Raw genomic sequence first — 57,671 nt, 5'->3', positions numbered from 1 at the left:
GCTGGCGTTGCGCCGGGTCGGCGCCGACCATCTGGTCCTGCGCACCGACTCGGACTGGCTGGTCGACATCGTCCGGTTCGCCTCGGCGAACCGGCGCGGCCGGGGAGCCGGCCGCCGCCCGCCCGTGGGTCGGACCGACCAGGGTGGCACGGCGGCGCCCGCCACCAGTCGGGCAGGCACCAGTCGGGCAGGCAGCCGGTGAGCTTCCTGGCCGGGCACTGGCTGTGGCTGTACCTGGGGGTCGGCGCGTTGCTGATCTCCTATGTCGTGGTCTCGGCGCGGCGGCGGGTGTATGCCGCCCGGCTGTCGTCGACGTCGCTGCTGTCCTCGGTGCTTCCCCGCCGACCGCAGTGGTGGCGCCGTCACGTCCCGGCGGCGCTGCTGCTGCTCGCCCTCGCCGGGTTGGTGTTCTCCCTGGCGCGACCGGCGCGGGCCGAGCGGGTTCCCCGGGAACGCGCGACGATCATCCTGGCGATCGACGTCTCCAACTCGATGGCGGCCACGGACATCGCCCCGACCCGGCTGGCGGCCGCCAAGCAGGGCGCCTCGGCATTCGTCGACCAGCTCCCTCCCCGTATCAACCTCGGGCTGGTCTCGTTCGCCGGCAGCGCGACGGTCCTGGTGCCCGCGTCCGCCGACCGCGAGTCGGTCCGCGCCGGCATCCGCGGCCTGCAGCTCGGTCCCGCGACCGCCGTCGGCGAAGGAATCTTCGCCTCGCTCCAGGCGATCACCACCGCCGGCAAACGGTTCTCCGACACGGGGCAGAGCGCGCCTCCGGCCGCCATCGTGCTGCTCTCCGACGGGGAGACCACCCGTGGGCGGCCGAACAACCAGGCGATCGAGGCGGCGCGGCAAGCCCGTATCCCGGTGGACACCATCGCCTACGGCACCGCCGACGGAACGCTCGACGTCGGCGGCCAGGAGGTGCCGGTGCCGGTCAACGAACAGGCGCTCCGTGACATCGCGGAGCAGACCGGCGGCTCGTACCATCGTGCCACCTCCGGCGACGAACTGCGTTCGGTCTACCGGGGGCTCGGTAGCTCGATCGGCTACCGGACCGAATACCGGGAGGTCACCACCTGGTTCCTCGGGCTGTCCCTGGGGCTGGGATTCGCCGCGGCGGCGACGTCCCTGGCGTTCACGTCCCGGCTTCCCTGAGGGGATCGACGCCGACGAGGGGGTCAACCGGACGCCCCGGGGCAGGTCGACCCCGATCGGGCGGGAGCCGTCGCTATCCGCCTCGCTGGGTGGCTACGCTGACTAACGTGGGGCAGCTCGACGCGGCCGGAATCATCGATCCTCGACTACGTTCCTCCTATGCGCGGGCCCGGGCGCTCAATGCCGCCCACGGCCGCACGTACTACCTGGCCACCCTGCTGCTGCCAGGGTGGAAGCGGCCCCACGTCCACGCGCTGTACGGCTTCGCCCGCTACGCGGACGAGATCGTCGACGATCTCGACTCCACGCTGACCGAGGCCGAGCGGGCGCGCTGGCTGCACGAGTGGGGCAGCCGGTTCCTTGCGGCGCTACGGGCGGGGACACCCGCCGTTGACGTCGGCACCGAGATGGCCGGCACCGGGAGGGACCGGCACCGCGCGGAGGTCTCGGTGCTGCCCGCGGTGGTCGACACCATTCACCGCTTCAAGATCGATCCGGACCACTTCGCGGCGTTCCTGGCCTCGATGGCGATGGACCTCACCGTGACGGAGTACGCGACCTGGGACGAGCTGACCGTCTACATGCACGGATCGGCCGCGGTGATCGGCCTGCAGATGGTGCCGATCCTCGAGCCAGTGGACGACAGCGCCCTGCCCTATGCCCGCGACCTGGGGATGGCCTTCCAGCTCGCCAACTTCATCCGCGACGTCGGCGAGGATCTGCGGCGCGGCCGCGTCTATCTGCCCCGGACTTCGCTGGACCTGTTCGGGGTCACCCGGGAGCAGCTGGCCGCCGGCGTCGTTGACGGGCCGGTCCGCCGGCTGCTGGCCTTCGAGATCAGCCGGGCGCGGGAGCTGTTCCGCGCCGCCGAGCCCGGCATCCGCCTGCTGCACCCAACCTCACGCGACTGCCTGCGGACGGCGTTCGTCCTCTACCGGGGCATCCTCGACGAGGTCGAGCGCGCCGACTACCGGGTGCTCGAACGCCGCGTGTCAGTCGGGCTCCCGCGCCGGCTGGCGGTCGCCGGACCCGCCCTGGTCCGGGCCGTCCGGGCGCGTCGCGGCCAGGGCCACGGGATGCCTCAGATCAGCTCACGGCCCCCCAGGTAGGGCCGCAGCACTTTGGGAACGCGTACCTCGCCGTCGGCGGTCTGGAAGTTCTCCAGCAACGCCGCCAGCAGCCGTGGGGTCGCCACGGCGGTGTTGTTGAGCGTGTGCGCGAAACGCACGGTGCCGTCGGTGTCGCGGTAGCGCAGGTTCGCCCGGCGCGCCTGCCAGTCGTGCAGCGTCGAGCAGCTGTGCGTCTCGCGGAATCGACCGAGCGAGGGGAACCAGGTGTTGATGTCGTTCATCCGGAACTTGCCGACGCCCATGTCCCCGGTGGCGCATTCGACGACCTCGTAACACAGCCCGAGGTCGGACAGGATCCGCTCGGCAGTGGCCAGCAACTCGGCATGCCAGCGGGCCGACTCGGCCTCGTCAGCGGCGCACAGCACGAACTGTTCGACCTTCTCGAACTGGTGGACGCGCAGCAGACCGCGGACGTCCCGGCTGGCGCTGCCGATCTCCCGGCGAAAGCACGGCGAGATGCCGGCGTAGCGGATCGGCAGGCGGCCCACATCGAGAATCTCCCCGGCATGCAGGCCGACAAGAGCCACCTCGGCAGTCCCCGCCAGGTAAAGGTCGTCGGCGGGGATCGCATAGATCTCCTCGCGGGCCTTGGGTAGCATCCCGGTGCCGACGAGCGGCTCCTCCCGGACCAGGGCGGGCACCGACACGGGGGTGAAGTCCAGCCCGCGCAGCAGGTCGAGCGCATAGGAATGCACCGCGCGCTCCAGCATGACCATGTCACCGACGAGGGCGTACGCCCGCTCCCCCGCGACCCGCCGGGCCCGGGCGAACTCCGCCCACCCTCGTTTCTCGGCCAGTGCCGTGTGGTCGAGCGGGGTGAAGTCGAACTCCGGCGGCTCGCCGACGGTCCGCAACACCACGTTGGCCGACTCGTCGGCTCCCACCGGCGCACCCGACCACGGGATGCCCGGCACCAGCAGCATCAGCTCGGACAGCCGGCCCCCGGTTCGGGCCAGCTGCTCGCGCAGGTCCTTCAGCTGGCGGTCGAACGCCTCGTGCTCGGCCCGCAGCTCGGCCCGCCGGGCCGCGTCGGCCCCGGCGAACTGCTTCGCGAAGCTCTTGCGCCGAGCCTGCGCCTCGTCCACCTCGAACTGCAGTTTGCGATTGTCCCGGTCGAGCTGCAGCAGTTCATCGACATCCAGATCAATGCCTTTGGCCGCGACCGCGTCTTTCACGGCCTGCGGATTCTCCCGGATAAAGCGCTTATCGAGCATGGAATCGCGTCAGCCTCTGATCGGTACCGCATTGTGCTTTGCGGTAACGCTACCAGCCGTCCGGCCCGCGCACCGGTCCGCTCCCGGCCCGGCGGGCACCCGCCCCGGCAGGCACCATGCGGGGCGATCCGCCGCTCACCGGTTACGGTGCACAGACCACACCAGAACCAGACCACACCAGAACCAGCAGACCGCATCAGAAGCGAGGGAGGCCGGCGACGGTGGCCAGTTCAAAGGAGCGACGTCAACGCGAGCTCGCCGAGGCCCGGGCGGCCCGGCAGGCGCAGCGGCGCCGGCTCGCCCATCGCCGTCGTCAGCAGCGGCTCGCGATCGTCGCCGGATTCATCGCGATCGTCGTCGCGGCATCGACGATCGCCGCGATCCTGCTCACCGGCAAGGACGACCAGCCCGACGTGGCCGCCGCCGGTGCCGCGACGACACCCACCGCGACCGCACCCACCGCGACCGCACCCACCGCGACCGCACCGACACCATCGGCCGCCCCCCGTCAGACCAGCAGGGTCGGGCAGTGCACCTACACCTCCAACGGGGAGGCCCCGGCCCGCGGCGCCACCCTGCCGGCGGCCGCGGCCACCGTCGACACGTCCCCGGCGACAATGGTGATCATCACCGACGCCGGCACCATCACGGCCGCCTTGGACGCCCAGAAGGCACCATGCACGGTGCACGCCCTGCGCACGCTCGCCGACGCCAGGTACTTCGACGGCACCACGTGCCACCGCCAGACCGGGGGGGCCGACGCAGGCATCTCGGTCCTGCAGTGCGGCGATCCCACCGGAACCGGCAACGGCGGCCCGGGGTACGGGTACGCCAACGAGAATACCCAGGGCGTGACCTACGACCGAGGCGTGCTGGCGATGGCGCACAGCCAACTGCCGGACAGCAACGGCAGTCAGTTCTTCATCAACTACCAGAACCCGACCCCGCAGGGCGCGGCGGCGCTCGCCGGCAATTACACCGTCTTCGGGAAGATCACCAAGGGACTCGACGTGCTCGACAAGCTCACCGGGCCCGGCGTCGAGGGCGGCGGCTCCGATGGTGCCCCGGCGAGCAAGCCGAAGATTCTTTCGATCACGATCACCCAGGGCGGCTGACCCGCCGGTCAACCGGCCCAGCGGCGGATGGTGTCGATGCGGGCCTGGAGCTGCGCGGCGGTGGCCTGGCCGCTCGGCGGACCGCCACAGGTCCGGCGCAGCTCGGCGTGGATCATCCCGTGCGGTTTGCCCGTGCGGTGGAAGTGTGCGCCGACAAGCCGGTTCAGCTCCTTGCGCAGCTCGCCGATCACCTCGTGCACGGGCCGGGTGGCCGCCTCGACCGCCGGCTGCACGCCCTCGCGGGCCGGCGGGACGACCGGCGAATCCGCGGCACGGGCAGCGGCACGGCGCGTGGCGGCCTGCTGGGCGGCCTGCTGGGCGGCCTCCCGCTGGCGCAGCAGAACCGCGACCTGATCGGGCTCCAGCAGGCCCGGCAGGCCCAGGAAGTCCTCCTCCTCGATGGACCCGGGGGCCGCCGGGGTGCCGAACTCGCCGCCATCGAAGATCACTCGGTCGAGATGGGCCGAGGATCCCAACGCCGTGAACAAGGTGTCCGGCTTGTCGGGGATGTCCTTGCGCCGGTTGGCGTCCCGCAGCGCGTCGTCGTCGAAGGCGTCCGGATCGCGCGGGGACTTCTCCAGGGCGTGGTCCCGCTGGACCTCCATCTCGCCAGCCAGCGCCAGCAGGGACGGCACGCTCGGGAGGAAGACCGACGCCGTCTCCCCGCGACCGCGGCCCCGAACGAACCGCCCGACGGCCTGGGCGAAGAACAGCGGGGTTGACGCCGAGGTCGCATAGACCCCGACCGCCAGGCGAGGCACGTCCACGCCCTCACTGACCATCCGTACCGCCACCATCCACCGGTCGGCCGACCGGCGAAAGTCATCGATCTTGGTCGACGCGGTCGGGTCGTCGGAGAGGATCAGCACGGGCGAGGTGCCGGTGATCCGGGTGAGCAGCGCGGCGTAGGCGCGCGCGGCCGCGTGATCCGTGGCGATGACCAGCCCGCCCGCGTCGGGCATGCCGCCGGCCCGCACCTGGGACAGCCGGGTGTCGGCGGAGGCGAGCACCGCCGGCATCCAGTCCCCGCCCGGGTCGAGCGCGGTGCGCCACGCGGCGGCGGTCTGCTCGTTGGTGAGCGGCTCCCCGAGTCGGGCGCTCAGTTCCGCGCCGGCACTGGTCCGCCAGGTCATCTCGCCCGAGTAGGCGAGGAAGAGCACCGGGCGGACAACCCCGTCGCGCAGCGCCTCGGCATAGCCGTAGGAGGAGTCCGCGATGCTGCGCATCACCCCGTCGGGGCCCGGCAGGTAGGTGACGAAAGGGATCGGGTTGACGTCGGAGCGAAACGGAGTACCAGTCAGGGCGAGGCGACGCGCGGCCGGGGTGAACGCCTCCCGGATCGCCTCACCCCATGACAGCGCGTCGCCGGCGTGGTGGATCTCGTCCAGGACGATCAGGGTGCGACGCGCGGCGGTCCGGGCACGGTGCAGGGCCGGATGCGCCGCCACCTGGGCGTAGGTCACGGCGACACCGGTGTAGTCGGAGGATGTCGCCCCGGCCGAGTTGCGGAAGTCCGGATCGAGGTCGACACCAACCTCCGCCGCGGCCACGGCCCACTGGCGTTTGAGGTGCTCGGTGGGCGCGACGACGGTGATCCGACTGATCTCGCCGGCAGTGAGAAGGTCGGCGGCCACCTGCAGGGCGAAGGTCGTCTTCCCGGCGCCCGGGGTGGCGACCGCCATGAAGTCCCGGGCGCCCGACGACGACCGTGACCGGTAGATCTCCAGGGCCGCACGCTGCCACGCGCGCAGCGGTCGGGCTGGTGGAACGGGACGTCGTGGACGAGGGCTTCGGTCGAGGGGGCCGGCTCTCACGCCATCACACTCTAGAAGGCGGCACTCGGCGAAGACGCTGGCGGCCGCAGGCGCGTCGGGATGACCACACTTTTGCCGTGGATGGTCCCGAAGGGACCACGCCCGAGCATGACCGTCTTATCTCACAGAGGGTTAAGCTCCTGGAGTCAACCGATTGACTTCGGAGGCCCCGATGCAGCTCACGACCGGTCCTTCGGCAGTTCCCCGCGCACCGGTGGCCTCCGCGCCAACACCTGAGGTATCCGGTGGTGACAGGACGCCCACCACCCGCACACCCAACACCCGCACACCCAACACCCGGCTGCGACTGAGTCGGGAGGAACGGGGCTGGTCGCAGGAACGGCTCGCCACCGAGATCCGTCGGTTCTCCGTCATCCACGAGGGTCGCGAGGCCGGGGTGACCGGCAACATGATCTGCAAGTGGGAGAAGGGCGACAAGAAACCAAGCCTGCGTTATCAGCGGTTGTTGCGGGCGCTATTCGGCCGGTCGTCGGCGGAGCTCGGTTTCGTGGATGACGAAGCGCTTCCCGCCGCCGTCGGAGCACTGCGGGGCGGAACCGGTCAGGGTACGGCCGTCGCCGCGTCGATGAACCTTGAACAGGCGGCCTGCGAGACGGGCGCCGCGGGCACACTCGTACTTCACCCCGGCACCGACATGATCGACACGAACGGTATTCCCGTGGAACGTCGGGACTTTCTCCGGCTCTTCGCCGCGGCGGGCGGCGTCGCCGTCGTGCCCATGAACGGCGTCACGGACACCCCGCCCTGGGAGCGCCTCTCGGCGGCGCTGCGTCGCCGTAGCACGGTGACCCCGGAGCTCGTCAACGAGCTGGGCCAGCTCACCGCGGGGCTGTACGGCTTAGAGGAACGCGTTCCCGCCCGGATCCTGATACAGCGGGTCACCGGGCATCTGAGCAGGCTCAGTCAGCTGCTGGAGACCACGAGCCGGTCCCCGGTGCGCCGTGAGCTGACCTCCACCGCCGGGGAGACGGCGGCGCTCGCCGGATGGCTCTCGTTCGACATGAACGACCTGCCCGCGGCCGTCGCCTACTACCGGGTGGCCATCGAGGCCGCCCGCGAGGCCGATGACCACGCCCTGTGGGCCTGCGTACTCGGTTACGAGAGCTACCAGACCGCCAGCCGTGGCCGCCACGACCAGGCCTGCGCGCTGCTCGGTGAAGCCCAGCGGCGAGCCGCCACGGGCAGCACGGTGATGACCAGGGCCTGGCTGGCTGCCCGGGAGGCCGAGGAGCAGGCCGCTCGCGGCGAGGGCCGGGCGGCGCTGGCCGCCCTCGACCGTGCCCAGGATGCCTTCGACCGGGGTGAGAGCGACGGGGACCGGGTCTGGACGCAGTTCTTCGACCGGGGCCGGCTCGATGGCCTGAAGGTCACCACCTACACGCGGCTACGGCGACCCGCCGCGGCCTACGCCGCCGCCACCGAGGCACTGCGGGCGGCCGCTCCCGGTGCGACGAAGAAGCGGTCGTTGCTGATGAGCGACATCGCGGAGGTGCACATCCAGCGGCGGGAGATCGAGGCGGCCTGCCACTTCGCGGCCGAGTCCCTCGCGATCGTGCTCCAGACGGACTTCTCGCTGGGCCTGGCCCGTATCCGCCGCGCCCGGGAGCACCTGCGGCCCTGGCAGCACACCCAGGCCGTGCGCGAGTTCGACGAGCAGCTGCGGGCACTCACCTGACGGTGGGTGCCGTCTCGGCGCTGATCCAGCCCAGATAGTCGGCATGGCCGGCGACGATCGGCGTGGCAATGATCTCGGGATTTTCGTAGGGGTGGAGGACCACGAGCCGCTCATGTAGCTCATCGAATCGTTCGGTGGTCGTTTTCGCCAGACAGAGCCATTCCTCGGCCTGCTCGATCTGGCCCTTCCAGCGGTAGGTGCTGCTCATCGGTCCGATCACCTGGAAACAGGCGACCAGACGCGCCTCCACCAGGATCCTACCGATACGGTCAGCGCTTTCCCGGGAGTCGATACTCACGATGACCTGAAGGTGACCCACGCGCACTCCCATCTCTAAAACGATGGATACGCAAGATACCCTACATCGATCAGTGGCGGTAGCCGTTGAATTTACGGCGTCCGGTAGGATGGTCCGTATTCTCCGCGTGACATTCCACCCGGATCCACCCGGAATGGGCGGTTCAGTCGCAAGCCGTTTACCGCCGGTTGATCGGGAGGGTACATTCCGGCGCGGAAAGGCCACGCTGGGCGCAAGAGACAGCACCCCACGCCGGCCGGAGAAGACCGGCCTGCTCCCGTAACCAGCCTGGTCTCACCCACCGGTTGGTCCTACCGCTGCCGCGGTCCCCCGCCCGGGTCGGTGCCACCGCCGCCCTGCGCTGGCTTCACCCGTCCCCGGCGGGCGCGCCGTGAGCCGACGACCCCTGGGTCTGGCACACGCGGTAGCAGTCGTAGACACCGCCGACGCCGCGCACGGCGCCGAGCACCTTGTCCAGTTGCTCCGGCCCGGTGACCTCGATCGTGAAACGCGCATGCGCGACCCGATCATCGGATGTGGTCGTCGAGGCCGCGCGGACGGACGCCGAGATCTCCGAGAGCACCTCGGTGATGTCCGCGAGCAGCCCGTAGCGGTCGAACGCCTCGACGGCGATCTCCGCGGGAAAAATCTGCGCCTGTGGTGCCGACCAGGTCGCCACCGCGACGCGCTCGCGGTCCGACCCCGCCTCGGTGGCGTTCATGCACTCCCGGCGGTGCAGAGACACGGTGCTGCCGTGCGTCGCGAAGCCGACGACCACGTCTCCGGGCAGCGGAAGGCAACATCGCGCCAGCCTCGCCGGCACCCGACCACCCACCCCGTCGTCTGCCACGGCCGCGAGGCTGGGCATCCCACGCCGGGCGATCGGACGGGTCGGCGACGGCAGGCCCGACGAGGCGCCGTCCGCGCCGCCGGCGGTCCGCGCACCGCCGCCGCTCCCGGACCGGGTGGTCGTGACGCCCGGCTCGGCCGCCCCGGCGGCGGTGTCCCTGCGCTGCCGGGCCAGCCGGCGCCGGATACGTACCCGGGCCCGGGAGGTCCTGACGAAGTGCAACCAGTCCTCCGACGGTCCCGCGCCGGGGAGGTTGGAGGTCAGGATCTCGACGACGTCGCCGTTGCGCAGCCGGGTATGCAACGGGACGAGCCGACCGTTGACCCGGGCGCCGATCGCCCGGTGCCCGATGTCGGTGTGCACGGCGTAGGCGACGTCCACCGGGGAGGACCGGGCCGGCAGTGCGAGCATCCTGCCCTTGGGCGTGAACGCCAGCACCTCGTCGGCATCCAGGTCTGAGGACAGCGACTCGAGGAACTCGTCCGAGTCGACCTCCTCCTGCCAGTCCAGCAAGCTGTGCAACCAGGACAGGCCCTCCAGGCGGGCGCCGTCCGCGCCGGGGCCGACCGGTCGGGCGACGATCCCGGTCTCGGCCAGCCGGTGCATCGACGGCGTCCTGATCTGGATGTCGAGGGAGCGGCCGGCGCCGTCGGTCACCGTCGTGTGCAGGGACTGGTACATGTTGAACTTCGGGGTAGCCACGAAGTCGCGCAGCCTGCCGGGCACCGGTCGCCACAGGGCGTGGATGACACCCAGCGCCGCGTAACAGTCCGTCACCTCGTCAACGAGCACGAGGACGCGGACGAGGTCGGTGTAGTCCTGGACGGGCCGGTTGCGCTCCTGAGCCCGCTTGTAGATCGAGAACAGGTGGCTGACCCGGATGGAGACGGCGCCGTCGATGCGAGCCCCCGCGAGCCCGGCTCGCAACCGTGCCACCAGCGCCGCGACGGTTCCGGCCGCGCGCTCAGCGGCGGTGAACTCGTCCACCGTGGCGGCAATCCGGGCGTGCTCGGCGGGATGGAGCACGGCGAACGCCCGGTCCTCCAGCTCTCGCTTGATCACACTGACGCCGAGCCGGTGGGCCAGCGGGGCCAGGACCTCGAGCGTGACCCGGGAGATCTTCACCTGTTTGGGAGGGGACATGAAGGCGAGCGTGCGCATGTTGTGCAACCGGTCCGCGATCTTGATGACCAGTACTCGGTAGTCCCGGGCCAAGGCCACGATCAGCTTGCGCAGCGTCTCGGCCTCCGCGGCCTCCCCGAACCGCATCTTGTCCAGCTTGGTGACACCGTCGACGAGGTTGGCCACCTCCGCGCCGAACTCCTGGGTGACGGAGTCGAGGGTGTACCCGGTGTCCTCGACCGTGTCATGCAGCAGGGCAGCGATCAGGGTAGTCGTGTCCACCCCCAGCTCCGCGAGGACCTCGGTGACGGCGAGGGGATGGCTGATGTACGGATCCCCGCTGCGCCGCATCTGACCGGCGTGCAGCCGCTCGGCGACGCCGTAGGCGTGCACCAGCAGGCCGATGTCGGCGCGCGGATGATAGTCGCGATGCGCCTCGACGATGTCACGCAGCTCCGGCGGCACCTGGGACATCCGCGGTGTCGCCATCCGCCGGGCCAGGTGGGCGAGACGCACGCTCGCCTGCCGGGCCGCCGACAGGGCCCGGGAGGCCTCGTCGGCACCGCCGTCGGCCCGGGACAGCGCGGGGGTCAGACCGCCGCCGGCCGGCAGACCCGCACCCACGGTCTCAGCATCCACGGCACCCCCCTGATTCGACCCGTTAGACCTGTACGCCCGAGGTAACGCGGAAACAGCCGTATACGCCCTCGATGGCACGCACCGCACTCAGGATGTGCCGGAGATGCTTGGCGTCTCCCATCTCGAACGTGAAGCGGCTGACCGCCACCTGATCCCGTGTGGTGGCCACCGACGCCGACAGGATGTTCACGTGCCGGTCGGACAGTACCCGGGTGACATCCGAAAGTAGTTTGGTACGGTCCATCGCCTCGACCTGGATCACGACGAGGAACACCGAGCCCGACGACGGCGCCCACTCGACCTGGACCGTGCGGTCGTGCGGCCCGCCGCGCAGCCCCGACAGGTTGGAGCAGTCCGTCCGGTGGACCGACACGCCCTTGCCCCGGGTGACGAAACCGGCGATCTCGTCGCCGGGCATGGGGGTGCAGCAGCGGGCGAGCTTCGTCCACACGTCGGGAGCACCGGTGACGAGCACCCCCGCCTCCCCGGTCGAGCGACGCAGCGTGCGGATCGGCAGCTCGGTCTCACCCGCGTCCTCCTCGGCCCCCTCCGGACCGCCGAGGGCCACGAGCAGCCGCGAGACCACCAACTGGGCGCTGACGTGGTTCTCCCCCACGGCCGCGTAGAGGGCGGCCACGTCGGCGTAGCGCAGGTCCTTGGCCAGGTTCAACAGCGCGTCCCCGCTCATCAGGCGGGACAGCGGCAGGCCGTGGCGGCGCATCGCGCGGCCGATCGCGTCGCGGCCGGCGACGATCGCGTCCTCCCGGCGCCCACGGGCGTGCCACTGGCGGATCTTCGTCCTGGCCCGCGACGAACGGACGAACATCAACCAGTCCTCGCTCGGGCCGGCCGAATGGGCCCGCGAGGTGAAGATCTCGACCGCGTCGCCGTTGTCCAGCGGGGTGTCCAGGGCCGCGAGACGGCCGTTGATCCGGGCCCCGACGCACTGGTGGCCGATGTCGGTGTGCACCGCGTAAGCGAAGTCCACCGAGGTCGACCCGGCAGGCAGCGGGATGACGTCGCCCTTGGGGGTGAAGACGAAAACCTCGTCGGTCTCGGCGGCGAACCGCAGGCTGTCGAGGAACTCTCCCGGGTCCGCGGTCTCCCGCTGCCAGTCGAGCACCTGACGCAGCCAGGTCATGAGGTCCGCATCGGGTCCGCCCTTGCGCCGACCGGCCCGCCCGCCCTCCGGGGTCCCCGCCGAGGGCCGGGCCGCAACCCCGTCCTCCTTGTACTTCCAGTGCGCGGCAATGCCGTACTCGGCCCGGTTGTGCATCGCGTGCGTGCGGATCTGCAGCTCGACCGGTTTGCCCTCGGGACCGATGACCGTCGTGTGCAAGGACTGGTACATGTTGAACTTGGGCATCGCGATGTAGTCCTTGAACCGGCCGGGAATCGGCTTCCAGGTCGCGTGCACGGTACCCAGCGTGGCATAGCAGTCCCGGACCGAGTCGACCAGGACGCGGATGCCGACCAGATCATAGATGTCGTCGAAGGAACGGCCGCGCACCACCATCTTCTGGTAGATCGAGTAATAGTGCTTCGGCCGCCCGGAGACGACCGCCTTGATCCGCGCGTCCCGCAGGCCGACCTGTACCTGCCCGATCACCTCGGCCAGATAGACGTCCCGGCTCGGGGCCCGGTCAGCGACCAGCCGGACGATCTCGTCGTACCGTTTCGGATACAACGCGGCGAACGAGAGGTCCTCCAGCTCCCACTTCAACGAGTTCATGCCGAGCCGGTGGGCGAGCGGGGCGTAGACCTCGAGCGTCTCCCGAGCCTTGCGTTCCTGCTTGTGCTCGGGCAGAAAGCGCAGGGTACGCATGTTGTGCAGGCGGTCGGCGAGCTTGACCACCAGCGCGCGTGGGTCGCGGGCCATCGCGACGACCATCCGGCGGATGGTCTCCGCCTGGGCCGCCTCGCCGACCTTGACCCGGTTGAGCTTGCTGACCGCGTCGACGATGAGCGCGATATGGTCACCGAAGGTGTCCCGGATTGCATCGACGGTAAGCGTCGTCTCCTCGAGGGTGTCGTGCAGCAACGCCGCGGACAGCGTCGCGGTGTCCATCCCCAGATCGGCGAGGATGCTCGCGACCGCGATCGGATGAGTGATGTACGGGTGGCCGGAGAAGCGCACCTGGCCGGCGTGCGCGGCGTCGGCGACCTCGAACGCCTGCTGCACCTGGGCGATGTCGGCGCGCGGGTGGTTCGCGAGCAGCCCACGCAGCACCGGGTCGAGAGCCGAGGGAGGCGTCGCCCGGTGCGTCGCAAGGCGGGAGAGCCGACCGCGTACCCGACGCGGCAGCGGCGGCGACTCGTGCCCCAACCGGGGGACGACCGGGGAACCGTCCTCGGGACGCCGTCCCATGCCGACCGCGGTGACCAGCTCGGACCCCCCCGGGGATCCACCCGGCGGCTCCTGCCCGCGGACGTCGCCACCATCCGCAGCCGGCGGCTGTGCCGGCCCGTGGACTGCCGGCCCGTGGACTGCCGGCCCGTGGACTGCCGACTCACGCGCCGCCGATCCGGCGGTGGCCCGCGCGGCATCGCCCACCGGCCGGGGCTCCCGGAAGGGAGTGACGGCGGGCTGCGAAACTCCGGTGGTCACCGGCGCTGCCTCGGGCACGGACCGCTCCTGCGTAAGGACTAGACACCGAGCCTAACGCCGCACTGGTCAGAAGCCTTCCGCGGACCTCGCCCGGGCGAGGTCAAATCGTCAGAAGGGAGACGACATCGAGCGGCGCGACCCGATCACGGCCCGGTAGGAAGGACAGCTCCATGAGGACCGCCAGCCCCACGACCTCCCCGCCACCAGCCGCGAGCAGGCTGTGTGCGGCGGCCGCGGTGCCACCGGTGGCCAACACGTCGTCAACGAGCAGGACCCGGTCGCCGTCGTGCACCGCGTCGGCGTGGATCTCGATCGTGGCGGCGCCGTACTCCAGGTCGTAGGAGGCGCTTCGGGTCGGCCCCGGCAGCTTGCCCTGCTTACGGATCGGCACGAGGCCGGTGCCCAGCCGGTCCGCGACCGGCGCGGCTAGCAGGAAGCCCCGCGCCTCGATGCCGGCGATCGTGGTGGCCCCCAGCGCCCGGGCCGCGTCCGCCAGCGCACCGATGACCACCCCGAAGGCGGTCGGCGTCGCGAGCAGCGGGGTGATGTCTTTGAACACGACCCCTGGCTGCGGCCAGTCGGGAATGTCGCGGATGTGGCCACGCAGGACCTCGGCGACCGCGTCGTGCGCGGCGGACCGCTGCGGTGCGTCGTCGATGCTCGTCATCGTGCCGCTTCTCCCACCTTCAGGGTCGTCTGGACTTCAGGGTTGCCCGGACATCAGGATCGTCCCGACATCAAGATCGTCCGGAGATCCGCGGCCACCCGATCGGAGCCCCGCCCAGATCCGCGCGGCCGGCGACCTGGCTCACCGGCGTTTCTTACCGCTCGGCCGTCCGCGCCGCCCGGGTTTGCGCCCCGCGGCGCGCCGGGCAGGGGGCGCGCCCGACGGTCGTCGGGCGGCACCGCCCAGGTTCGCCCCGGCCGGAACCGGTTCACGCGCGCCGGAGACGGGAGCGTCCTCACCCCAGCCGGCCGGATCGACCGCCGCGCCGGCGGGAACAGCCGTGCCCGGCACACCCGCGGCGGCCCGGACCCGCCTGGCGCGCTCACGGGCGACCCGCGCATCCAGCGCCCGCACGGCGGGATCGCCGCGCTTGAGGTCGACGAGCAGCGGCGTGGCAAAGAACAGGGAGGAGTATGTACCGGAGGCGATACCGACGAACTGGGCGAGCGCGAGGTCCTTCAGCGTGCCGGCACCGAGCAGACCGGCGCCGACGAAGAGGAGGGATGCGACCGGGATGAGGGCGATGAGGGAGGTGTTCAGTGAACGCACCAACGTCTCGTTGAGCGCGTCGTTCGTCGCCTCCGCGTAGGTCCGCCGCGTCGACGTGCCCATGCCCGCGGTGTTCTCCCGCACCCGGTCGAACACCACCACCGTGTCGTACAGGGAGAATCCGAGGATCGTCAGCACGGCGATGACCGTCGACGGCGTCACCTCGAAACCTACCAGCGAGTAGACACCCATGGTGACGACGAGGTCGTGAACAAGAGCGGCCATCGCCGCGAGCGCCATCCTCCACTCGAACCGTACCGAGAGGTAGATCACGACGAGCACGAGGAAGACGGCCAGGCCCTGGAGGGCCTTGTTCGTGATCGTCGATCCCCAGGACGAGCCGACGGTCGACACGGCGATGTCGCGGTCCGGGTTCGACACCGAGAAGCGCTTGGCCAACGCGCCGGTCAGCTCACGGGTCTGGGCGTCGGAGAGGGTCGGCGTCTGGATCCGGAACTGGTGGGAGGTCTCCAGTTGCTGGACCACACTGTCCGCCGGGTCGAGCCCGATGCCGGACAGCGTGTCCTCGACCTGCGCGACGGTACCGCCACCGCTGGGTAGCTGGAAGACCGCGCCACCGGAGAACTCGATACCGAAGGTGAAGCCACGGAAGATCATGCTGATGATGCAGACGGCGACCACGACGCCGGAGACGGCATACCAGGCCTTGCGCCGGCCGACGAAGTCGACGTTGAAGTCGCTGCGGTAGATCCGCCCGACCAGTGCCATCTCAGCTCTCCCGCCTCTGCCCGGCCGGCGCCGGCCGCTTGGCCAGTCGCGCCCGGGTGGAAGCGGCCGGCGCCACGCCACCGCCACGCCCGCCGAGGGTCTTCGGACTCAGGCCCGAGTACCGGCTGACCGAGAACAGTCTGCGCCGCACCAGCAACGTCACCAACGGCCGGGTGAAGATAAACATGATCACGACATCGCTCAACGTCGACAGCCCGAGCGTAAAGGCGAAGCCGCGCACCGAGCCGATCGACAGGATGTAGAGGACCGCGGCGGCCAGGAAGGAAACCGTGTCCGCGGAGAGCATCGTGCGCCGCGCGGCGGGCCAGGCACGATCCGTGGCCGCCCGGACCGTGCGACCGGCCCGGACCTCGTCTTTGATCCGTTCGAAGTAGACCACGAACGAGTCCGCCGTGACACCGATCGACACGATCAGGCCGGCGATGCCGGCCAGGGTCAGCGTGAACCCGATCGCCACGCCGAGCAGCACCACCGAGGCGTAGATCAGCAGACCGCTGACGGCGAGGGAGATGATCACGACCATGCCCAGCGCCCGGTAGTACAGGAAGGAGTAGGCGATGACGAGAACGAGTCCGATGGCGCCGGCGAGCAGTCCGCCGTGCAGCGAGTCACGACCGAGGGTCGGCGAGATGGACTCGGCCTGGGAGCGCTCGAAGGCCAGGGGAAGGGCACCGTAGCGCAGCACGTTGGCGAGGTCCTCGGCGTCGGACTGGCTGAAGCCGCCGGAGATCTGGGCCGATCCGGGGATGCGCTCGTTGGTCTGCGGCGCGGACTGCACCACCCCGTCGAGCACGATCGCAACCTGCTTGCCGATCGTGCTCTCGGTCAGCTTGGTGAACTTGTTCTGGCCCGGACCGGTGAACTCGACGTTCACGACCCACTGCCCGGTGGTGATGCCCGTGGTCCCGCCGCCGCCCTGCAGGCCCGCGGAGGCGGTCTTCACATCCGTCCCGACCACCGTGGCCGGCTTGAGCAGGTACTTCGTCGTCCCGGTCCGGTCACAGGCGGCGGTCCAGTCCTGCGGGCGGTCGGTGCTGACCGAGGCTTTGCGGACGTCGGCCGCTGCGCACGTCAGCGACTCGTAGCGAGCGAACACGTCGGCAGGCGGGCTGTCCCCGGTCGACCCGGTCGACCCGGTCGCCGCCGGCGCGGGGGCCGGGGCCGGAGAAGCCGAGGCCACCGGAGAAGCCGAGGCCGCGCCCACCGCGGGTGTGCCCGCGGCGGTCAGCGACACCGGCTGGGCGATCAGGCCGCGGCCCGTGCCGTCACCGAGCGCGGCCGGTTTGTTCGACGCGGCGGGTGCCGGGGATGACGGCGCGATGCTCGGCGTGCTCTGGCCGGCCGTCGGGGCCGGCTGGCCCGTCGCACCCGGCGTGGGTGCGGAGGCCGCCCCAGTGGGGGTGGGCACCGGGGTGGCCTGGCCGGACGTGGCGACCTCACGGAAACGCAGTTCAGCGGTCTGCCCGACCAGATCCACGACGTCGTTGCGGCCGCGGCCGGGCACCGAGATCTCGATCTGGTTGCCGGTACGATGAACCTCGGACTCGGCGACGCCCAAGCCGTCAACGCGCTGCCGGATGATGTCGACGGCCTGGTTGACGGCACCACTGTCGACGTTGTTTCCCTGCGTGGCACGAGGCGTGAGGATGACGCTCGTCCCGCCCTGCAGGTCGAGCCCGAGCCGGGGCTTCCAGTTTCCGGTAGCGGCCATGAGGCCGTAGAGGACGACGATCAGACCGCCGAGGATCCCCAGCCGGGTCCAGACGGAGATCCCCCTGGGTACCCGTGCCGAGCCGCGTGCCACCTGCGAGTCCCTTCCTCACGCGCCGGTGTGCCGGCGCTCGTTCGTCTCGCCGCTGCCCGGACCGGCGGTGCCCAAAGTATCCGAACGAATGTCACCGAGGGTGCGTTCCGCTCCCCGAACGGTAGTGCTCGGTCAGGTGACCGGCGATCACAGCTCCTTGCGGGGCGGGTGTGTCGTTTCACCGCCCGTGCCGCCGTCCCCACCGGGGAGGCCACCGCCGGGATGCGACGCCTCGGCGCCACCGGGGCCGTCGGAACCGTCGTCGTGTGACCGGGGTTCCCCGGAGGACTCCCCGCCGTCCCCGGCTCCGCCGGGCGTACTGATCACCCGAGCGACCGCGCTGCGCGAGAAGCGGCAGACGACATCGGGCGCAACCTCCAGCAGGAGGTCGCCGTCCTCCATCTCGACGACCGTGGCGTAGAGACCAGCGGTGGTCATCACCAGGGTACCGGGAACGATCCGCGATATCTGCTGCTGTTGCGCCTTGGCGCGGCGCCGCTGCATCGAGAAGAAGTAGACGATCACCAGGATGAGGATCAGCGGGAACAGAAGCCCGCTGATCGAACTGCCCCCGTCCTTGCCGGCCGCCACCGAAGCTGCCACGAGTACGTGCACGTCCTGCCCTCCTGATGTGTTGCGGCGATCGTACGTATCGATCGGATGCCTGTGGTGGGCAGGGCGGTTGTGCCCGGCACACAGGACCTCCTCCGGCCGGAATGGCCGATGCTACGGGGACGACTCATCCCGGACGGAGTAATCACCTTCAGTGACTACTCCCCGGCCGACCGACCCTCTCACAGTCATTCTCCCTCGGTGAACAGCGAGACCTGGGTACGACCGAGCGGATCGGTGACGGGGTCCAGACCGAGGTGCTCGAAGGCGGCGGGAGTGGCCATCCGGCCCCGGGCGGTACGGATCAGCAGGCCGGCACGCAGCAGGAACGGCTCGGCCACGTCCTCCACCGTCTCCGGTTCCTCCCCGACCGACACGGCGAGCGTGGTGAGCCCGACCGGACCGCCGCCGAACCGGGTGACCAGCGCCTCCAGCACGGCCCGGTCGAGACGGTCCAGTCCGAGCCCGTCGACGTCGTAGATCCGCAGCGCCGCCTGGGCGATCTCGCGGGTGACCACGCCGTCGGCCCGCACCTCCGCGTAGTCGCGCACCCGGCGCAGCAACCGGTTGGCGATGCGGGGCGTACCACGCGACCGGCCAGCGACCTCGGCGGCTCCCTCGGCGGTGAGGGTGACCCCCAGCAGGCCGGCCGAGCGAGTCAGCACCCGGGCGAGCTCGTCGGCGTCGTAGAAGTCCAGATGGGCGGTGAACCCGAACCGATCCCGCAGCGGGCCGGTCAGCAGGCCCGACCGGGTGGTAGCCCCGACCAGCGTGAATGGCGACACGTCGAGGGGGATCGCGGTCGCGCCCGGGCCCTTGCCCAGGATGACGTCAACCCGGAAGTCCTCCATCGCGGCGTAGAGCAGTTCCTCGGCTGGCCGGGCGATCCGGTGAATCTCGTCGAGGAACAGGACCTCTCCCGGGGAGAGGGCAGTGAGGATCGCGACGAGATCCCCGGCGCGTTCGATCGCCGGCCCACTGGTCATCCGCAACGGAACCTCGAGCTCCTGCGCCATGATCATCGCAAGGCTGGTCTTGCCCAGACCGGGCGGGCCCGACAGCAGGACGTGGTCCGGCGGGCGACCACGCGCCCGCGCCCCCTCGAGCATGATTGTGAGCTGCTCGCGCACCTTACGCTGGCCGACGAACTCGGCCAGGGTGCGCGGACGCAGCCCGGCCTCGAAGGCGCGCTCCTCGGGACTCGCCGCGGCGGACACCAGGCCGTCGTCACTCATGTCCCACCTCCGCGTACCCCCGCCCCTCGACGTACCCCCGCTCCGACCGACCGCCGCCCCGGCTGACCACCGCCCCGGCTGACCACCGCCCGACGCGGTCGCGCGCCGCATGGCGGCGTCATAACGGCCCTCACCTGCGTAGCACGGCAAGACTCGCGCGCAGCAGGGTCGCGGTGTCGGGCGGAGCGCCGCCGGTTCCCGAGTCGGCCCCGGCCCGGGAACCCGGGGCGCCTTCCTTTCCCGGGACGTCTCCCTTGCCCGGGGCGGCCTGCTCGCCACCGGCTGCGGCGCCCTCGCCGACGGGCGCGGCCAGGACCACGAGCGCCCGGGACACGGCGGCGTCGGCCTCACGACCCGAGTAGCCCAGGCCCACCAGCGCCTCCCGCACGGTCGCCGCGACCCCGACGGCATCGGCCGGCATCGGTTCCGGTCCCGACGTCAGGCGCGGGCCGGGCAGCGGCGCACCGTCACCCGGCGGACCGAGCCGGTCCCGCAGGTCCAGGACGATGCGCTGCGCGCCCTTGCGCCCGATACCGGGGACCTTCGTCAGCACCGCGAGATCCTCCTCGGCGACGGCGCGGCGCACCGTGTCGGGATCGTGCACCCCGAGCACGGCCTGGGCGAGCTTGGGCCCGACCCCGGCCGCGCTCTGCAGGATCTCGAAGACGTCGCGCGCATCGGCGTCGGCGAAGCCGTAGAGGGTCAGCTCGGTCTCGCGCACGATCAGGGTGGTGGCGAGGGAGGCGGACTCCCCCACCCGCAGCCGCGACAGCGTCGACGGCGAGCAGTGGACGAGCAGGCCCACCCCGCCGACCTCGATGACGGCGGACAGCGGGGTCAGCGCGGTGACCGTGCCGGCCAACGACGCGATCATCGGGTGGGTCCGCCCGGCGCGGCGGAACGGAACCGGGCCAGCGCCGGCCCGCGCCACAGGTGGCAGAGCGCCAACGCGAGGGCGTCCGCCGCGTCGGCCGGGCGTGGCGCCTCGGTCAGCCCGAGCAATCTGGTGATCATAAAACTGACCTGCGCTTTGTCCGCCCGGCCGCTGCCGGTCACCGCGGCCTTCACCTCACTGGGCGTGTAGAGACCCACCGGCAGGCCTCGCCGGGCGGCCAGCACGATGGCGACCGCCCCGGCCTGCGCGGTGCCCATCACGGTACGCATGTTCGCCTGGCTGAAGACCTTCTCGACCGCGACCGCCTCCGGGCGGGTGCGATCGAGCCAGGCGTCGATGCCATCGGACACGGCGCACAACCGTTCGGCGACCTCGGCGGTGGCGGGGGTGCGCACCACCCCCACCTCGACCAGGTGGGCCCGGATGCCGAGGCCACCGTCGACGACCCCCAGGCCACACCGGGTCAGCCCCGGATCGACCCCCAGCACCCGCATCCACCCTCCCGACCGCACGTTCACAAGAACATTCGTTCGATTCTAGGGGCGGCGGCACAACCGGACATCCACGACACGCCCAACAGATCGCCCGAGAGGACGATCAGCTGCCGACGAGCTCCATCACGTCATCGGAGATGTCGGCATTGAACCAGACGTTCTGGACGTCATCGAGATCCTCGACCGCCTCGATGAGCTTGAGGACCTTGGCGGCGGGTTCGGCCTCCAGCGACACGCTCACACTCGGCAGCCAGGAGATGTCCGCGGAGGTGACCGCCAGGCCGGCATCGGTGGCGGCCACCCGCACGGCGTGCAGATCGGTCGCCTCGGAGACCACCTCGAAGGCCTCCCCGACGTCGTTGACCTCCTCCGCGCCGGCGTCGAGCACAGCGAGCAGTACGTCGTCCTCGGTGAGGCCGGCGGTCTTCTCGATAAGCACGACACCCTTGCGGTTGAACAGGTACGACACCGACCCCGGGTCGGCCACCGTGCCGCCGTTACGGGTGATCGCCACCCGGACATCCGACGCCGCCCGGTTACGGTTGTCGGTCAGGCACTCCACGAGGATCGCCACCCCGCCCGGGCCGTACGCCTCATAGGTGATGTCCTCGTAGTTCACCCCACCGGCGAGCTCGCCGGAACCCCGCTTGACGGCCCGTTCGATGTTGTCGTTCGGCACGGACTGCGACTTCGCCTTGGCGATGGCGTCGGCGAGCGTCGGGTTGCCCGCGGGGTCTCCGCCGCCCGTCTTGGCCGCCACCTCGACCGTCTTGATCAGTTTGGCGAACAGCTTGCCCCGGCGGGCATCGATGACCGCCTTCTTGTGCTTGGTGGTCGCCCACTTGGAGTGGCCGCTCATGACCTGCCTCTCTTGCGCCCGATCATCGACCGGACCCGGACGATCGGACGCTGTCGACGAATAGCCGGTGCACCCGGGCATCACCGGTCAGCTCCGGATGGAACGCGGTGGCCAGCAGCGGTCCTTGGCGGACCGTCACCGGCGCCTCGGCGACACGGGCCAGGACCTCGACCGCGTCTCCTGCCTTTTCTACCCATGGTGCCCGGATGAAGACCGCGTGCACAGGTGGCCCCGCCACCCCGACGACCTCGAGGTGTGCCTCGAACGAGTCCACCTGCCGGCCGAAGGCGTTACGCCGGACGACGATGTCCAGTCCGCCGATCAGTGGTTGATCCGGCCGACCGCCCACGACGTCCCGCGCAAGCAGGATCATGCCAGCACATGAACCGAACACGGGCAACCCCGCGGCCACCGCCGCCCGCAACGGCTCCAACAGCTCGAACACGCGCAGCAACCGGCCGATCGTGGTGGATTCACCTCCGGGCAGGACGAGCCCGTCGACCTCGGCGAGCTCCACCGCGTGGCGCACCGCCACCGGCCGCGCGCCGGCCTCGGTGAGCGCCCGGGCGTGCTCGCGCACATCCCCCTGCAACGCGAGGATGCCGATCCGCGGGCCACTCACCAGCCGCGGTCGGCGTAGCGGGCTTCCGGGGGAAGCTCGGTGACGTTGATGCCCACCATCGCCTCGCCAAGGCCCCGGGAGACCTTCACCAGAACGTCGGGGTCCTTGAACATGGTGGTCGCCTCGACGATGGCCCGAGCGCGGCGCGCCGGGTCCCCGGACTTGAAGATCCCGGACCCGACGAACACCCCGTCCGCGCCGAGCTGCATCATCAGCGCCGCGTCCGCCGGGGTGGCGATACCGCCGGCGGTGAACAGCACGACGGGCAGCCGACCGAGCCGGGCCACCTCGGCGACCAGCTCGACCGGGGCGCGCAGCTCCTTGGCCGCCGCGTAGAGCTCCTCGGCGGGCAGCCCCGACAGCCGGGCGATCTCCGCCCGGATGGTACGCATGTGCACCACGGCGTTGGACACCTCGCCGGTGCCCGCCTCACCCTTGGAACGGATCATCGCCGCGCCCTCGGCGATCCGGCGCAGCGCCTCCCCCAGGTTGGTGGCTCCGCAGACGAACGGCACCGTGAAGCGCCACTTGTCGATGTGGTGGTGCGGGTCGGCAGGCGTGAGAACCTCGGACTCGTCGACGTAGTCCACCCCGAGCGCCTGCAGCACCTGTGCCTCGACGAAATGCCCGATCCGGGCCTTGGCCATGACCGGGATGGAGACCGCCTCGATGATCTCCGAGATCATGTCGGGATCACTCATCCGCGCCACCCCACCCTGCGCCCGGATGTCGGCGGGAACCCGCTCCAGCGCCATCACCGCGACGGCGCCGGCGTCCTCGGCGATGCGGGCCTGCTCGGCGGTGACCACATCCATGATCACACCGCCCTTGAGCATCTCCGCCATGCCGCGCTTGACGCGGGCGGTACCGGCATGCCGGGCGGAGTCGGTCGCCGGGCCGGCGGCGGGGGCAGTCTGGCCCTCGGACATGATGTGCCGTCTCTTTTCACTGGGTCGGGTCGCCAGGGCCGCTGGGTACCGGCATGTCTGGCACCTGCATGTCGGCTACCCCACCGGATGGTTCCCGTACGGGTGGGTCGGTTTTCCATGGTACGGCGATCTCGCGACCGGCCGGGCCATCAGGAGGCCAGCCCCGGCAGGTCGTCGCGAGGGACGCCCTCGCCACGGATCGGCAGGGCGTCGTCGATCTCGAAGTAGCTGGCCGGCGGCCGGCGGCCGGCCAGGTGCGCCATCCGCACCACGCGTCGACCGGCGAGTGCCCGCAGGTCGCGGACCGCGTCGTTGTGGAACTGCCGGGCGAGCGCGACCCGGGCCGCGCAGGAGTCGACCGCATGCAGCTCGGCGGGGTGGTGCTGGCCGGCCGCGGCGACCTCGGCGGACCGTAACGCCCGGCTCAGGGCATTCTCGCTCTGCTCGACCGCGGCGTCCAACGCCCCCCCGGCGAGCAGGTCCGGATAGGCCGTTCGGGCCCGGGCCACGCTCTCGCCCAGCTCGGCCAGCTCACATCGCAGGGCCAGCTCGCGCGCGGCGTCGGCGCGGGCGACCAGGTGCGCCACCAGCCCACCGCGGGCGTCCGCGACCCGGGCCGCGAGTCGGTCGAGCCGAGTGGCCAGCCAGGTCAGATAGGTCGCGATCGCCACCACCAAGGCGACCACCACCACGACGACGGTCATCCCGCGCAGCGTAACCAACGGCCGAATGTGACGTGGCTCTGGTACCGGGGCAGGTCAGTTACCACTCCTCGCGTCGCCCCGGACCGGCAACCGCGTCGCCGTCGCGACCGACACCCGCATGTCCCCGGAGACCATCTGGTACACCCCGACGATCCGCTCGGCGATGGCCCGCCAGTCGTAGGCGGTGACGACGGCGCGACCGCGTTCCACCAGCCGCGCGGCGCCGGCGGGATCACGCAGCACCTGGGCCAGGGTCGCGGCCAGCCGCGCGGGATCGCCGACGTCGAACAGCCTGCCGGCGCGCCCGTCATCGAGGACCCGGCGGAAGGCGTCGATGTCGCTGGCCACCACCGGGGTCCCGGTCGCCATCGCCTCGAGCAGCACGATCCCGAAGCTCTCCTGACCGGTGTTCGGGGCGCAGTAGACCTGCCCGGAGGCGAAAACCCGGGGCTTGTCAGCGTCGGAGACCATGCCGACGAGGTCGACCCGCGAGCGCAGGGTGGGCTCCAGCCGGGCCCGCACCGCCGCCCCGTCACCGGGCCCCGCCACCAGCAGCCGGACACCGTCGATCTCGGCGGCGAGCGCAGGCAGGGCGGCGAGCAGCACGTCAAGGCCCTTGCGCGGCTCGTCGATACGCCCGAGGAACACGACGGTGGGCCGCCCGTCGTCGTAGTCGGGCAGGGGCCGGGCGCCGGCGAAGTTCTGCACCGCCACCCCGTTCGGGATCAGGATGGCGTCGGCGCCCAGATGCTCGACGAGGGTGCGCCGGGCCGCCTCGGAGACCGCGATCCGAGCCCGCAGCTTCTCGAACGACGGCTGCAGCGCGCCCTGGGCCGCGGTGAGGAACCGCGACCGGGGGTTGGCGGTGTGGAAGGTGGCGACGATCGGTCCATCGGCCAGCATGCAGGCCAGGAGGCTGACGCTGGGCGCGGTCGGTTCGTGGGCGTGCAGGACATCGAAGTCGTGCTCACGCAGCCAACGGCGGACCCGGGCGGCCGAGACCGGGCCCATCAGGAGCCGGGCGACGGAGCCGTTGTAGGGCAGCGGTAACGCCCGACCCGCGTCCACCGCGTAGGGCGGCAGGGTCCGTTCGTCGTCCACCGGGGTGATGACGGACACCTCGTGACCGGCGGCGATCAGGGTCTCGGCGAGGTCACGCACGTGCGCCTGGACCCCGCCCGGTACGTCCCAGGCATAGGGGCAGGCCAGACCGATCTTCACGGCGGCGTCATCCGTCGTCGCGCCAGATCCGCTGGAGCATGTGCCAGTCCGCGGGGTGCGCGGCAACGCCGGCGGCGAAGGCGTCCGCGAGTCCCTGCGTCATCGTCGGGATGTCGCTCGGCTCGACGGCGGGATGGATCCGCCCGCTCCACCCGTCATGGTCGAACCAGAGCGTGGCGGGCAGCAGCGCCGCTCCGGTGCGCAACGCGAGCGCCGCGGGCCCGCCGGGCATGGTGGCCGTGGCGCCGAAGAACCTCACCGGGATCCCGCCACGGGAGAGATCCCGGTCCGCGAGCAGGCAGAGCATCCCCCCGGCCAGCAGGCGCTCGGTGAGCAGGTCGAACGGAGGAGCCTGCCCGCCGGTCAGCGGGACGACCTCCATGCCGAGTTCCGAGCGGAAGGCCAAGAACCGCTCGAAGAGCGCCTCCGGCCGCAGGCGTTCGGCGACGGTCGTGAACGGCACGCCATTCGCCACCAGCCAGGCGCCCGCCTGCTCCCAGTTGCCCATGTGCGGCAGCGCCACGATGGTCCCTTTCCCGCGGGCGTGCGCATCCCACAACCGATACTGGTCCAGCAGCCGCAGCCGGCCGACGACACGGTCCAGACCGATCTCTCGGAAGCGGAACACCTCCAGCCAGTACCGCGCGTAGGAGCGCATCGCCGCCCGGGTCAACCGGTCCAGATCGGTTCCCGGCGGCGCCACCCGGGCGAGATTCGACCGCAGCCGGCGCACCCCCCGCCCGTCGCGGCGGTAGGCCAGGTCGGCGCCGAACCGGAACGCCGCGGCGGCCACGGGCTGCGGGAGCAGCCGGACGCCGCGCCAGCCCAGCGCGTAGGCGAGGTCGGTGAACCGCCCGGCTGCCGCCGCCCGCCCAGCCGCCGTCGCCCGCACGCCCGTCGTCAACGCTCGGCTCTTCGTCGGGTCGTCTCGATGACCGCTCAGCGGCCGTTGCGGCCGGGGCCGAAGGTGGTCGCGCTCCGGGACGCAGCCGTGGTCCGGGACGCGGTGGTCGGGGCCGCCCTTGACGTCAACGGGGAGGGAGGGTCCCCCGCACGGTACCACTGCCGGTAGACGTGGACGACCCGCTGGACGACCGTCAGCGTGGTGGCACCGACGAGGAACCACAGCGCCGCGGGCAGGAGGTAGGGCACCCCGAGGCCGTACAGCCCGGCGGCGACCAGCAGGATCAGCAACCGCTCGCCCCGTTCGGCGAACCCCACGTCACAGGTGAAGCCGAGTCCCTCGGCGCGGGCCTTGACGTACGAGGTGATCGACCCGGCGACCAGGCAGATCAGGGCCGCACCCGCCAACGGCAGGGAATCGCCGTCGCCGGCGTACCAGAGGACGAGCGATCCGAAGATCGCGCCGTCGCCGACCCGGTCGGACGTGGAGTCGAGAAAGGCCCCCCACTTGGAGGAGATGCCGCGGGCGCGGGCGATGACCCCGTCGATCAGGTCCGAGAAGACGAACAGCGTGACTACCACGGTGCCGAGGAAGAACACCCCGCGGGTGAAGAACCCCAGAGCCCCGCCCGCGACCCCGACCATGCCGATGATCGTCACGACATCCGGCGACACCGACGACCGGGCGGCCCACTGGCTCACCGGGTCGAGCAACTTCTGGATCTGCGGTCGTGCCTTGCTAGCGAGCATGTCCGTCCCGTCGTCCCGCGTGGTCGTCCCGCGTGCGCCCGACTTCGGGCGGTCTTCACAGTACAGCCGCCACGATCCGCGCATTCCCGACCACGGCCGCCCTCGGGCTTGTGTCCCAGGTAACAGGGGAGGACTCTGCCGTTACCGAACAGGCCGTTACCTCCCAGTCAAGGAGGCGAGGATGTCATCAGCCTCGTGCGATGTGCGCAACGTCGTCCTGGTAGGCCACACCGGCGCGGGCAAGACGGCTCTGGTGGACCGTCTACTCGCCACCGCCGGGCCGCCGGACCGCCAGAACGGCGACCGTCAGACCGCCCAGACCAGCTACGTCGGCCATGCCGATCCCGAGCGTCGCCCGGCACGGTCGGTCAGCCTCACCCTGTGTTCGGTCAGTCATCGCGGGCTCACGATCAATCTTCTGGACACCCCGGGCTATCCCGACTTCGTGGGCGAGCTGCGGGCGGGCCTGCGGGCCGCCGACGCCGCTCTGTTCGTCGTCAGCGCGATCGACGGGGTGGATGGCGCGACCGGCATGGTGTGGGCGGAGTGCGCCGGGGTCGGCATGCCCCGCGCGATCGTGCTCACCCATCTCGACCATCCCCGGGCCGATTTCGCGGCGGCCGTCGAGGGCTGCCAACGGGCCTTCGGGGCCGGTGTGCTGCCGGCCTACCTGCCCGAGCGGGAGGCCGGCGCCTCGATGCGGCTGGTGGATCTGCTGTCCGGGCGGGTGCGGGAGTACCCGGACGGCGGCTGCCGGGAACTCGCCACCCCGGCCGACCTCACCGGCCGGTACGCCTCCGCCCGCGCCGCCCTGGTCGAGGGGATCATCGCTGAGAGCGAGGACGAGGCCCTCCTCGACCGGTACCTGTCCGGTGATGAGCCCGACACCAAGCTCCTGCTCGGCGATCTGGAGACCGCGGTCGCCCGCGGGACGTTCTTCCCGGTGTTGCCGGCCGGTCTGCTTCCGGGTTCGACCTCGGGTCCGGGCGCCGGTGCAGGGAGCGATCGGGGCGTCGATCGGGCCGGCGGTTTCGGCTCCGTCGAGCTGCTGGACCTGTTCGTGCAGGGGTTCCCCTCGCCGCGGGAGCATCTCCTGCCGCCGGTGAGCCGCCCTGACGGCTCCCCCTGCGAGCAGAGCCACGGTGATCCGGCCGGGCCGCTCGTGGCCGAGGTCGTGAAGACGACCACGGACCCTTACGTGGGCCGGATGTCGGTGATTCGGGTGTTCTCCGGCACGCTGCATCCCGACGATGCGGTGCACGTCAGCGGGCACGGCAGAGCCACGGCCAGGCACGCCGACCACGACGACGACGAGCAGGTCGGGGCGCTCTCCCGGCCGTACGGCTCGGTTCTGCACACGGTGGGCGAGTGCCCGGCCGGCGGCATCTGCGTGGTGACGAAGCTCAGCACCGCCGAGACCGGCGACACCCTCTCCGATCGCGACGACCCGCGCTACCTGCCCGCATGGTCGATGCCCGAACCGCAGCTCCCCGTCGCGATCAGTGCCCGAAGCCGCGCGGACGAGGACAGGCTGTCGACCGCACTCGGCCGGCTGGCCGTGGAGGACCCGACGCTACGGATCGAGCAGAACCCCGAGACCGCCCAACTCGTCCTGTGGTGCATGGGCGAGGCCCACAGCGACGCGGTCCTGGAACGGCTCGCCCAGCGCCACGGCGCCGCGGTGGACCGGATCGCGCCCCGGATCCCGCTGCGGGAGACACTGCGTGCCCCGGCACGCGGACTCGGCCGTCAGGTCAAGCAGTCCGGTGGGCACGGTCAGTTCGCGGTATGCCAGATCGAGGTCGAACCGCTCCCGGCGGGCGGGGGCTTCGAGTTCGTCGATGAGGTGGTCGGCGGCGCGGTTCCCCGGGCCTTCATCCCGTCGGTGGAGAAGGGCGTCCGGGCGCAGATGGCGCAGGGCGTCCGCACCGGCCATCCCATGGTTGATCTACGGGTCCGCCTCGTTGACGGCAAGGCGCACAGCGTCGACTCCTCGGACATGGCCTTTCAGATCGCCGGCGCACTGGCGCTCAAGGACGCGGCCCGGGCCGCCGGCGTCGTCGTGCTCGAGCCGATCCTGGCCGTTGACGTCCTGGTACCCGACGAGTACGTCGGGGCCGTGATGGGCGACCTGTCCACTCGCCGAGGACGGGTCGTCGGGATGGAACCCATCCCTGGCAGGCCCAGGGCCACCCCCCGGGCGGTCATTCACGCAGAGGTCCCTGCGAGCGAAATGATCAGATATGCGATTGAACTACGATCCTTGAGCCACGGCACGGGTAGCTTCACGCGGAACCATCGCGGCTACGAGCCGATGCCACCACAGCTTGGGGATGCCCTGTCGGCGTGAAGCGAAAAAATCGGCATAAAGCAGGAATCGGACATAAAGCGGGAAAGGCGGACGACTGGCAACCTTCGGCCCAACTCAGGAAGGATCGCCGACGGGAGACATCCGTGACCGCACACCCGCCGCACCGGGCAGGACGCCGGGCGGGACCCGGTGCGGCGGGCAGCCCCGACGGGGGCGCCCCGACCCGGCTGCGGCCTCCACCGGGCCCGGCGCTATCCGCCCTGCTCGTCGGACGCGGTCTGCGCCCAGGCCTGGGCGAGCATCTGCCTGGTCTGCCCGAGCAGGGCGGGCAGCACCCTGGTCGCGCCCACCACGGGCATGAAGTTCGTGTCACCGCCCCACCGCGGCACCACGTGCTGATGCACGTGCGAGGCGATCCCGGCGCCGGCGACATCCCCCAGGTTCATGCCGGTGTTGAACCCGTGGGCCCCGCTGGCGGCCCGCAGCGCACGGAGCGCGTGCTGAACGAAGAATGCCATCTCGACGATCTCTTCGGGGTCCATGTCGGCGTAGTCCGCGACGTGGCGATAGGGCACGACGAGAAGGTGTCCGGCATTGTAGGGGTACAGGTTGAGGACCGCGTAGACGCTTTTACCCCGGGCAACCACGAGGCCGTCCTCGTCGGACATCCCGACAATGGAGCAGAATGGGCATTCATCGTCACGGGAGCGGCCCTCACCCCTGATATAAGCCATGCGATGCGGGGTGTAGAGCCGCTGGAAAGCATCCGGACCGCCGACCCCCGCCTGCTCCTCCAGGGGAACCCCCTCGGGTGAGAGCTCGGCCGTCACGGGGCGACCGCCACGACGCCGCCCCGGCCGAGCCGAGTGAACACGCAGGCAGCGCCCATCGAGCGGGCCATGGACACCGGAACCTGCTCGGCCGTCAGCAAGGGCACCGCCTCCCCGGGACGAGCTCCCCGGGGGGGAGCAATATCATCTCGTCAATTTATCAGGATCTGAGCGACGAGAGACGCCCCCGGTAGGCGAGGAGGCTCGCGTGCGGGTGCGGTCCGGCGCATGAAGAGGGAGACTGACGGCGTGGGGGGGTCGCCGCCAGTCCCCCTCAAGTGACGTAATCGGTTTCGAACCACGGCGCCCTGAATCTGACGCGCGGATGATGCGCACGAGAGGTCCGCGACCGAGAGGAGCCCTCCCGGCGCAACCCCGCGAGAAGCCATCACGACAACCTTGCGACAGCCCGAGCCCGTTACGCCCTGCCCGACCAGCTTAGCGGACGTTAAGCCGATCTGTACAGCGTCAGCGGCACCTTCATGGGGGAAAACGCCAATCGGACCCGGCGTGGACCCCGCTCGCAAACCAGTGACCTGCGGAAAGGGGCGGGACGCACAACGATGCCGATCAACCATGGACCAACCGGTATATCAACGACCACCGGAATCGTTCCACGGCGACGCACGGCGGCGACCATCTCCAGCACGCGGAACTCCACGGGCACCACGAATCAACAGCATGCGCCCGAAAGGTGGACAGGCCCGCTCCCAAGGGCCGCGACGCATCGCGGTGGCGGCTCGCGCGATGCACCCAGGGGCACGGCGACGCGGGCTTGGACGTCACTTTCCGTGAAGAACGAGGCTCGGAGCCGACCCCGGGTCGAGGTATCGACGCGCTCGTCGCCCACACTGTCTCCCGGGCTGGAGCATCGGCCGGGACCCCCTCCGGGATCCGCCTCCATCGGCGATGTCCCCACCAAAGTGGGGGTAGATGTCGATTCGTCGCCAGCCCACGACGTCGCAGCCCAGACACCCAGAAACCGGCCAATCGGGGATATTTCGCACCACTCCCCGAGGCAGGCGCCCCACCGGGGGCGGACAGCTCCGACCACCCTTCGAGCCACAGCACGCCGCGAGGGCCGGGGGCACACCCGGGCAGACCTCGGACGGGACCGAGACGGCCTGCCACCGGGGGAAACGTGCCGAGTCCCGCCGGCGGGAGAGGACACCGCCGAGCTGCACCACCCGTTTGGAGTAGCCCCTCCCAGGCACCGACAAACCCACCCGGACCAGGAAAAACGCCGCATCGCGGGGGGCGCGAAGATCATCCATCGGACAGATATCTCATGGGAGCACAACAAGCTCCCGGCCCGGGAGCGGAGCATGGCAAGCCCAATCGCGTGGGCGTACGTGGTTTCGAACCACGGACCTCTGCCGTGTGAAGGCAGCGCTCTACCACTGAGCTATACGCCCTTGCCGGTGGGACCACCCTACACGCCGGGGATACGGGCCGACGAAGGGGGGCGGCAGCGGGGGGTCGACGGACGGATGGGGCGATGTCCACCGTCCTGTCCGGTGGCCGGACTGGGTCAGGTTCGCCGCGACTGGCCGTGGTTGGGAAGGGTCCCGATGGGGAAGGCTCACGGGGGAACGGCCTTGGCGGGATGACCTGGCGCTCGGGGACGTTCGGACGCTACGGACAGTAATCATCTATAGGATATAAGTAGAAGATCCGTCCGATAGTCGACCGAACCATGATCACTCGAAGCAGGTTCACCCTTCCGGGCCAGGCAACTCGCCCGAACTACCGTAACGGATGTTGTCTTGGCATAATCTTGTTTCCAACGGGACTCGGAGAGGGAACTATCCCGTTACACGGGTGCTCGCCCGCACCATCGCACCATGAGAGGCCGCCCGATGACTATTCGTCACGATTCAATCACCGCAGAACTCGCCCTCCGCCTTGTCGTTCCCGGCGGGGCGCCCGTGCCGGTCGCCGCCACCGTCCGGTACGAGCCGGCCGATCCGTACGCGATCAGCATCGGCTTCCGCACCGGTGCGGACGAGGTCGTGGAGTGGACATTCGCGCGCCAGCTCCTCAGCGACGGTGTGCGCCGACCTGCCGGGGATGGCGACGTGCAGGTGTGGCCTGCCGCCCAGTCCGGGGGACGGATCGTCTGCCTGTCCCTGTCCAGCCCGTCCGGGCATGCACTGTTCGAGATGCCGCGGTCCGAGGTGCTGGCCTTCCTACGGCGGACGTATTCAGCCGTCCCCCTCGGCGGGGAGAGCGACATCATCGATCTTGACGCCGAACTCGCCCTCCTCATCTGGGGCGGCCCCGAGCGGTGATCTCACCGGGGTCGGGACCGCTGTCCGATCCCGGCAAGCCGGTGCGGGCATTTTGCGACCAGGGGAGGCCCTTCCCCACCTGCATCCGAGGTAGCTTCCACCCGGTCACACACAGACCAGTCACACACAGAGCACCCGCCCGCCTGGCCGGCCTAGCGCCGCCAGGCGGGTCCTTTTGTCCTCGGCCCACCGCCGGTGCCCGGCTTATCGTCCGATCGGCTCGCCAGCCCCACCAGCCGGTCGGCCTTCAGCTCGGTCTCACGCCACTCCGAGTCCGGATCACTCCCCCACGTGATACCAGCGCCGGTACCGAACCAGATCCGGTCGTCCTCGATCCAGAACGTACGAATACCAACAGACAGCCAACCCACGTTCCGGTCGGCATCCACCCAGCCGATCCCCCCGCAGTAGTAGCCCCGAGAGGCCGGTTCCAGTTCTCGGATGATCCGCAGCGCACTCGACTTCGGCGCACCGGAGACGGAACCGGGCGGGCAGGTCGCCGCCAGGAGGTCCCGCCAGCCCACCCCCGGCCGCAGCCGGGCCCGGACGGTCGAGACGAGGTGCACGAGACCGGGGTGTTTCTCCACAGCACAGAGTGAAGGCACCGTCACGCTTCCCGGGTGGGCAACCCGCCCGAGATCGTTGCGAACAAGATCGACAATCATGATGTTCTCGGCGACGTCCTTCTCCCGCAGATCCGCCGCCGTCCGACCGGTTCCCTTGATGGGCCTGGAGCTCACGACGTCGCCCTGGCGGGAGAGGAACAGCTCCGGGGAGGCGCCGACGATGCGCACCCCGGCCTCCGGCACGTCCAGGACGACCGCGTACGGCGCGGGATTGCCGGCGGCGACGACGGCCGCCAGGGCACCGAGATCGACACCGGCGGCACCGACACCGGGACCCCCCGCGCCTTCCGCCGCGGGCGCCGACAGGGGCGCCGACAGCAATCGGCAGAGATTGACCTGGTAGACCTCCCCCGCCGCGATGCGCTCACGGATCGCCGCAACCCCGTCAAGGTAGGCTGCCCGGTTCATGGTCGTCGCCCATGCGGCTCGCGACGGTCCGAGCCAGGGGCCACGCCGCAGCGCCGCGACACCACCGGGAGGCGCCGGCCGCACGTCGGCGAACCGGATGCAACGGACGGCCCCCTTGAAGTCGACGACGACCGCCCAGAAGCCATCTCGATCCAGCACCGCGGCGTCATCGCTGATCTCCACGACCTCGGTCGCGAACCGGCCGCCGGCGAGCAGGAACGAGGAGGCATCCCACGGGGGTGACGGTGCCACACGCCCGAGAGGGCTCGTCTCCCGAGCCGCCACGTTCGTCTCGCTCATTCCGATCACGCTACCGCCGCCCGAGGTGACCCGCCGCCCAGGGCATGGACCAGCCCCTCGACGGCCGCCAGCCGCATGGACGTGCCGTGGGCGAAAGCCGGTGTTCATCCGGAGAACCTTGACCCAACGCAACATCTCAGCGATGCCCGCCGGACGGTTCGACGTCTGGCCCGATCGTCCGCTAGAGTGCTACCTGCACCGCCGAGAAGCGCGGAGCAGCGCGGACGTGGCTCAGTTGGTAGAGCATCACCTTGCCAAGGTGAGGGTCGCGGGTTCGAATCCCGTCGTCCGCTCGGGAGCAGAGAGGCTTGAGGTCCGTCCCCAGCGGCCTCCCACGGCGGAGTGGCCGAGTGGTTTAGGCAAGGGCCTGCAAAGCCCTGTACGCGGGTTCGATTCCCGCCTCCGCCTCTGATCCTTTCGCGGGCGATTAGCTCAGTGGGAGAGCGCTACCTTGACACGGTAGAGGTCACTGGTTCAATCCCAGTATCGCCCACCGCGAGAAACGTTTTGGCTGTCCTATGAGGGCCACCCGTCACGGGTGGCCCTCTGCGTGTGCGACGGCCGGTGGGCGGTGGGCCGCCCGGAAATCCGGCGATGGGCCCGGCCGCCCGCCGCGCCCATCGCCGGACGAAGCCGGGTCAGCCCGGGCCGGGCGAGGACGCCTCGTCCCCCAGCAGGAACGACGTGATCCCGTCCACAAGGCCCGCCGCCGCCCGGGCCCGCCAGGCCGGGTCGGCGAGCTCGGCCGCATCGGTGCGGTTGCGCATGTTGCCGCACTCCAGGAAGACCTTCGGCACCCGCGAGAGGTTGAGCCCACCGAGATCGGAGCGGATCGTCATACCATCCTCGCCCAGGTAGTCCGCCAGTGGCTGCCCGGTGGCCCGGCCGAAGGCGGATCGCACCATCGCCGCAAGACGTGCCGACGGGGCGAGGATCGGTGCGTTGGCCCGGTCCGGGCTGAGCGCGGGCGCGATGACATGAAAGCCGCGCCCGTCCGCCGGTCCCCCGTCGGCATGTATCGACACCACCGCGTCGGCCGAGGTCCGGTTGCCGATGCGGGCCCGCTCGTCGATGCACGGGCCCACCCCGGAGTCGTTGTCGCGCGTCAGGATCACGCTCGCGCCCCGGGAGCGCAGAATGGCCGCCGCCCGCCCAGCGACGTCGAAGGTGAAGGCGTGCTCCGGGTAACCACTGTCGGTCTCGGCGCCGACGGTGTCGCATTCCTTGTCGAAACCGCCGGCCGGAACCCGCCGGTTGATCGACCCCGCGGCGGCGCCGTTTCCTCCGTTGTGCCCGGGATCGAGAACGACCTTCCGGCCGGACAGGGCGGTTGGTGAGGTCCCGTCCACGCCGGGCCGGGGGCCGGGTGCGCCCGCCCCGGCGGACCCGCCCACCACGAGATGCAGAGCCACCCCGGCGACCAGGGCCACGGCGACCAGGGCCACGGCGGCCGCACCGACAATCCGAAGCAGGATCGATGGTCTGATCCGTGCCGGCATTCGGTGTCTCCCGCCTACGGAGGGGGCCCGTCCCCACCGGAAGTGACCGTACGCGGTCGGCTGCGCGGCGCGCGTACGGGGGCCGCCCGGGCCCGGCCGTCAGCCGGTGACGAAGTCGATCAGTCGTTCCACCGCGCCGAGCAGGCCCACCTCAAGGTCGGTGTAGCTGTCCACCGAGGCCAGGATCCGGCGCCACATCTGCGCCGGGTCCTCCACACCGAGGGCCTGACAGACCCCTTCCTTCCAGGGCTGGCCGCGGGGAATCTCGGGCCAGCGGGGAATGCCGACCGACGCCGGCTTCACCGCCTGCCAGATGTCGATGTAGGGATGACCGGTCACCAGGACGTGGTCACCGGCGACGGAGGCGGCAATCCGGCTCTCCTTCGACCCCGGGACGAGATGGTCCACCAACACGCCGAGCCGGCGGCCGGGCCCCGGGCGGAACCCCGCGACCACCGACGGCAGGTCGTCGACCCCGTCCAAGCTCTCCACCACCACCCCCTCGATGCGCAGGTCGTCACCCCAGACCCGCTCGACCAAGGCGGCGTCGTGCAGACCCTCCACGTAGATACGGCTCGCCCGCGCGACCCTGGCCCGGTGGCGGGGCACCGCCACGGACCCGGACGCGGTGCGCGCCGCGGGGGCCGGGGTCCCGCGGCGGGGGCGCACGAGGGTCACCCGCGCGCCCTCGATCAGAAAGGCGCCGGGTTCCAGGGGGAAGACCCTCCGGATGCCGTGGCGGTCCTCCAGCGTCACCCCACCGTTCTCGCTGCCTACCACAGCCCCGCAGAAACCGGTGGCCACGTCCTCGACCACGAGGTCACGCTCGAGCTCGACCTCCGGCGGGCGCACCGGGCGCGGGCGGGCGGCGGGAGCCAGGACGTCCGGCCCGTAGTCTCGACTACGCATCCTGCGAACCTAAGCCGACACACCATCATGATCAGGGATATCGACGCGGGCGTGTCGAAAATGTGACAGTGTGGTCGTACCGAACGGACGGGTACGCCGGGACAGGCGGGCGTATCGGAACAAACGGGTGCATCGAGATGAACGGGTACATCGGGACAGATTGGTACACCGGGAGAGGTGGGTACACCGCGACGCGAGGGCGGAGCGCGGCGGAGGGGACACGACGATGAGTCAGCGTTACGGGCCGGGGACCGCCCTGCTGATCGTGGACGTGCAGAACGACTTCACCGATCCGGCCGGCAGCCTCTACGTGGCCGGCGGTGAGCAGATCATCGCCGGGATCAATGCGGAGATCGCCGCGGCGGTGGCCGCCGGCTCCCCGGTCTTCTACAGCCAGGACTGGCACCCGCACGAGACCCCGCACTTCGTCACCGGCGGCGGGATCTGGCCGCCGCACTGCGTCGGGGACACCCCCGGCGCCCAGTTCCATCCCGACCTGATCGTCAAGGGTGAGGTGATCCGCAAGGGGGTCGACGGCAGCGACGGCTACTCGGCCTTCTCGGTGCGTGACCCGGCATCGGGGCGGCGGGCCGCCACGGTGCTCGGTGAACGGCTGGCACAGCTGGGCGTGTCGAGGGTGGTGGTCGTCGGGCTGGCCGGCGACTACTGCGTCCAGGAGAGCGCGCTGGACGCCCGGCTGCGGGGCCTGAAGGTGCTGCTGCCACTCGACCTCACCAGGTTCGTCAACCTGCGCCCGGGCGACGACGAGCGAGCCGTGGCACGCCTGCGGGACGCCGGCGTTCTGGTCGGGTGAGAAGCCGGACCAGACGAGCCCGAACCGCCGGTAGCGGTCGAGCCCGAACTGATCGTGGAGCTGTCCTCGGCGGTGGAGACTGACCAAGAGCCGATCGGACCATGCGGTCGGTCAGGCCGCGCAGTCCCGGCAGATCATCCGTCGCTCGTCCACGAGCTGGCTGCGGTGATGCACCAGGTAGCACTGCGTGCAGGTGAACTCGTCGGCCTGGCGCGGCAGCACGCGGACGTTCAGCTCCTCGCCCGACAGGTCGGCGCCGGGCAGGCCGAGCTCGGTTTCGAACGGATCAACGTCGTCACCGAGATCAGCCGCCGCGTCCGCCCGCCGAGCCTTGAGGGCCTCGAGGCTCTGCTCCGAGGCGTCCTCGATGTCAGCTGTACGAGGGGTGTCGTAATCGGTGGCCACTGAAGTAACTCCCAGAGAAGTTGTGCGTAGTCGTGCGCAACCCACAACGCACGACCGCCGGGGTATGTGCCCGTCAGACCCGCGCTACCCCGATGTGGGCTTCACCACACCCTCGGCCCTCAGACGCCCCGGAGAATCCCCTGGCCTTGACCGACGACGTTGCCGCACTGATCTTCCGCAGCCCAGGAGCCTCGTCCACCCCGCCAGCCCGCCCGGCCGACGTCCGGCAGCTCTCCCGCGGCAGCCGGACGGCACGGCCGGCGCCCCGGTCACCTGGCTGCCCCCACCCGGCTACCCGGTCCGGCGCAGCCAGGTGACCGGGGCGCCGTGGGCGCCCCGGCGCAGCGGTTCGAGCACGTCGTCCCAGGCGGTTCCGAGCAGCCGGTGCAGGCCCCGGGAGAGCGTCTCCCGGGCTTCCCCCCGTTCCAGCAGAGCCCGCAGCGCCGCCTCCCCCACGACGACGTCCCCGTTCGCGGCGATCGCGGCGCGGTGCAGCCCTAGCTCGGGGGTGTATGAGTACCGCTCGGCGTCACACCCTGGTGAGGGTCCCTCGACGGTCTCGAACGTGACATGCCCGAGCCGGCGCAGCGCGCCAGCCACCCGCCCCGCGGTAGCAGGCGACGCCCGCCACTCCAGCCCGGCGAAGAGAAATCCGGGCATGCCGGGCTGCGCCGTCCAGGTCAACGACACTGGCGACGACAGAACGCCGGACACGGTGAACTCCAGGTGCGGGCACAGCGCCGGCGGACAGGCGAGAACCGCCAGCTTGCCCGGCACGGCGAAGGACGACGAGCCGGATGACAGCTCACGAGCTGTCGGGGACATTGCGACCACGCGGGACCTCCGTCGACGAGGAACGCCTTCCCCTGCGCCCGTCGACCCGCCCCCGTTCGGCTGAGTGAATCGTCCCATGGTCCGGCTCAGCGGACTAGCCCTACCTCCTCCTGAAGTATCACTAAATGGCCGGAAGTCTTGTCCGCACCAACCATTGGTGACGGGCTCGGGATGGGCCGATCGGGCAGGTCATCCGAGGAGGCGGGTCACCCGAAAAGATCAGGCGACGACGGCCGACGAGCCGCCGGACCGCCGAGCCGCCGGACCGCCGGGCCGGGAGACCCGGGAGTTACGAACCGGTTGACGGAGGTCCCGCGGACGGGCCCTCGGAGGGCGCGGGACGGGTCCCGACGGTCTTGTCCGCCTGGTCCGCACCGCCGAACAGGCCACCGAGGCCGCCGAGGGCGGTGGTCAGCTCGCTGGGCACGATCCACAACTTACTCGCCTGCCCCTGGGCGATCCGCGGCAGCGTCTGCAGGTACTGGTAGGCCAGCAGTTTCTGGTCCGCGTCACCCTCGTGGATCGCCCGGAAGACGGTGTCGATCGCCTGGGCCTCGCCCTGAGCGGTGAGGATCTGCGCCTCCCGCTCCCCCTCGGCCCGCAGGATCGCGGCCTGCTTCTCCCCCTCGGCCCGCAGGATCTCGCTTTGCTTGACGCCTTCCGCGGTCAGGATCGCGGCCCGGCGGTCCCGCTCGGCCCGCATCTGCTTCTCCATCGAGTCCTGGATGGACTTCGGCGGATCGATGGCCTTGAGCTCCACCCGGTTGACCCGGATTCCCCACCTTCCGGTGGCCTCGTCGAGCACGCCGCGCAGCTGCCCGTTGATCTGGTCCCGCGAGGTGAGGGTCGCCTCCAGGTTCATCCCACCGATCACGTTGCGCAGAGTGGTGACGGTCAGCTGCTCGATCGCCCGGATCACGTTCGCGATCTCGTAGGTCGCCGCCCGCGGGTCGGTGACCTGGAAGTAGATCACCGTGTCGATCCCGACCACCAGGTTGTCCTCGGTGATCACCGGCTGCGGCGGGAAGCTGACCACCTGCTCCCGAAGGTCGATGCGGTCACGGACCCGGTCGACAACCGGGACCAGGATCGCGAGGCCCGGCGTCAGCGTGCGGTGATACCGGCCCAGCCGTTCGATGACCATCGCGCGCGCCTGCGGCACGATGCGCACCGCCCGGACCAGAAAAATCAGTAGGACCACCGCGATCACCGCGGCGGCGATCACTCCTGCCATGGCGTACCCCTCACTGTCAGCCCCCTCGATGTCGGCCGTCCCGATGCCGGCCGGTTGAAGGCCGGCCGGCCCGATGTCGGCGCTGTCACATCCACTGGCATCGCCGGGGGCGCCGGGGCCCCGGTCGTCAGAGCTCGAAACTGTGGACGATGGCGGTGGCACCATCGATGCGCAGCACCCGCGCCTCGCTGCCGGCCTCGAGCACGGTGGTGGTGGGGTAGGACCGAGCCGACCAGATCTCTCCTTTGATCTTCACGCGACCCCCGCCGCCGTCGACCCGCTCCACCACCATCGCGCGCTCTCCGACGAGCGCGTCGGCACCCGTGAGCAGGGGCGGCGTACGTTGCAGCTGACGCTTCGCCACCGGACGCAGTCCCAGCCCAAATCCACCCGCCGCGACCACGAAGGCGACGATCTGCCAGACCAGATCGACGCCGAGCAGCGCGACACCGGCCCCGATGAGCGCGGCCAGCGCGAACATCGCCAGCGTCAGGTCCAGCGTCAGTAGTTCGCCGACGACCAGGGCGCCGGCGATGACGATCCAGATCGTCCCGTCGGACATGACTCCATGATAGACTGCGGCGTTCAGCAGGCGATCAAAGAATCTTCAAGGATCGCAGGCCCCGCGAACCCGGGATGAAGCGACCCCGGCCCGCGAATACCGTTCGGCCCGTAGGCTTCGGTCGTATGTCACAGGTATGGCCCGGCAGCCCCTATCCCCTGGGCGCCACATACGACGGATCGGGCACAAATTTCGCGATCTTCTCCGAGGTCGCCGACCGGGTCCAGCTGTGCCTGTTCGACGACGCGGGCAACGAGGAGCGGATCGACCTGCGGGAACGGGACGCCTTCGTCTGGCACGCCTACCTTCCCACCGTGGGACCGGGCCAGCGCTACGGCTATCGGGTCCACGGGTCCTACGACCCCGCCCGAGGGCTGCGCTGCAACTCCACCAAGCTCCTCCTCGACCCGTACGCGAAGGCGGTCGACGGGGAGGTCGCCTGGGACCAGGCGGTGTTCCCCTACACCTTCGGCGACCCCGACAGCGTCAACGACGCCGACTCCGGCCCCCACATGATGAAGTCGGTGGTAATCAGCCCGTTCTTCGACTGGAACGGGGACCGCCCGCCACGCCGGCCCTACAACGAGTCGGTGATCTACGAGGCGCATGTCCGGGGGCTGACCAAGAACCATCCCGGCCTGCCGGAGGAGTACCGCGGGACCTACGCGGGAGTCGCCCACCCGGTGATGATCGACCACTATCGCAAGCTCGGCGTGACCGCGATCGAGCTGCTGCCGGTGCACCAGTTCGTCCATGACGAGCATCTGGTCAGCCGCGGGCTGCGCAACTACTGGGGCTACAACTCCATCGCGTTCCTGGCGCCGCACAGCGGCTACTCCGCCTCCGGCGGCCACGGCCGCCAGGTGCAGGAGTTCAAGGGAATGGTCAAGAACCTGCACGAGGCCGGAATCGAGGTGATCCTCGACGTCGTCTACAACCACACCGCCGAGGGCAACCACATGGGTCCGATGCTGTGCTTCCGCGGCATCGACAACAGCGCCTACTACCGGCTCGTGGACAACCGTCCCCAGTACTACATGGACTACACGGGCACCGGCAACAGCCTGCGGGTACGACACCCGCACGTGCTACAACTGATCATGGACTCGCTGCGTTACTGGGTCACCGACATGCACGTGGACGGGTTCCGGTTCGATCTCGCGGCGACCCTGGCCCGGGAGTTCTACGACGTCGACCGGCTGTCATCGTTCTTCGACCTCGTCCAGCAGGATCCGGTGGTCTCCCAGGTCAAGCTGATCGCGGAACCGTGGGACCTCGGCGAGGGCGGTTACCAGGTGGGGAACTTCCCCCCGCTGTGGACCGAGTGGAACGGTAAATACCGCGACACCGTCCGCGGCTTCTGGCGCGGGCAGGACCACGGGATCGCCGAGTTCGCCTCCCGGCTGACCGGATCGAGCGACCTGTACGAGAACAGCGGGCGCCGGCCGTGGGCATCGATCAACTTCATCACCGCGCACGACGGGTTCACCCTGCACGACCTGGTCTCCTACAACGAAAAACACAACGAAGCCAACGGCGAGGACAATCGGGATGGCTCCGACGACAACCGGTCGTGGAACTGCGGAGTCGAAGGGCCCACCGACGACCCGACCGTCCTGTCCCTGCGCGCCGCGCAGACCCGTAACCTGCTGACGACGCTGTTGCTGTCCCAGGGGGTGCCGATGCTGGTCGCCGGAGACGAGATGGGACGCACCCAGCAGGGCAACAACAACGCGTACTGCCAGGACAACCCGATCTCCTGGCTGGACTGGTCCGACGCCGAGCGCAACGCCGACCTGATCGAGTTCACCGGCATGCTGTCAAGGCTGCGCCATGATCATCCGATCTTCCGCCGCCGCCGGTTCTTCCAGGGCAAGTCGCTGCGCGGGCAGGGCGGCACGACGCACGGCGCGGCCGAGGCGGTCACCGGCGGGCAGGCGGGCGGCCAGGACGCGGACGGCAGTGGCGGGCGCTCCGGCGACGACCCCGCCGTCAAGGACGACCCCGCCGTCAAGGACATCGCCTGGCTCCGCCCGGACGGCACGGAGATGTCCGACAGCGACTGGGAGTCCGGGACGGCGCGATCACTCGGCGTCTACCTCAACGGTGAGGGGATACCGGACCCCGACGCGCTGGGCCAGGCCATCATCGACGACTCGTTCCTGCTGTTCTTCAATGCCCACCATGAACCGGTCGGGTTCCAGGCGCCGGCGACCAGTTTCGGCAGTTCGTGGGAGATCGTCGTCGACACCCGGGCGTCGACGGCCGAGGTCGACGCCCGGCTCAGCGACACCGCGCTGCTCCACTCGGCCCTCGATCCCGCGAGCATGGGAAGGGCCGTGAAGGCCGGCGATCCCATCGAACTCGACGCCCGCTCGACCGTCGTGCTGCGCCGTGTCAGCTGACCCGACGCACCCCGACGGGGGGTACGGCGCCGACCGGGTGGTACCGACCGCCACCTACCGGCTCCAGCTCAACCTGGACTTCTCCCTCACCGATGCGGCGGTCGTCGTCCCCTACCTGGCCACGCTCGGCGTCTCCCACCTGTACCTCTCGCCCGTGCTGGAGGCCGCGCCCGGCTCGACCCACGGCTACGACGTCGTCGAGCACGGGCAGATCAATCCCGAGCTGGGGGGAGCCGGCGGGCTGCGCCGGCTCGTCGCCGCGTGCCGCAAGGCGGGACTCGGCCTGATCGTCGACGTCGTCCCCAACCACATGGCGATCGCCCCGGAAACGACGAACGCGGCCTGGTGGTCGGTGCTGCGCGAGGGACCCGAATCCCCCTACGCCAGCTGGTTCGACATCGACTGGGCCTCCCCCGACAACCCCGGCCGGGTGTTGGTGCCGATCCTGGGCGCCGGGCTCGCCGACTGCCTGGCGGCCGGGGAGATCTCCGTCGAACAGGACGAGGACGGCGACTGGGTCGTCGTCTACTACGACCACGTGCTGCCCGTCGCCGCGGGCACCGCCAACCCCGACGACGTCGCCGCGACCCTCGACGCGCAGTTCTACCGGCTGTGCTGGTGGCGGGTCGCCGCGACCGAGCTGAACTACCGGCGGTTCTTCGATATCACGACCCTGGCGGCGCTGCGCCAGGAGGACCCGGACGTGTTCGCCGCCACGCACCGGATTCTCATCGAACAGGTCCGCGCGGGGACCTTCGACGGGCTGCGCATCGACCATCCGGATGGGCTCGCGGACCCGGAAGATTACCTGCGCCGGCTGTCGGAGGCCACCGGCGGGGTGTGGACCGTCGTCGAGAAGATCCTGGAGGATGACGAGGCGCTGCCGGACACCTGGGCCTGCGACGGCACCACCGGCTACGAGGGGATCGGCCGGCTGACCCGGCTGTTTCTCGACCCGATGGCGGGTCATCCCCTCGCGGTGCTCTACGGCGAGATCACCCGTGCGGACCCCGACTACGAGGCCGAGGCGCGGGCCGCCAAGCTCGACGTCCTCGCGGGCGTGCTCCAGCCCGAGGTGGACCGGCTGACAAGCCTCGCGCTCGGGGAGGCCAGGGAGGCCCGGGCCGACCTCACCCGAACCGGTCTGCACGAAGCGATGTGCGAGATCCTCGCCGCCTTCGACGTCTACCGGGCCTACATCCGCCCAGACGGCACGCCGAGCCTGGAGGCCCGCGGGCACGTGGTCCGCGCCTGCGAGCAGGCCCGGTCCCACCTGCCGGGGCGGGCGACCGAGGTCGATCTCATCGAGGACCTGGCGCTGGGCGGGCCGGCCGAGTTCGTCGTCCGGTTCCAGCAGACCTGTGGGCCGGTGATGGCCAAGGGCATCGAGGACACCGCCTTCTACCGGTATGCCCGGCTGCTGGCACTGAACGAGGTCGGCGGCAACCCCGGCCGCTTCCCGGCGTTCACGACCGGGCACCCACGCAGCGCCGTCACCGAGTTCCACGAGGCGAACCTGTCGGTCCAGCGAAACTGGCCACTGACGATGACCACCCTGTCCACGCATGACACCAAGCGGTCGGAGGATGTGCGGGCCCGGCTCGCGGTGCTGTCTGAGGACCCCCGCGGCTGGGCCGAGGTGGCCGGCCGGCTCGCGCGGCTCGGGGAACGCCACCGCGACACCGAGCAGGGCTGGCCCGACCGGGTCACCGTCTACTTCCTGCTGCAGACCCTGGTCGGCGCCTGGCCGCTGCCCGCCGACCGGGCCACGCAGTACATGCTCAAGGCCGTCCGGGAAGCGAAGACCCACACGAGCTGGACCGACCAGGACCCCGGCTACGAGGCGGCCCTGACGAACTACATCGAGTCAGTGCTGGAGGACGACGAGTTCGTCGGCATCCTGGAGCGGTACGTCGCCACGCTGGTGGAGCTGGGCCGGCAGAACTCGCTGGCCCAGAAGCTGCTCCAGCTGACCATGCCGGGGGTGGCGGACGTGTACCAGGGCCAGGAGCTGTGGGATCTCTCCCTCGTCGATCCGGACAACCGGCGGGCGGTCAACTACGGTGACCGCACCAAGCTGCTCGCCGAGATCGGTGTGGAGTCGACCGCCGAGACCGGTGCGCCGCGGCGCCCGCCGACCCTCGACGACTCCGGCGCGGCGAAGCTGCTCGTCGTCGCCCGGGCGCTACGGACCCGCCGCGACCATCCCGAATGGTTCGGGGCGGACGCGATCTACCGGCCGCTGTGGGCCTCCGGCTCGGCCGCGGAGAACGTCGTCGCCTTCAGCCGGTCCGAGTCCGTCGTCACCGTGGTGCCCCGGCTTGTCCTCGGCCTGCGCCGCGGCGGCGGTTGGCGGGACACCACCATCCCCCTGCCCGAGGGACGCTGGACGGACGTGCTCACCGGCCGCAAGCACGACGGCGGCACCGCCTATGTGCTCCGGCTGCTACGCGACTTCCCGGTGAGCCTGCTCGTCCGCGCGTAGCACGCGGCAGGCCGGCCCCGGCCAACATCTGGTGGCCCGCGGCCGGGCTGGCAGGGGCGGCTCACGGCTGGGTCGCCTGCCTCTCACCGACCCTGAGCCAGACCGTTCAGCCGCCCGTGCGTTCCACCGCGCGTGCGGCAAGGTCCCGGCAGCCGCAAGATGGTCCCTAGGTCATGGCAAGACCCTGGTCCCAGGCTCCTGGCAAATGACATCGCGCACCGGCTCACGCCCGTCATGTTGCAATCCCTCGTAGGGATCATGAGGACCTGGTGGTGGCCCACCCGCCGGTTCGTCATGGTCATGTTGCAATCCCTCGTAGGGATCATGAGGACCTGGTGGTGGCCCACCCGCCGGTTCGTCATGATCATGTTGCAATCCCTCGTAGGGATCATGAGGACCCGAAAATCAACGCGCAGGTGGGACGGCGTGTCGTAGGCCCGGCGGAGGGGCGGGAGTGCAGCGAACCTCCGGTCGAACATCACGACAGCAAAATCATGGCATAACGGTGCCATACGATCAAGATGTGGAGGCATCGCGCGGCGGCTGCCCTCCCCTCCGGGGACTACCTCGCTGCCATCTCGGTGCCATCCGGCTCGGCATGCCGGGCAGCCGGGCGCCTTCGGCCGGGGACCGATGTCGTCACCATTGTCGCCGTCACGGCGTGTCCGACGGCTCTGGCAGGTAGACAAGACCGATGAGCACCCTGCGGCTGTGGGCCCCTGAGGCGAAGACGGTCAGCCTGGTCGTGGCGGGCTCCGCCGGCGACTCGACGCACGAGATGACCGCCGGGAAACGGGGGTGGTGGTGGGTCAACGTCCCGTCCGCGAAGCATGGCACGGACTACGCCTTCCTGCTCGACGACGGCAGCGAGGAGCTGCCCGACCCCCGATCGGCCTGGCAGCCGGGGCCGCTGGGGGTTCACGGCCGGTCGCGGCTGGTTGACCACTCGACCTTCCCCTGGACCGACGGGACCTGGCGGGGCATCGCGCTGGCCGGCAGCGTGCTCTACGAGCTGCACGTCGGGACGTTCACCCCGGAGGGCACCTTCGACGCGGCCATCGGCAAGCTCGACCATCTCGTCGAGCTCGGCATCGACGCCATCGAACTGCTGCCGGTCAACGCCTTCCCGGGCCGGCACGGCTGGGGTTACGACGGCGTCGGTCTGTTCGCGGTGCACGAGCCCTACGGCGGCCCGGACGGGCTCAAGCGCTTCGTCGACGCCGCGCACGCTCGCGGCCTCGGCGTGATCATGGACGTCGTCTACAACCATCTCGGTCCGGACGGCAACTACCTCGGCCGCTTCGGGCCCTACTTCACCGACCGCTACAGCACTCCGTGGGGCCCCGCGGTCAACCTCGACGCCCCCGGCTCCGACGAGGTCCGCACGTTCATCATCGACAGCGCCCTGTCCTGGCTGCGCGACTACCACTGCGACGGGCTGCGTCTCGACGCCGTCCACGCCTTTCAGGACAGCCGGGCACTGCACCTGCTGGAGGAGATCGCCGAGGCGGTCCACCGGCTCGGCGCCCAGCTGCGCCGCCCGCTGTTCGCCGTCGCCGAGTCGGACCTCAACGACCCGAAACTGGTCGCCGCACCCGAGGCCGGCGGGTACGGCCTGGACGGGCAGTGGTGCGACGACATCCATCACGCGCTGTGGGCAACCCTGTCCGGCGAACGGCAGGGGTACTACGGGGACTTCGGTTCGATCTCGACCCTCGCCCACGCGCTGACCAGTGGGTTCGTCCACGACGGCGGCTACTCGACGTTCCGCGGGCGCTCCCACGGCCGGCCGATCCCCCCGACCACGCCCGCCTACCGGTTCGTCACCTTCCTGCAGAACCACGACCAGATCGGCAACCGGGCCGCCGGCGACCGGGCGTCAGCCACGCTCAGCGACGGCCTGCTCCGGATCGGTGCGGCCCTGCTGCTCACCTCGGCGGTCACCCCGATGCTGTTCATGGGCGAGGAGTGGGGTGCCCGCACCCCCTGGCAGTACTTCACCGACCACACCGCCCCCGGGCTGGGGGACGCGGTGCGGGAGGGTCGGCGCGCCGAGTTCGCCGCCCACGGCTGGGAGCCGCAGGACGTTCCCGATCCCCAGGACCCGGCGACCTTCCAGCAGTCGAAACTCGACTGGTCCGAACCAGGCCGGGAGGGTCACTCCGACCTGCTGGACTGGCACCGCCGGCTGATCGCGCTGCGTCGCCGGCTGCCGGCGCTGACCGACCCGGCGTGGTCCTCGGTCGCGTGCACCTTCGACGAGGAGGCCCGCTGGCTGGTGGTCCGTCGCGGCGACGTGGCGATCGTCGTGAACCTGGCCGCCGAACGGCAGGCCGTCCCCCTCGACGGCGTCCCGTTCGACGCCCCGGCCGCATCCGCCCACGGGTTCACCTACATGCCGGGACGGGTGGAACTCGACGGCGAGTCGGTCGTGATCATCCGCCTGCTCCCCCCGGTCGAGCCGACCGCTGGCTGACCTGTCCGCGCACCAGCCCTCAGCGCACCAGCCGTCAGCGCCGGGTGTGGTCCCTGGACAGCACGAAATAGAGTCCGCCCAGCACCGCCAGCCCCACCAACAACACCATGACGAGCAGCACGACGTAGGTTCCCATGCACCCATGGTCGCAGGCCTCGGCACAACCGCCAGCGGGTCGTCCACGCCCGGAACGGCGAACAGATACTCCGGCCGGTCCGGCGTCCGGACCGCAGGCTCCGACACCCCACTCGGGTGCGTCAGCCGCACGTTCGGGCCGCCGCACCCGGCCGGGTGCGTCAGCCGGGCAGCATCCCGGCGACGCGGCCCGCGGTGTCGTTCCCCGCCGCGGCGTCCCGGGCCAGCGCGCTCAGCCGGGACATGGCCCGCTGGTACTTCTTGCGATGCGGCCCGGCGAGCAGCTCCGCTCCGAACAGCTCCCCGAAGGGCACGCCGGAGGCCACGACCGGGATCGACCGGTCGTAGAGCCGGTCGGCGAGGACCACCACCCGCAACGCCACCGCCTGATCCTCGACCGGCACGACCCGGTGCAGGCAGACCAGGGTGACCCCGGCCACGAGCGCGCCGTACCGGGAGGGGTGCAGCCCGGCGAGGTGCTCGCACAGCGCGGCGAATCCGTCCTCGGTCGCCCCCTCCACGGCAGCCGCCCGCGCGCCGACCTCGTCGTCGGTACACGGCGGGGGCGCGGCCGGAAGACCCCGGTGCCGATAGTCCTCCCCGTCCACCCGGAGGATGTCGAAGCTGGCCGCCAGACCCTGGATCTCACGGCGGAAGTCGGCGGCGGCGAACCGACCGGCACCGAGGTCCTCCGGCTGGGTGTTGCTCGTCGCGGCCAGGTGGACACCGGCCTCGACGAGCCGAGTCAGCAGGCTGGACACCAGCACCGTGTCGCCGGGATCGTCGAGCTCGAACTCGTCGATCGCGACCAGGCGCAGGCCCGCGAGGGCCCGCGCGGTCGCGGCGAATCCCAACGCGCCGACCAGGGAGGTCAGTTCTACGAACGTGCCATACGCCTTCGGACCGGGCACGGCGTGCCACAGCGAGGCGAGCAGGTAGGTCTTACCGACGCCGAAGCCGCCGTCGAGGTACACCCCCGGCCGCATTCCGGACGGACCGGCGCTTCCGGAACGGCGCGGGCCCGATCCGAACGGACCCGACACCCCCGTCCCCCGGGTCAGGAGCCCGCACAGGCCGCCCTTCCCAGAATGGCCCGCATACCTGGAACGGCTGGAACGGCTGGAACGATCTGAACGGCTGGACCGCCCGGACGAGGCGGTCAACCGGTCGGCGAACGCGGACAGCGCCATGACCGCGGCGGCCTGGCTCGGCTCGGCCGGATCGGGCAGGTAGCCGGCGAACCGGACCGCGTCGAACCGGGGCGGCGGGACGAGCGCCGCGACCAGGTCCCCGGGCGGCACAATCGGCCGGCGATCGACGAGACGCTGCGCCACCCGCCCAGCGTACGGAGACGCCCGTACCCGCCGTCCCGGCCCGCGGTATCGCGGCCGACGTCACAACGACCGCGATACCACAACGGTTGATCGGCCCCGGGCCGGCCATGGGCTCGCCGCCGACCTGGGTTCGCCGCCGATCGGATGACCAGCACCGTCGCCCGTTACAGTCGGCCCGGTGCGACGTATCTTCCCGGTTCCACCCCCGTTCGCCGGTTCCGCGGGGGCCGCCGGGGCGGTGGCCCCCGGAAAGGCCGCGGCGACCACAGACGCCGCAGCGACCACAGACTCCACGGCCGCGGCGGGCGCCGGGCTCGCGAGGAAGGCCATCGAGGACATCGAGGCCGTCGAGGACATCGAGGACATCGAGGACATCGAGGACATCGATCTCGACGAGGTGTACGCCTACCCCCCGTCCGCCGCGCATACCCCCTACATCCGGGCAAACTTCGTGGCCTCGGTCGATGGGGCCGCCGAGGTGGGCGGCCGCTCGGGCCCCCTGGGCGGGGAAGCCGACCTGCGGGTCTTCCGGTTGCTGCGCTGGCTCAGCGACGTGGTGCTGGTCGGTGCCGGCACTGCCCGGACGGAGAACTACGGGCCGGTGGTCATCCCGCCCGAACGGAGGGAGCGGCGCGTCGCCGCGGGGCTCGCGGCGGTGCCCCCGATCGCGGTCGTGACCGCGACGGCGGGCTTCGACCCGGGTGCCCGGCTGTTCCGCGGGGAGATCCGACCGGTGCTACTGACCTGCGAGACCGCGCCCCTCGATCGGCGCCGGCGGCTGGCGGCGGTCGCCGACATCGCGATCTGCGGCGGCAGCGCCGTTGAACCCGACCTCGCCGTCCGGGCCCTGGCGGAACGGGGAATGACCCGCATCCTCACCGAGGGCGGTCCGCTGCTGCACTCCCAGCTCGCCGCGGCGGGTCTCCTCGACGAGCTGTGCCTGACGATCGCCCCGGTACTGGCCGGACCGGGCCGACTCGGGATCATGAAAGGCGAGCCGTGGCCGGCACCGGCCGCGCTCACCCTGACCCAGATCCTCGCCGAGGACGACGTCCTGTTCCTGCGTTACCGGCGCTGAACCGGCGTTACCGGCGCTGAACCGGCACCGGCGTCATCCACAGGCGGCCGAACCGGCACCGGCGTCATCCACAGTCGCGTCGCCGCGCGGGCGCGGGCGGGCGGGCCGCTGTTAGCGTCGCCACCGGTAAACCTGATCACGATCTGGGTGGTGTGCGCATGACGGTGCCCGAGGGACGTCGCGCGACGGTGGCCGTCGCCCTGACCCAAGCCCGGCGTGCCCGGCTGGACGTAGCCGCCGCGCTGGAGCGGATCTCGGCGGTCGGTGCCGAGGCCTGGGAGGGTCGTCAGGCCGAGGTCTGGCAACGCCGGATGCGGCGGCTCGCGGCGGAGGCGGCCATGGCCCTCGATCGGTGCGTGCAGGCCTGCGAGACAGCGTTGCAGGTCCGCGAGACAGCGTTCGCCCCGGCGGGCCCCGGCGGGCCGCGGAAGGTCGGCTGACGCGCATGCCCGGACCAAGCGACCGGGTGCTCGTCGACCCCGACCGGATGCGTGTGCTGGTGTCCAGCGTGGCCGAGGCCGGGGATCTGCTGCGCTCCTGGTCCCGCTCCCTCGTCGCGGCGTTGACGGATGCCGGGTTGCCGCCCACCCCGGCGGAACGGCTCGGCGCGCTGGAGGACGAAGTCAAGGCCGAGGTCACCATGCTGCGGCGCCGGCTGCGTCTCGCCGAGGGTGTCGACGACGGGATCGGCATCACGATCAGGCCGACATCCGCCCCGCTTCGGCGGCCGGTGCACCGCGAGGCGCCGGGCATTCCTGGTACCTCCGAGGCGCCCCGCACCTCCGAGCAGGCCGTGGCCGCCGGACGGGCGTTGGCGCACTCGCTGCGGGGGGACGAGCCGGACCGGCACGGATCAGGCCGGCACGGAACGGGCCGGGGCGGAACGGGCGGAAACGCCTCAGGCATGGTCACCCCGCGTGACGCGCTGACCGTGCTGCGGTCCCGGATGAACGATCCGGACTTCGTCCTGGGCTTTCACGACGCGCTGGGACCCGACGGGCTCGCGCGGCTGCTCTACCGGGTGGAGGGACTGTCGCGGGGGCCGATGGTCCACCGTCCACCCGAACCGCTCGGCTTCGACCGGCGGGAGGCCGAACGGATCCTCGGCGCCACCCTGGCCTCCTACAGCCACCGGCGAACTCTCGACGCCGCCTGGCTCGGTCGGTTCAACACCGCCGGGAGGACCGACACGGCCGAGACGGTCCTACTGACCCCCCTGCTCGCCTCGGCCCGCCTCGACAGTGCGCTGCTAGACCGGCTGGGCCGGATGGCCTTCGGACCGGGTGACCGACCGGGTAACGGACCAGGTGACGCCGCGGTCGCCCCGTCGGCGCCGCACGACGTCGGCCTGCTCGCCCCCGCCGCGGCCGGGCCCACGAGCCGGGGCCGACCGACCGTCACCGACTACCAGGGGGTGCTGCTGGACGCCATCGCCGCGACCCCGGCGCTGGCCGCCCGGTTCGCGGCGGACCACATCGACACCATCCTGCGCGGCGCGGCCGTGCTCGCCCTTCCGCTGCCGGTGGATCTCGCGACGGCCCGATCCCTGGAAGATGCCTGGATCCGGCTGGTGGCCGCGGCGGGAAGCCAGGAGAGCCGCCGTGCCGATCCGCGGGCCTCGGCCTCGTTCGTCTCCCGGCTGGCCGGGGCCGTCCAGGCGACCGGTGACCGGCCATTGCTCCTCCGGCTGCGGGCGGCCCTCGTCCCGGCGCTACGGACCTATCGGGACGAGCTCTACGACGCCGTCACCGCCGTGGTCCCCGGTCCCACGGTGGACCCGCAGGCCGGGGCCGCGGCGGCGCAGTCCGCCCTGGTCGAGCTGATCCCGCTCGAGGCGTGGGAGTCGCTGTTGCGGGAGTGCCTGCGCGGCGGGGCGCTGGCCGGTCTGCTCGCCCAGGATGTCACGACCTACGGTCTTCGTCTCGACGACCAGGTGGCCGCCTCGGTCCAGGGCTGGAAAACGGCCCCCGGCGGGTATTCGTCGAGCCCCCTGGCATTGGGCTACCTGCGGGTCGAACGCGCGCAGGCGTTCTTCGCCGGCGCCCTCGCCGATGCGACCGAGGCGGTGCTGCGCGAGCATGCCGACGCGGTCGGCGCCCACCGCCGGCAGCAGGCGGTGCTGCTCGACGTGCTCGGGGAGGTGGGCAAGTCCATCGATCCGACGAACCCACCGGGCACCTTCGTCCATCTGGGCGTCGGGGTCACCGTGGAGATGATCGAGGCCTGGATCCGGGCCCGTTACAGCGACCTGCCGACCACCCGCCCCGCCCAGGTCGTCGCGGACCTGCGAGACGCCTCCCGGGTCCTGCCCGGCTGGGCGGCGGCCTACGAGACCAGCGCCCGCCGGCTCTGGGCCCGCCGGGATCGTGACCCGCTCCGGCCGATCGCGGTGGCCCCCGCCGGCGGGCCGTGCCGCGTCTACACCGGCGATCCGAGGGCCGACGGGTTCATCACCTCGCCGGCGGAGAACTTCCTCGACGCCTCGGGGAATCCGCGTCCGTCCGCGCGGATGACGCCGACCCAGCGGCGTGCCTATGCCGCCTGGCTCGCGAGCCCGGCGATGGTCGCGAACAACGACCGCATCTCGTTCCTCGACGGCCGGGCCGGCAGCCGGGGATCCTCCCTGCCACCGGACTGGGGGCGGCGGCCGGGCTGACCCGGCCCCCGGCTCTCCCCGTCGCCACCGGCTAGATGATCATCCCGGCGCCGAGAGTGGTCCCGGTCGACTCGTCGATGAGCAGCACGCTGCCGGTGTTCCGGTTGCGGCGGTACAGGTCGTAGCACAGCGGGGACGTCGTCCGCAGGGCGATCCGGCCGATGTCGTTCAGACCCAGCGTCTCGACGGTCTCGTCGCGGTGCAGGGTGTCGATGTCGACGCGGTAGCAGATGTCGGTGACCATCGCCCGTACCGAACGGGTGGTGTGCTTGATCCCGATCCGGGCCCGGCGGCGCAGCGGGGCGTCGACCATCCAGGAGACCATCAGGTTGAGTTCCTGGCCGACGGTCGGCTGGTTCATCGGCCGGGCGATCATGTCGCCCCGGGAGACGTCCAGATCGTCCTCGAGCCGGATGGTCACCGACATCGGCGGGAAGGCCTCGTCAACCGGGCCGTCGAACGTGTCGATGCCGACGATCCGCGTGGTCAGCCCGGAGGGCAGGACGACGACCTCGTCGCCGGGCTTGAGCACCCCGCCGGCGACCTGACCGGCGTACCCGCGGTAGTCGTGCAGGTCGTCGTTCCGCGGCCGGACCACCCACTGCACCGGGAAGCGCACATCGATGAGGTTGCGGTCGGAGGCGATGTGGAGCTCCTCCAGGTGGTGCAGCAGCGAGCTGCCCCCGTACCAGGGAGTGCTCGGCGACCGGGAGACCACGTTGTCCCCGCCCAGCGCGGAGATCGGGATCGTCGTGACGTCGACGATCTCCAGTTTCGCCGCGAAGTGCCGGAACTCCTCCTTGATCTTCTCGAAGACGTCCCGATCGAAGTCGACGAGGTCCATCTTGTTCACACAGAGCACCAGATGGGGCACGCGCAGCAAGGACGTCAGGAAGGCGTGCCGGCGGGTCTGCTCGACGACCCCCTTGCGCGCGTCGACGAGCAGCAGCGCGAGGTCGGCGGTGGACGCGCCGGTGACCATGTTGCGGGTGTACTGCACGTGCCCGGGGGTGTCAGCGAGGATGAACGACCGCCGGGGCGTGGCGAAGTAACGGTACGCGACGTCGATCGTGATGCCCTGCTCCCGCTCGGCCCGCAGACCATCGGTGAGCAGCGCGAGGTCGACGTAGCCGTCGCCGCGCTCCCGACTGGTCCGCTCGACCGCGGCGAGCTGGTCGGAGAACAGCGACTTCGTGTCGTAGAGGAGCCGCCCGATCAGGGTCGACTTCCCGTCGTCGACGGACCCCGCCGTCGCGACCCGCAGCAACTCGGCCATCAGAAGTACCCCTCCCGCTTACGGTCCTCCATCGCCGCCTCGCTGACCCGGTCGTCAGCCCGGGTCGCGCCGCGTTCGGTGAGCCGGGTGGTGGCCACCTCGGCGATGACCTCCTCGACGGTCGCCGCGGTTGACTCGACCGCTCCGGTGCAGGTGATGTCGCCCACCGTGCGATAGCGCACCTGCCGGGGCGCCGCCGTCTCACCGGCCAGGGGGCGGGTCAGCGGCGTGACCGCCAGCAGCATGCCGTCACGCTCGAACACGTCCCGGCGATGCGCGTAGTAGATGGAGGGGATCTCCAGCCGTTCCTGGGCGATGTACCGCCAGATGTCGAGCTCGGTCCAGTTCGACAGCGGGAACACCCGGATGTGCTCACCGGGGCGGTGCCGGCCGTTGTAGAGCGACCACAGCTCGGGGCGCTGGTTCTTGGGGTCCCACTGGCCGAACTCGTCCCGGAAGGAGTAAACTCGCTCTTTGGCCCGCGCCTTCTCCTCGTCCCGGCGCGCGCCGCCGAACACCGCGTCGAACTTGTTGTCGGCGATGGCGTCGAGCAGCACCGGTGTCTGTAGCTGGTTACGCGAGGCTCCCGGACGGGTGTCTTCGGTGAGCACGCCCTCGTCAATGGCGGCCTGGACGGAACCGACCACCAGGCGGGCGGCGAGCTCCGCCGCCCGCCTGTCCCGAAACTCGAGGACCTCGTCGAAGTTGTGCCCGGTGTCGATGTGCAGCAGGGGGAACGGCAGCTTCGCGGGCCAGAAGGCCTTCTGCGCGACCCGGAGCATGACGATCGAGTCCTTCCCGCCGCTGAACAGCAGGGCGGGACGCTCGAACTCCGCGGCCACCTCGCGGAAGATGTGGACGGCCTCGGCCTCAAGCATCTGCAGCTGGGTGAGCTCGTAACCCATCACCGGCACGCGAAACCCCCCGTCGAGGCGATGTGTCCCACCAAAGTAGCGGACACGGCGGCCCTGCCGGCGGTTTCGGCGGCATTACGCCCCTCACGGTGGACCCACATCCACGACCGACGCCATCCAGAACAACCATGGATCGACAATCGCCACCCTCCGCGGCCGCTCCGAGCGCACTCCGCAGGCACGCGCCTCAACCGCCGGAGCCCCCCGCGGCGCCGATCGCCCGGAGAACCTCCGATGCCCAGCTCGCAGCACAGATGACCAGGTCGGGCAACAGCGGGTCGGGCTGGTTGTACCGCAGCGGCGAGCCGTCCAGCCGGCTGGTGTGCAGCCCCGCCGACCGCGCGACCGCCACCGGGGCGGCGGAGTCCCACTCGTACTGGCCGCCGGCGTGCAGGTAGATCTCGGCTTCCCCGCGGATGACGGCGCCGGCCTTCGCACCGGCCGAACCCATCGGGACGATGGTGGCGCCCAGTGCCTCCGCGACCTCCGTGACCAGCTGTGGGGCCCGGGTCCGGCTGACCACGATCCGTGGCGGACGCGCCCCGGCCAGCTGCGGCGGCAGCCCGCCCGCGCTGGACAGCGTCAACCCGAGCGCCGGCAGCGCCACCGCGCCCGAGACGAGCTCGCCGGCCTGCCAGAGCGCGACATGCACCGCCCAGTCCGACCTGCCGGGTTCGGCGAACTCGCGGGTGCCGTCCAGGGGGTCGACGATCCAGACCCGCTCCGCGGACAGCCGCGCGACGTCGTCAACGCCCTCCTCGGACAGCACAGCGTCCCGCGGGCGGTGCCGCGCCAACGCCCGGGTCAGGAGCTGATGCGAACGCGCGTCCCCGGCGTCACGCAGGGTCGCGGGTTCGGCGAACCCGACCTCCTCCCTGATCCGCAACAGCAGTTTGCCGGCGTCCGTGGCCAACCGTCGGGCCAGGACGTCGTCATCGAGTTCGTCGGTCGCGATGTCGACCGGCACGGTGGACGGCGGGCGGGTGTCATCGGTGTTCATTGGGATGGAGTCTGTCACCAGCTACCGTCGCAAGTGTGAGTACCACCTCCCATCCCGCCCCCGATCCTGATCACCACCCCAGGTCCGGTGCCAACGGTGCCGCCGGTGTGACCGGCGGATCTGGCAAGTCCGGCGGGTCCGGACCAACCCCCGTCCTGGCGACGCCGGCCCGGGGCGCGGAGCTGACGGCCGCGTCGGTCGCCTGGCCGTCGCTGACCCTGCGCCCGACCCAGCTCGCCGAGCTGGAACTGCTGCTGCTCGGTGCCTTCGGGTCGGAACCCGGTTATCCCGAGGACCCCGAGATCAACGGCGTGCCGGTGCCGACCCTCGTCGTCGGCGCGGCCGAGGCCGAGGCACTGACACCGAGTTCCACGGCGGCCCTGCGGGACACCGAGGGAGTGATGATCGCGGCGCTGCACCTCCGAACGACCATTCCCCTGCCGGACCAGCCGGGGGGGCCGGACGGACCCCGGGTCCGGCTAGTCGGCACGGTCGAGGGCATCCGGCTGCCCCACCACCCCGATCATCCCGGCCTGCGGCTCACCCCGGCCCAGGTCCGGGCCGAGCTGCTCGCCCGAGGCTGGATCAGCCTCGAGGCGGGTTCCGGCGCGTGCTGGGCGGTGTGGGCGGACGGCCTGCTCCACACGGCGGACGTGGGCCGGATCCGGGCGCTGACCCGGCAGGGCAAACGGTGTGTCGTCCTCGCCCCGGTGGGTGGCGCCGATCCCGCGGACGCCGAGCATCACCTGCGGGTCCGTTGCCTGCTCGCCGCTCTCAAGGCGGTTGACGCCCCGTTGCGGGCCGCCGAGGCGACGCTCTCCTCGGAGGCGCTCGCCGCCGACGCGATCAGCCCGCCGGGTGTTGCCGGCCGGCGGTCGGAACCGCCGCCAGACCCCTACCGGCGGCCGAAAGCCGGCGAGGCGGGAACGCCGGAGCACCGCAGCCTGCTGGTCCTCGTTCCGGTCATCCCGTCGGAGGCGCTGGCCACCCCCCGCGAACCGGGCATGAGCGCGACGGTCCTGAAAACATCCGCGAAACCGAGCGACGCGGCGGCAGGGGTACCGGGCCCGGCCACGGCCGTGACGCCCGCCCCCCCAGCGCCGACGGACCTGGCGGACATCGCGTGGGCGGCGGCGGGCGCGGCCTGGACAGGCGTGGAGACGGCGGCGAGCTCCGCCGACGAACTGGCGAAACTCGCCGCCCAGCGGGCGCATCTGGCCAGCTTCTACGGCCTGACCGGCAGCCTCATCGGGCCGGCGATCGGGGCACCCGGGCGGATGGAGCTGGCCTCGCTGCTCGACGCTGGCAACCCGATACCGGCCGAACTGACCCCGCCGACGGTGGCCGCGGAGCTCTCCCGCGCCATCCCACCACGTTCGAAGCGGGGCCTGACCGTGTTTCTCACCGGGCTGTCCGGCTCCGGGAAGTCGACGCTGGCCGGCCTGCTCGTCTGTCGACTGCTGGAATACGGCGGACGCCGGCTCACTTTGCTCGACGGGGACGTCGTGCGGACCCACCTGTCCCAGGGACTGGGATTCTCCCGCGCCGACCGCGATATCAACGTCCGACGGATCGGCTTCGTCGCGGCCCAGGTCGCGGGAGCCGGAGGCACCGCGGTGTGCGCGCCGATCGCGCCGTACGCCGACGTGCGCGCCCAGGTCCGGGGGATGGTCCGGGCCGCAGGCGGCGGATTCGTGCTGGTACACGTGTCCACACCGCTGGAGGTGTGCGAGGCGCGGGACCGCAAGGGGCTCTATGCCAAGGCGCGCGCAGGCGTCCTGCCCGCCTTCACCGGCGTGTCCGATCCGTACGAGACGCCGACCGACGCCGACGTCACGGTGAACACCGCGGAGCTCTCCGCCGAGGACGCCGTGGACCGGATCATCGACCACCTACGCCACGCCGGCTGGCTGACTAGCTGATCATGCGGGCCCCCTAATACGCCCCCTCGCGACGCAGCACGGCGAACACGGTGCGCCAGAGGATGACGAAGTCCATCGCCAGTGACCAGTTCTCGACGTAGCGCAGGTCGAGACGGACCGACTCGTCCCATTCGAGGTCCGACCGGCCGCTGATCTGCCACAGGCCGGTCAGCCCCGGCTTCACCATCAGCCGGCGGTGCACGTCGTCCTCGTAGCGGGCGACCTCCGACGGCAGCGGCGGACGCGGCCCCACCAGCGACATCGTGCCG

Annotated in this window: 47 protein-coding genes and 4 tRNA genes (1 of these 51 running past the window's edge); 18 read left to right on the top strand and 33 right to left on the bottom strand. The window is 71.0% G+C overall.

Annotated features, from left to right (window positions below):
• From BMG523DRAFT_RS05110 to BMG523DRAFT_RS05100, 3 genes are all read left to right on the top strand, one after another.
• Positions 1–202: the 3' portion of a DUF58 domain-containing protein gene (locus BMG523DRAFT_RS05110; protein WP_011435827.1), read on the top strand. Its footprint begins 851 nt before the window's first position; only the last 202 of its 1,053 coding nucleotides appear in the window; its start codon lies beyond the left edge, outside the window; the stop codon is at positions 200–202.
• The gene (locus BMG523DRAFT_RS05105) at positions 199–1,158 is read left to right on the top strand and encodes a VWA domain-containing protein (protein WP_011435826.1); all 960 of its coding nucleotides are present in this window, start codon (positions 199–201) and stop codon (positions 1,156–1,158) included. Before BMG523DRAFT_RS05110 ends, BMG523DRAFT_RS05105 begins: the two co-directional genes overlap by 4 nt.
• Before the next feature lie 98 nt (positions 1,159–1,256).
• On the top strand, positions 1,257–2,267 hold the full coding sequence (locus tag BMG523DRAFT_RS05100) for a phytoene/squalene synthase family protein (protein WP_235462885.1): 1,011 nt from the start codon (positions 1,257–1,259) through the stop codon (positions 2,265–2,267).
• On the opposite strand, the gene serS is transcribed toward BMG523DRAFT_RS05100, so the two are convergent.
• Positions 2,240–3,502: a serine--tRNA ligase gene (gene serS / locus BMG523DRAFT_RS05095; RefSeq protein ID WP_011435824.1), complete on the bottom strand. Its 1,263-nt coding sequence runs from the start codon at positions 3,500–3,502 to the stop codon at positions 2,240–2,242. The genes BMG523DRAFT_RS05100 and serS overlap by 28 nt on opposite strands.
• 221 nt (positions 3,503–3,723) lie before the next feature.
• Here serS and BMG523DRAFT_RS05090 point away from each other — a divergent pair, with 221 nt between their 5' ends.
• Positions 3,724–4,617 carry a peptidylprolyl isomerase gene (locus BMG523DRAFT_RS05090; protein WP_023840948.1) on the top strand — a complete coding sequence of 298 codons (894 nt, stop codon included), beginning with the start codon at positions 3,724–3,726 and terminating at the stop codon, positions 4,615–4,617.
• 8 nt (positions 4,618–4,625) lie between these two features.
• On the opposite strand, the gene BMG523DRAFT_RS05085 is transcribed toward BMG523DRAFT_RS05090, so the two are convergent.
• The gene (locus BMG523DRAFT_RS05085; RefSeq protein ID WP_011435822.1) at positions 4,626–6,431 is read right to left on the bottom strand and encodes a DEAD/DEAH box helicase; all 1,806 of its coding nucleotides are present in this window, start codon (positions 6,429–6,431) and stop codon (positions 4,626–4,628) included.
• Positions 6,432–6,603: 172 nt separating this feature from the next.
• On the opposite strand from BMG523DRAFT_RS05085, the gene BMG523DRAFT_RS05080 reads away from it, so the two are divergent.
• Positions 6,604–8,127, top strand: coding sequence for a helix-turn-helix transcriptional regulator (locus BMG523DRAFT_RS05080; RefSeq protein ID WP_011435821.1), 1,524 nt, complete (start codon positions 6,604–6,606; stop codon positions 8,125–8,127).
• Here the strand turns inward: BMG523DRAFT_RS05080 and cutA are convergent.
• The 17 genes from cutA to pgsA all read right to left on the bottom strand — a co-directional run bounded on the left by cutA (position 8,120) and on the right by pgsA (position 26,698).
• Positions 8,120–8,446: a divalent-cation tolerance protein CutA gene (cutA, locus tag BMG523DRAFT_RS05075; RefSeq protein WP_011435820.1), complete on the bottom strand. Its 327-nt coding sequence runs from the start codon at positions 8,444–8,446 to the stop codon at positions 8,120–8,122. The two genes, BMG523DRAFT_RS05080 and cutA, sit on opposite strands and share 8 nt — an antisense overlap.
• Positions 8,447–8,792: 346 nt before the next feature.
• Positions 8,793–11,036, bottom strand: a complete 2,244-nt coding sequence (locus BMG523DRAFT_RS05070; protein WP_011435819.1) for a bifunctional (p)ppGpp synthetase/guanosine-3',5'-bis(diphosphate) 3'-pyrophosphohydrolase — start codon at positions 11,034–11,036, stop codon at positions 8,793–8,795.
• 22 nt (positions 11,037–11,058) lie between these two features.
• Positions 11,059–13,662: a bifunctional (p)ppGpp synthetase/guanosine-3',5'-bis(diphosphate) 3'-pyrophosphohydrolase gene (locus tag BMG523DRAFT_RS05065; protein WP_023840946.1), complete on the bottom strand. Its 2,604-nt coding sequence runs from the start codon at positions 13,660–13,662 to the stop codon at positions 11,059–11,061.
• Between the two features lie 82 nt (positions 13,663–13,744).
• Positions 13,745–14,311 (bottom strand): adenine phosphoribosyltransferase, encoded by a 567-nt coding sequence (locus BMG523DRAFT_RS05060; RefSeq protein WP_011435817.1) that lies wholly within the window; start codon positions 14,309–14,311, stop codon positions 13,745–13,747.
• A 141-nt stretch (positions 14,312–14,452) separates the two neighbouring features.
• Positions 14,453–15,649 (bottom strand): protein translocase subunit SecF, encoded by a 1,197-nt coding sequence (gene secF, locus BMG523DRAFT_RS05055; protein ID WP_011435816.1) that lies wholly within the window; start codon positions 15,647–15,649, stop codon positions 14,453–14,455.
• A gap of 1 nt (position 15,650) precedes the next feature.
• Entirely contained in the window at positions 15,651–17,474 is a 1,824-nt protein-coding gene (gene secD / locus BMG523DRAFT_RS05050; RefSeq protein WP_011435815.1) for a protein translocase subunit SecD, read from the bottom strand.
• Between the two features lie 147 nt (positions 17,475–17,621).
• Complete coding sequence (gene yajC, locus BMG523DRAFT_RS05045) at positions 17,622–18,089, bottom strand: preprotein translocase subunit YajC (RefSeq protein ID WP_011435814.1); 468 nt, start codon at positions 18,087–18,089, stop codon at positions 17,622–17,624.
• Positions 18,090–18,274: 185 nt separating this feature from the next.
• Positions 18,275–19,321 carry a Holliday junction branch migration DNA helicase RuvB gene (ruvB, locus tag BMG523DRAFT_RS05040; RefSeq protein ID WP_011435813.1) on the bottom strand — a complete coding sequence of 349 codons (1,047 nt, stop codon included), beginning with the start codon at positions 19,319–19,321 and terminating at the stop codon, positions 18,275–18,277.
• 130 nt (positions 19,322–19,451) lie between these two features.
• Entirely contained in the window at positions 19,452–20,195 is a 744-nt protein-coding gene (gene ruvA, locus BMG523DRAFT_RS05035) for a Holliday junction branch migration protein RuvA (protein ID WP_011435812.1), read from the bottom strand.
• Complete coding sequence (ruvC, locus tag BMG523DRAFT_RS05030) at positions 20,192–20,710, bottom strand: crossover junction endodeoxyribonuclease RuvC (protein ID WP_011435811.1); 519 nt, start codon at positions 20,708–20,710, stop codon at positions 20,192–20,194. The genes ruvA and ruvC overlap by 4 nt, the downstream gene beginning before the upstream one ends.
• 103 nt (positions 20,711–20,813) lie before the next feature.
• Positions 20,814–21,569, bottom strand: a complete 756-nt coding sequence (locus BMG523DRAFT_RS05025; protein WP_011435810.1) for a YebC/PmpR family DNA-binding transcriptional regulator — start codon at positions 21,567–21,569, stop codon at positions 20,814–20,816.
• Between the two features lie 22 nt (positions 21,570–21,591).
• On the bottom strand, positions 21,592–22,191 hold the full coding sequence (gene pdxT, locus BMG523DRAFT_RS05020) for a pyridoxal 5'-phosphate synthase glutaminase subunit PdxT (RefSeq protein WP_011435809.1): 600 nt from the start codon (positions 22,189–22,191) through the stop codon (positions 21,592–21,594).
• Positions 22,188–23,120, bottom strand: coding sequence for a pyridoxal 5'-phosphate synthase lyase subunit PdxS (gene pdxS / locus BMG523DRAFT_RS05015; protein ID WP_011435808.1), 933 nt, complete (start codon positions 23,118–23,120; stop codon positions 22,188–22,190). Before pdxS ends, pdxT begins: the two co-directional genes overlap by 4 nt.
• A 149-nt stretch (positions 23,121–23,269) precedes the next feature.
• Positions 23,270–23,824: a hypothetical protein gene (locus BMG523DRAFT_RS05010; RefSeq protein ID WP_023840944.1), complete on the bottom strand. Its 555-nt coding sequence runs from the start codon at positions 23,822–23,824 to the stop codon at positions 23,270–23,272.
• Positions 23,825–23,878: 54 nt separating this feature from the next.
• A complete protein-coding gene (locus BMG523DRAFT_RS05005) occupies positions 23,879–25,045 on the bottom strand; it encodes a glycosyltransferase family 4 protein (RefSeq protein WP_011435806.1) in 1,167 nt (388 codons plus the stop codon).
• 7 nt (positions 25,046–25,052) lie between these two features.
• Positions 25,053–25,949 (bottom strand): phosphatidylinositol mannoside acyltransferase, encoded by an 897-nt coding sequence (locus tag BMG523DRAFT_RS05000; RefSeq protein WP_051623774.1) that lies wholly within the window; start codon positions 25,947–25,949, stop codon positions 25,053–25,055.
• 35 nt (positions 25,950–25,984) lie between these two features.
• Positions 25,985–26,698: a phosphatidylinositol phosphate synthase gene (gene pgsA, locus BMG523DRAFT_RS04995; RefSeq protein ID WP_023840942.1), complete on the bottom strand. Its 714-nt coding sequence runs from the start codon at positions 26,696–26,698 to the stop codon at positions 25,985–25,987.
• A 181-nt stretch (positions 26,699–26,879) separates the two neighbouring features.
• On the opposite strand from pgsA, the gene BMG523DRAFT_RS04990 reads away from it, so the two are divergent.
• Positions 26,880–29,048, top strand: a complete 2,169-nt coding sequence (locus BMG523DRAFT_RS04990; RefSeq protein ID WP_043590543.1) for an elongation factor G-like protein EF-G2 — start codon at positions 26,880–26,882, stop codon at positions 29,046–29,048.
• Between the two features lie 212 nt (positions 29,049–29,260).
• On the opposite strand, the gene BMG523DRAFT_RS04985 is transcribed toward BMG523DRAFT_RS04990, so the two are convergent.
• Together BMG523DRAFT_RS04985 and BMG523DRAFT_RS04980 are read right to left on the bottom strand one after the other, a co-directional pair.
• Positions 29,261–29,839: an HIT domain-containing protein gene (locus tag BMG523DRAFT_RS04985; protein ID WP_011435802.1), complete on the bottom strand. Its 579-nt coding sequence runs from the start codon at positions 29,837–29,839 to the stop codon at positions 29,261–29,263.
• A gap of 1,343 nt (positions 29,840–31,182) precedes the next feature.
• A tRNA-Val gene (locus tag BMG523DRAFT_RS04980) sits at positions 31,183–31,254 on the bottom strand.
• Positions 31,255–31,698: 444 nt separating this feature from the next.
• Here BMG523DRAFT_RS04980 and BMG523DRAFT_RS04975 point away from each other — a divergent pair.
• Positions 31,699–32,130, top strand: coding sequence for an SsgA family sporulation/cell division regulator (locus BMG523DRAFT_RS04975; protein ID WP_009739629.1), 432 nt, complete (start codon positions 31,699–31,701; stop codon positions 32,128–32,130).
• 152 nt (positions 32,131–32,282) lie between these two features.
• On the opposite strand, the gene BMG523DRAFT_RS04970 is transcribed toward BMG523DRAFT_RS04975, so the two are convergent.
• Positions 32,283–33,464 (bottom strand): chorismate-binding protein, encoded by a 1,182-nt coding sequence (locus BMG523DRAFT_RS04970; RefSeq protein WP_023840940.1) that lies wholly within the window; start codon positions 33,462–33,464, stop codon positions 32,283–32,285.
• Positions 33,465–33,684: 220 nt separating this feature from the next.
• On the opposite strand from BMG523DRAFT_RS04970, the gene BMG523DRAFT_RS04965 reads away from it, so the two are divergent.
• From BMG523DRAFT_RS04965 to BMG523DRAFT_RS04955, 3 genes are all read left to right on the top strand, one after another.
• A tRNA-Gly gene (locus tag BMG523DRAFT_RS04965) sits at positions 33,685–33,757 on the top strand.
• A gap of 43 nt (positions 33,758–33,800) precedes the next feature.
• Positions 33,801–33,872 (top strand) — tRNA-Cys (locus tag BMG523DRAFT_RS04960).
• 13 nt (positions 33,873–33,885) lie between these two features.
• Positions 33,886–33,957 (top strand) — tRNA-Val (locus BMG523DRAFT_RS04955).
• Positions 33,958–34,102: 145 nt separating this feature from the next.
• Here the strand turns inward: BMG523DRAFT_RS04955 and BMG523DRAFT_RS04950 are convergent.
• Together BMG523DRAFT_RS04950 and BMG523DRAFT_RS04945 are read right to left on the bottom strand one after the other, a co-directional pair.
• Positions 34,103–34,963 carry an N-acetylmuramoyl-L-alanine amidase gene (locus BMG523DRAFT_RS04950; protein ID WP_011435800.1) on the bottom strand — a complete coding sequence of 287 codons (861 nt, stop codon included), beginning with the start codon at positions 34,961–34,963 and terminating at the stop codon, positions 34,103–34,105.
• Positions 34,964–35,062: 99 nt separating this feature from the next.
• Positions 35,063–35,872, bottom strand: a complete 810-nt coding sequence (locus BMG523DRAFT_RS04945; protein ID WP_011435799.1) for a DUF3097 domain-containing protein — start codon at positions 35,870–35,872, stop codon at positions 35,063–35,065.
• Positions 35,873–36,098: 226 nt separating this feature from the next.
• Between BMG523DRAFT_RS04945 and BMG523DRAFT_RS04940 the strand changes: the two genes are divergently transcribed.
• Positions 36,099–36,686, top strand: a complete 588-nt coding sequence (locus tag BMG523DRAFT_RS04940) for an isochorismatase family protein (RefSeq protein WP_011435798.1) — start codon at positions 36,099–36,101, stop codon at positions 36,684–36,686.
• A gap of 111 nt (positions 36,687–36,797) precedes the next feature.
• Here the strand turns inward: BMG523DRAFT_RS04940 and BMG523DRAFT_RS04935 are convergent, their stop codons facing one another.
• From BMG523DRAFT_RS04935 to BMG523DRAFT_RS04920, 4 genes are all read right to left on the bottom strand, one after another.
• The gene (locus BMG523DRAFT_RS04935; RefSeq protein ID WP_011435797.1) at positions 36,798–37,091 is read right to left on the bottom strand and encodes a DUF4193 domain-containing protein; all 294 of its coding nucleotides are present in this window, start codon (positions 37,089–37,091) and stop codon (positions 36,798–36,800) included.
• A gap of 291 nt (positions 37,092–37,382) precedes the next feature.
• On the bottom strand, positions 37,383–37,916 hold the full coding sequence (locus tag BMG523DRAFT_RS04930) for a DUF3145 domain-containing protein (protein ID WP_035732894.1): 534 nt from the start codon (positions 37,914–37,916) through the stop codon (positions 37,383–37,385).
• A 298-nt stretch (positions 37,917–38,214) separates the two neighbouring features.
• On the bottom strand, positions 38,215–39,159 hold the full coding sequence (locus BMG523DRAFT_RS04925; RefSeq protein WP_011435795.1) for an SPFH domain-containing protein: 945 nt from the start codon (positions 39,157–39,159) through the stop codon (positions 38,215–38,217).
• A gap of 127 nt (positions 39,160–39,286) precedes the next feature.
• A complete protein-coding gene (locus BMG523DRAFT_RS04920; protein ID WP_011435794.1) occupies positions 39,287–39,721 on the bottom strand; it encodes an NfeD family protein in 435 nt (144 codons plus the stop codon).
• Positions 39,722–39,846: 125 nt separating this feature from the next.
• Between BMG523DRAFT_RS04920 and glgX the strand changes: the two genes are divergently transcribed.
• The 3 genes from glgX (at position 39,847) to treZ (ending at position 47,087) form a co-directional block, all read left to right on the top strand.
• Complete coding sequence (glgX, locus tag BMG523DRAFT_RS04915; RefSeq protein ID WP_023840937.1) at positions 39,847–42,126, top strand: glycogen debranching protein GlgX; 2,280 nt, start codon at positions 39,847–39,849, stop codon at positions 42,124–42,126.
• A 37-nt stretch (positions 42,127–42,163) separates the two neighbouring features.
• On the top strand, positions 42,164–44,611 hold the full coding sequence (gene treY / locus BMG523DRAFT_RS04910) for a malto-oligosyltrehalose synthase (protein ID WP_035941582.1): 2,448 nt from the start codon (positions 42,164–42,166) through the stop codon (positions 44,609–44,611).
• A 694-nt stretch (positions 44,612–45,305) separates the two neighbouring features.
• Positions 45,306–47,087, top strand: a complete 1,782-nt coding sequence (treZ, locus tag BMG523DRAFT_RS04900; protein WP_011435790.1) for a malto-oligosyltrehalose trehalohydrolase — start codon at positions 45,306–45,308, stop codon at positions 47,085–47,087.
• Positions 47,088–47,383: 296 nt separating this feature from the next.
• On the opposite strand, the gene zapE is transcribed toward treZ, so the two are convergent.
• A complete protein-coding gene (zapE, locus tag BMG523DRAFT_RS04895; RefSeq protein WP_043590540.1) occupies positions 47,384–48,556 on the bottom strand; it encodes a cell division protein ZapE in 1,173 nt (390 codons plus the stop codon).
• Positions 48,557–48,734: 178 nt separating this feature from the next.
• Between zapE and BMG523DRAFT_RS04890 the strand changes: the two genes are divergently transcribed.
• The 3 genes from BMG523DRAFT_RS04890 (at position 48,735) to BMG523DRAFT_RS04880 (ending at position 52,290) form a co-directional block, all read left to right on the top strand.
• Entirely contained in the window at positions 48,735–49,634 is a 900-nt protein-coding gene (locus BMG523DRAFT_RS04890) for a pyrimidine reductase family protein (protein WP_235462871.1), read from the top strand.
• A gap of 158 nt (positions 49,635–49,792) precedes the next feature.
• Positions 49,793–50,074 carry a hypothetical protein gene (locus tag BMG523DRAFT_RS04885; protein WP_011435787.1) on the top strand — a complete coding sequence of 94 codons (282 nt, stop codon included), beginning with the start codon at positions 49,793–49,795 and terminating at the stop codon, positions 50,072–50,074.
• Between the two features lie 5 nt (positions 50,075–50,079).
• A complete protein-coding gene (locus tag BMG523DRAFT_RS04880) occupies positions 50,080–52,290 on the top strand; it encodes a hypothetical protein (protein WP_051623773.1) in 2,211 nt (736 codons plus the stop codon).
• Positions 52,291–52,321: 31 nt separating this feature from the next.
• Here BMG523DRAFT_RS04880 and BMG523DRAFT_RS04875 read toward each other — a convergent pair whose 3' ends face one another.
• The 3 genes from BMG523DRAFT_RS04875 to BMG523DRAFT_RS04865 form a co-directional block, all read right to left on the bottom strand.
• On the bottom strand, positions 52,322–53,566 hold the full coding sequence (locus BMG523DRAFT_RS04875; protein ID WP_011435785.1) for a sulfate adenylyltransferase subunit 1: 1,245 nt from the start codon (positions 53,564–53,566) through the stop codon (positions 52,322–52,324).
• Positions 53,566–54,471 (bottom strand): sulfate adenylyltransferase subunit CysD, encoded by a 906-nt coding sequence (gene cysD, locus BMG523DRAFT_RS04870; protein ID WP_023840933.1) that lies wholly within the window; start codon positions 54,469–54,471, stop codon positions 53,566–53,568. Before cysD ends, BMG523DRAFT_RS04875 begins: the two co-directional genes overlap by 1 nt.
• 196 nt (positions 54,472–54,667) lie before the next feature.
• Positions 54,668–55,480 carry a 3'(2'),5'-bisphosphate nucleotidase CysQ gene (locus tag BMG523DRAFT_RS04865; RefSeq protein WP_023840932.1) on the bottom strand — a complete coding sequence of 271 codons (813 nt, stop codon included), beginning with the start codon at positions 55,478–55,480 and terminating at the stop codon, positions 54,668–54,670.
• 35 nt (positions 55,481–55,515) lie between these two features.
• On the opposite strand from BMG523DRAFT_RS04865, the gene cysC reads away from it, so the two are divergent.
• Entirely contained in the window at positions 55,516–57,402 is a 1,887-nt protein-coding gene (gene cysC, locus BMG523DRAFT_RS04860; RefSeq protein ID WP_035958213.1) for an adenylyl-sulfate kinase, read from the top strand.
• A gap of 13 nt (positions 57,403–57,415) precedes the next feature.
• On the opposite strand, the gene BMG523DRAFT_RS04855 is transcribed toward cysC, so the two are convergent.
• Positions 57,416–57,671, bottom strand: a 256-nt coding sequence (locus tag BMG523DRAFT_RS04855; RefSeq protein ID WP_043590537.1) for a sugar transferase, incomplete at its 5' end; no start/stop codon positions are given.

Origin of the sequence: Frankia sp. BMG5.23 (assembly GCF_000685765.2) — a bacterium.
Classification (GTDB): Bacteria; Actinomycetota; Actinomycetes; order Frankiales; family Frankiaceae; genus Frankia; species Frankia casuarinae.
The sequence above is the reverse complement of the archived record's forward strand: the minus strand, read 5'-3'. Positions and strand labels throughout refer to the sequence as shown.

Coding starts and splice junctions, on each gene's coding strand:
- serS (WP_011435824.1), bottom strand. CDS start 3,502: ATGCTCGATAAGCGCTTTATCCGGGAGAATCCGCAGGCCGTGAAAGAC.
- BMG523DRAFT_RS05080 (WP_011435821.1), top strand. CDS start 6,604: ATGCAGCTCACGACCGGTCCTTCGGCAGTTCCCCGCGCACCGGTGGCC.
- BMG523DRAFT_RS05060 (WP_011435817.1), bottom strand. CDS start 14,311: ATGACGAGCATCGACGACGCACCGCAGCGGTCCGCCGCGCACGACGCG.
- secF (WP_011435816.1), bottom strand. CDS start 15,649: ATGGCACTGGTCGGGCGGATCTACCGCAGCGACTTCAACGTCGACTTC.
- ruvB (WP_011435813.1), bottom strand. CDS start 19,321: ATGAGTGACGACGGCCTGGTGTCCGCCGCGGCGAGTCCCGAGGAGCGC.
- ruvA (WP_011435812.1), bottom strand. CDS start 20,195: ATGATCGCGTCGTTGGCCGGCACGGTCACCGCGCTGACCCCGCTGTCC.
- ruvC (WP_011435811.1), bottom strand. CDS start 20,710: ATGCGGGTGCTGGGGGTCGATCCGGGGCTGACCCGGTGTGGCCTGGGG.
- BMG523DRAFT_RS05025 (WP_011435810.1), bottom strand. CDS start 21,569: ATGAGCGGCCACTCCAAGTGGGCGACCACCAAGCACAAGAAGGCGGTC.
- pdxS (WP_011435808.1), bottom strand. CDS start 23,120: ATGTCCGAGGGCCAGACTGCCCCCGCCGCCGGCCCGGCGACCGACTCC.
- BMG523DRAFT_RS05010 (WP_023840944.1), bottom strand. CDS start 23,824: ATGACCGTCGTCGTGGTGGTGGTCGCCTTGGTGGTGGCGATCGCGACC.
- pgsA (WP_023840942.1), bottom strand. CDS start 26,698: ATGCTCGCTAGCAAGGCACGACCGCAGATCCAGAAGTTGCTCGACCCG.
- BMG523DRAFT_RS04990 (WP_043590543.1), top strand. CDS start 26,880: ATGTCATCAGCCTCGTGCGATGTGCGCAACGTCGTCCTGGTAGGCCAC.
- BMG523DRAFT_RS04975 (WP_009739629.1), top strand. CDS start 31,699: ATGACTATTCGTCACGATTCAATCACCGCAGAACTCGCCCTCCGCCTT.
- BMG523DRAFT_RS04970 (WP_023840940.1), bottom strand. CDS start 33,464: ATGAGCGAGACGAACGTGGCGGCTCGGGAGACGAGCCCTCTCGGGCGT.
- BMG523DRAFT_RS04950 (WP_011435800.1), bottom strand. CDS start 34,963: ATGCCGGCACGGATCAGACCATCGATCCTGCTTCGGATTGTCGGTGCG.
- BMG523DRAFT_RS04945 (WP_011435799.1), bottom strand. CDS start 35,872: ATGCGTAGTCGAGACTACGGGCCGGACGTCCTGGCTCCCGCCGCCCGC.
- BMG523DRAFT_RS04940 (WP_011435798.1), top strand. CDS start 36,099: ATGAGTCAGCGTTACGGGCCGGGGACCGCCCTGCTGATCGTGGACGTG.
- BMG523DRAFT_RS04930 (WP_035732894.1), bottom strand. CDS start 37,916: ATGTCCCCGACAGCTCGTGAGCTGTCATCCGGCTCGTCGTCCTTCGCC.
- BMG523DRAFT_RS04925 (WP_011435795.1), bottom strand. CDS start 39,159: ATGGCAGGAGTGATCGCCGCCGCGGTGATCGCGGTGGTCCTACTGATT.
- BMG523DRAFT_RS04920 (WP_011435794.1), bottom strand. CDS start 39,721: ATGTCCGACGGGACGATCTGGATCGTCATCGCCGGCGCCCTGGTCGTC.
- glgX (WP_023840937.1), top strand. CDS start 39,847: ATGTCACAGGTATGGCCCGGCAGCCCCTATCCCCTGGGCGCCACATAC.
- treZ (WP_011435790.1), top strand. CDS start 45,306: ATGAGCACCCTGCGGCTGTGGGCCCCTGAGGCGAAGACGGTCAGCCTG.
- BMG523DRAFT_RS04885 (WP_011435787.1), top strand. CDS start 49,793: ATGACGGTGCCCGAGGGACGTCGCGCGACGGTGGCCGTCGCCCTGACC.
- BMG523DRAFT_RS04880 (WP_051623773.1), top strand. CDS start 50,080: ATGCCCGGACCAAGCGACCGGGTGCTCGTCGACCCCGACCGGATGCGT.
- BMG523DRAFT_RS04875 (WP_011435785.1), bottom strand. CDS start 53,566: ATGGCCGAGTTGCTGCGGGTCGCGACGGCGGGGTCCGTCGACGACGGG.
- cysD (WP_023840933.1), bottom strand. CDS start 54,471: ATGGGTTACGAGCTCACCCAGCTGCAGATGCTTGAGGCCGAGGCCGTC.
- BMG523DRAFT_RS04865 (WP_023840932.1), bottom strand. CDS start 55,480: ATGAACACCGATGACACCCGCCCGCCGTCCACCGTGCCGGTCGACATC.